The 50,822-nt window shown below is 47.2% G+C and carries 45 protein-coding genes; 23 read left to right on the top strand and 22 right to left on the bottom strand.

What is annotated here, in order from left to right:
- Positions 1-276 precede the first annotated feature (276 nt).
- Positions 277-507: an AbrB/MazE/SpoVT family DNA-binding domain-containing protein gene (locus tag ICN39_RS10140; protein WP_072582921.1), complete on the top strand. Its 231-nt coding sequence runs from the start codon at positions 277-279 to the stop codon at positions 505-507.
- A complete protein-coding gene (locus tag ICN39_RS10135; RefSeq protein ID WP_216233905.1) occupies positions 497-901 on the top strand; it encodes a PIN domain-containing protein in 405 nt (134 codons plus the stop codon). Before ICN39_RS10140 ends, ICN39_RS10135 begins: the two co-directional genes overlap by 11 nt.
- A 29-nt stretch (positions 902-930) precedes the next feature.
- Here ICN39_RS10135 and rpoD read toward each other — a convergent pair whose 3' ends face one another.
- From rpoD to rpsU, 4 genes are all read right to left on the bottom strand, one after another.
- Complete coding sequence (gene rpoD / locus ICN39_RS10130; RefSeq protein ID WP_216233904.1) at positions 931-3,513, bottom strand: RNA polymerase sigma factor RpoD; 2,583 nt, start codon at positions 3,511-3,513, stop codon at positions 931-933.
- Between the two features lie 234 nt (positions 3,514-3,747).
- Positions 3,748-5,718 (bottom strand): DNA primase, encoded by a 1,971-nt coding sequence (gene dnaG / locus ICN39_RS10125; RefSeq protein WP_216233903.1) that lies wholly within the window; start codon positions 5,716-5,718, stop codon positions 3,748-3,750.
- Positions 5,719-5,767: 49 nt separating this feature from the next.
- Positions 5,768-6,214: a GatB/YqeY domain-containing protein gene (locus ICN39_RS10120; protein ID WP_216233902.1), complete on the bottom strand. Its 447-nt coding sequence runs from the start codon at positions 6,212-6,214 to the stop codon at positions 5,768-5,770.
- A gap of 127 nt (positions 6,215-6,341) precedes the next feature.
- Positions 6,342-6,554, bottom strand: a complete 213-nt coding sequence (gene rpsU, locus ICN39_RS10115) for a 30S ribosomal protein S21 (RefSeq protein ID WP_011903537.1) — start codon at positions 6,552-6,554, stop codon at positions 6,342-6,344.
- A gap of 77 nt (positions 6,555-6,631) precedes the next feature.
- On the opposite strand from rpsU, the gene tsaD reads away from it, so the two are divergent.
- On the top strand, positions 6,632-7,705 hold the full coding sequence (gene tsaD, locus ICN39_RS10110; RefSeq protein ID WP_216233901.1) for a tRNA (adenosine(37)-N6)-threonylcarbamoyltransferase complex transferase subunit TsaD: 1,074 nt from the start codon (positions 6,632-6,634) through the stop codon (positions 7,703-7,705).
- Positions 7,706-7,717: 12 nt separating this feature from the next.
- Here the strand turns inward: tsaD and folE2 are convergent, their stop codons facing one another.
- Genes folE2 through xseB form a run of 4 tightly spaced genes read right to left on the bottom strand, consistent with a single transcriptional unit; the run spans position 7,718 to position 11,664 of the window.
- On the bottom strand, positions 7,718-8,545 hold the full coding sequence (gene folE2 / locus ICN39_RS10105; RefSeq protein WP_216233900.1) for a GTP cyclohydrolase FolE2: 828 nt from the start codon (positions 8,543-8,545) through the stop codon (positions 7,718-7,720).
- Between the two features lie 25 nt (positions 8,546-8,570).
- The gene (gene dxs, locus ICN39_RS10100; RefSeq protein WP_216233899.1) at positions 8,571-10,472 is read right to left on the bottom strand and encodes a 1-deoxy-D-xylulose-5-phosphate synthase; all 1,902 of its coding nucleotides are present in this window, start codon (positions 10,470-10,472) and stop codon (positions 8,571-8,573) included.
- A gap of 55 nt (positions 10,473-10,527) precedes the next feature.
- A complete protein-coding gene (locus ICN39_RS10095; protein WP_216233898.1) occupies positions 10,528-11,430 on the bottom strand; it encodes a polyprenyl synthetase family protein in 903 nt (300 codons plus the stop codon).
- Positions 11,431-11,664, bottom strand: coding sequence for an exodeoxyribonuclease VII small subunit (gene xseB, locus ICN39_RS10090; RefSeq protein WP_072582862.1), 234 nt, complete (start codon positions 11,662-11,664; stop codon positions 11,431-11,433).
- Between the two features lie 162 nt (positions 11,665-11,826).
- On the opposite strand from xseB, the gene ICN39_RS10085 reads away from it, so the two are divergent.
- The gene (locus ICN39_RS10085) at positions 11,827-12,933 is read left to right on the top strand and encodes an SRPBCC family protein (RefSeq protein WP_216233897.1); all 1,107 of its coding nucleotides are present in this window, start codon (positions 11,827-11,829) and stop codon (positions 12,931-12,933) included.
- 70 nt (positions 12,934-13,003) lie between these two features.
- Positions 13,004-13,834 carry a sulfurtransferase gene (locus ICN39_RS10080; protein WP_216233896.1) on the top strand — a complete coding sequence of 277 codons (831 nt, stop codon included), beginning with the start codon at positions 13,004-13,006 and terminating at the stop codon, positions 13,832-13,834.
- A gap of 6 nt (positions 13,835-13,840) precedes the next feature.
- On the opposite strand, the gene ICN39_RS10075 is transcribed toward ICN39_RS10080, so the two are convergent.
- The 3 genes from ICN39_RS10075 to polA are packed head-to-tail and all read right to left on the bottom strand — an operon-like array spanning position 13,841 to position 18,355.
- A complete protein-coding gene (locus ICN39_RS10075) occupies positions 13,841-14,614 on the bottom strand; it encodes a ZIP family metal transporter (RefSeq protein ID WP_216233895.1) in 774 nt (257 codons plus the stop codon).
- Between the two features lie 3 nt (positions 14,615-14,617).
- Positions 14,618-15,493, bottom strand: coding sequence for a dienelactone hydrolase family protein (locus ICN39_RS10070; protein ID WP_216233894.1), 876 nt, complete (start codon positions 15,491-15,493; stop codon positions 14,618-14,620).
- A gap of 36 nt (positions 15,494-15,529) precedes the next feature.
- The gene (gene polA / locus ICN39_RS10065; RefSeq protein WP_216233893.1) at positions 15,530-18,355 is read right to left on the bottom strand and encodes a DNA polymerase I; all 2,826 of its coding nucleotides are present in this window, start codon (positions 18,353-18,355) and stop codon (positions 15,530-15,532) included.
- Positions 18,356-18,471: 116 nt separating this feature from the next.
- Here polA and ICN39_RS10060 point away from each other — a divergent pair, with 116 nt between their 5' ends.
- Genes ICN39_RS10060 through ICN39_RS10050 form a run of 3 tightly spaced genes read left to right on the top strand, consistent with a single transcriptional unit; the run spans position 18,472 to position 20,626 of the window.
- Positions 18,472-18,852, top strand: a complete 381-nt coding sequence (locus tag ICN39_RS10060) for a hypothetical protein (RefSeq protein WP_255532445.1) — start codon at positions 18,472-18,474, stop codon at positions 18,850-18,852.
- Positions 18,853-18,875: 23 nt separating this feature from the next.
- On the top strand, positions 18,876-19,850 hold the full coding sequence (locus ICN39_RS10055; RefSeq protein ID WP_216233891.1) for a homoserine kinase: 975 nt from the start codon (positions 18,876-18,878) through the stop codon (positions 19,848-19,850).
- Positions 19,847-20,626, top strand: coding sequence for a BPSS1780 family membrane protein (locus ICN39_RS10050; RefSeq protein WP_216233890.1), 780 nt, complete (start codon positions 19,847-19,849; stop codon positions 20,624-20,626). Before ICN39_RS10055 ends, ICN39_RS10050 begins: the two co-directional genes overlap by 4 nt.
- A 22-nt stretch (positions 20,627-20,648) precedes the next feature.
- Here ICN39_RS10050 and ICN39_RS10045 read toward each other — a convergent pair whose 3' ends face one another.
- Positions 20,649-23,015 carry a UvrD-helicase domain-containing protein gene (locus ICN39_RS10045; RefSeq protein WP_216233889.1) on the bottom strand — a complete coding sequence of 789 codons (2,367 nt, stop codon included), beginning with the start codon at positions 23,013-23,015 and terminating at the stop codon, positions 20,649-20,651.
- 24 nt (positions 23,016-23,039) lie between these two features.
- Here ICN39_RS10045 and ICN39_RS10040 point away from each other — a divergent pair, with 24 nt between their 5' ends.
- On the top strand, positions 23,040-25,931 hold the full coding sequence (locus ICN39_RS10040; RefSeq protein ID WP_216233888.1) for a valine--tRNA ligase: 2,892 nt from the start codon (positions 23,040-23,042) through the stop codon (positions 25,929-25,931).
- A 23-nt stretch (positions 25,932-25,954) separates the two neighbouring features.
- On the top strand, positions 25,955-26,845 hold the full coding sequence (gene galU / locus ICN39_RS10035; RefSeq protein WP_216233887.1) for a UTP--glucose-1-phosphate uridylyltransferase GalU: 891 nt from the start codon (positions 25,955-25,957) through the stop codon (positions 26,843-26,845).
- 90 nt (positions 26,846-26,935) lie between these two features.
- On the opposite strand, the gene ICN39_RS10030 is transcribed toward galU, so the two are convergent.
- Together ICN39_RS10030 and alaS are read right to left on the bottom strand one after the other, a co-directional pair.
- Positions 26,936-27,181: a sulfurtransferase TusA family protein gene (locus tag ICN39_RS10030; RefSeq protein WP_216859952.1), complete on the bottom strand. Its 246-nt coding sequence runs from the start codon at positions 27,179-27,181 to the stop codon at positions 26,936-26,938.
- Complete coding sequence (gene alaS / locus ICN39_RS10025) at positions 27,178-29,802, bottom strand: alanine--tRNA ligase (protein WP_216233886.1); 2,625 nt, start codon at positions 29,800-29,802, stop codon at positions 27,178-27,180. The genes ICN39_RS10030 and alaS overlap by 4 nt, the downstream gene beginning before the upstream one ends.
- A gap of 121 nt (positions 29,803-29,923) precedes the next feature.
- On the opposite strand from alaS, the gene ICN39_RS10020 reads away from it, so the two are divergent.
- From ICN39_RS10020 to ICN39_RS10010, 3 genes are all read left to right on the top strand, one after another.
- A complete protein-coding gene (locus ICN39_RS10020; protein ID WP_216233885.1) occupies positions 29,924-30,382 on the top strand; it encodes a tripartite tricarboxylate transporter TctB family protein in 459 nt (152 codons plus the stop codon).
- Positions 30,383-30,400: 18 nt separating this feature from the next.
- Complete coding sequence (locus tag ICN39_RS10015; protein ID WP_216233884.1) at positions 30,401-31,903, top strand: tripartite tricarboxylate transporter permease; 1,503 nt, start codon at positions 30,401-30,403, stop codon at positions 31,901-31,903.
- 84 nt (positions 31,904-31,987) lie between these two features.
- Entirely contained in the window at positions 31,988-33,760 is a 1,773-nt protein-coding gene (locus ICN39_RS10010; protein WP_216233883.1) for a glutamine--tRNA ligase/YqeY domain fusion protein, read from the top strand.
- Here ICN39_RS10010 and ICN39_RS10005 read toward each other — a convergent pair.
- Positions 33,741-34,637 carry an SDR family oxidoreductase gene (locus ICN39_RS10005; RefSeq protein ID WP_255532440.1) on the bottom strand — a complete coding sequence of 299 codons (897 nt, stop codon included), beginning with the start codon at positions 34,635-34,637 and terminating at the stop codon, positions 33,741-33,743. The two genes, ICN39_RS10010 and ICN39_RS10005, sit on opposite strands and share 20 nt — an antisense overlap.
- A 27-nt stretch (positions 34,638-34,664) precedes the next feature.
- Here ICN39_RS10005 and ICN39_RS10000 point away from each other — a divergent pair, with 27 nt between their 5' ends.
- Entirely contained in the window at positions 34,665-35,705 is a 1,041-nt protein-coding gene (locus ICN39_RS10000) for a 2Fe-2S iron-sulfur cluster-binding protein (protein WP_216233882.1), read from the top strand.
- An 81-nt stretch (positions 35,706-35,786) separates the two neighbouring features.
- Entirely contained in the window at positions 35,787-36,980 is a 1,194-nt protein-coding gene (locus ICN39_RS09995; RefSeq protein WP_216233881.1) for an acetylornithine transaminase, read from the top strand.
- A gap of 3 nt (positions 36,981-36,983) precedes the next feature.
- On the opposite strand, the gene ispH is transcribed toward ICN39_RS09995, so the two are convergent.
- A complete protein-coding gene (gene ispH / locus ICN39_RS09990) occupies positions 36,984-37,925 on the bottom strand; it encodes a 4-hydroxy-3-methylbut-2-enyl diphosphate reductase (RefSeq protein WP_216233880.1) in 942 nt (313 codons plus the stop codon).
- 3 nt (positions 37,926-37,928) lie between these two features.
- Positions 37,929-38,375: a peptidylprolyl isomerase gene (locus tag ICN39_RS09985; RefSeq protein WP_072582845.1), complete on the bottom strand. Its 447-nt coding sequence runs from the start codon at positions 38,373-38,375 to the stop codon at positions 37,929-37,931.
- Positions 38,376-38,405: 30 nt separating this feature from the next.
- Here ICN39_RS09985 and radC point away from each other — a divergent pair, with 30 nt between their 5' ends.
- The 3 genes from radC (at position 38,406) to rpmG (ending at position 39,658) form a co-directional block, all read left to right on the top strand.
- The gene (gene radC / locus ICN39_RS09980; RefSeq protein WP_370623731.1) at positions 38,406-39,101 is read left to right on the top strand and encodes a DNA repair protein RadC; all 696 of its coding nucleotides are present in this window, start codon (positions 38,406-38,408) and stop codon (positions 39,099-39,101) included.
- A gap of 144 nt (positions 39,102-39,245) precedes the next feature.
- A complete protein-coding gene (rpmB, locus tag ICN39_RS09975) occupies positions 39,246-39,479 on the top strand; it encodes a 50S ribosomal protein L28 (protein ID WP_011903570.1) in 234 nt (77 codons plus the stop codon).
- Between the two features lie 11 nt (positions 39,480-39,490).
- Positions 39,491-39,658, top strand: coding sequence for a 50S ribosomal protein L33 (rpmG, locus tag ICN39_RS09970; protein ID WP_015421876.1), 168 nt, complete (start codon positions 39,491-39,493; stop codon positions 39,656-39,658).
- A gap of 91 nt (positions 39,659-39,749) precedes the next feature.
- Here rpmG and ICN39_RS09965 read toward each other — a convergent pair whose 3' ends face one another.
- Genes ICN39_RS09965 through purN form a run of 3 tightly spaced genes read right to left on the bottom strand, consistent with a single transcriptional unit; the run spans position 39,750 to position 43,157 of the window.
- Positions 39,750-40,943, bottom strand: coding sequence for an acyl-CoA desaturase (locus ICN39_RS09965; protein ID WP_216120410.1), 1,194 nt, complete (start codon positions 40,941-40,943; stop codon positions 39,750-39,752).
- A 28-nt stretch (positions 40,944-40,971) separates the two neighbouring features.
- Positions 40,972-42,531, bottom strand: a complete 1,560-nt coding sequence (locus tag ICN39_RS09960; RefSeq protein ID WP_216120408.1) for an RsmB/NOP family class I SAM-dependent RNA methyltransferase — start codon at positions 42,529-42,531, stop codon at positions 40,972-40,974.
- The gene (gene purN / locus ICN39_RS09955) at positions 42,528-43,157 is read right to left on the bottom strand and encodes a phosphoribosylglycinamide formyltransferase (protein WP_216120406.1); all 630 of its coding nucleotides are present in this window, start codon (positions 43,155-43,157) and stop codon (positions 42,528-42,530) included. The genes ICN39_RS09960 and purN overlap by 4 nt, the downstream gene beginning before the upstream one ends.
- Positions 43,158-43,196: 39 nt before the next feature.
- Between purN and ICN39_RS09950 the strand changes: the two genes are divergently transcribed.
- Genes ICN39_RS09950 through dut form a run of 5 tightly spaced genes read left to right on the top strand, consistent with a single transcriptional unit; the run spans position 43,197 to position 49,194 of the window.
- On the top strand, positions 43,197-44,147 hold the full coding sequence (locus ICN39_RS09950) for a bifunctional riboflavin kinase/FAD synthetase (protein WP_216233879.1): 951 nt from the start codon (positions 43,197-43,199) through the stop codon (positions 44,145-44,147).
- On the top strand, positions 44,122-47,001 hold the full coding sequence (gene ileS / locus ICN39_RS09945) for an isoleucine--tRNA ligase (protein ID WP_370623732.1): 2,880 nt from the start codon (positions 44,122-44,124) through the stop codon (positions 46,999-47,001). Before ICN39_RS09950 ends, ileS begins: the two co-directional genes overlap by 26 nt.
- Positions 47,002-47,011: 10 nt before the next feature.
- Complete coding sequence (gene lspA, locus ICN39_RS09940; RefSeq protein ID WP_216233877.1) at positions 47,012-47,503, top strand: signal peptidase II; 492 nt, start codon at positions 47,012-47,014, stop codon at positions 47,501-47,503.
- 9 nt (positions 47,504-47,512) lie between these two features.
- Positions 47,513-48,724 carry a bifunctional phosphopantothenoylcysteine decarboxylase/phosphopantothenate--cysteine ligase CoaBC gene (coaBC, locus tag ICN39_RS09935; protein ID WP_216233876.1) on the top strand — a complete coding sequence of 404 codons (1,212 nt, stop codon included), beginning with the start codon at positions 47,513-47,515 and terminating at the stop codon, positions 48,722-48,724.
- 20 nt (positions 48,725-48,744) lie between these two features.
- Positions 48,745-49,194 carry a dUTP diphosphatase gene (gene dut / locus ICN39_RS09930; RefSeq protein WP_216233875.1) on the top strand — a complete coding sequence of 150 codons (450 nt, stop codon included), beginning with the start codon at positions 48,745-48,747 and terminating at the stop codon, positions 49,192-49,194.
- A gap of 10 nt (positions 49,195-49,204) precedes the next feature.
- Here dut and ICN39_RS09925 read toward each other — a convergent pair whose 3' ends face one another.
- Complete coding sequence (locus ICN39_RS09925; protein WP_216233874.1) at positions 49,205-50,584, bottom strand: APC family permease; 1,380 nt, start codon at positions 50,582-50,584, stop codon at positions 49,205-49,207.
- 142 nt (positions 50,585-50,726) lie between these two features.
- Positions 50,727-50,822 (bottom strand): IS3 family transposase (locus ICN39_RS09920; protein WP_216233278.1); only part of this gene is annotated, 96 nt, incomplete at its 5' end.

Here is a 50,822-nt window from a genome sequence, read left to right as displayed (position 1 = left end):
CACACCTCGGTTTTTGCTCCGGTGTGTAAGCGGTGTGTAGTGAATTTATACCGCCTAATTCACCACTAACCTCTTGAATCAATTGAGGTCTTTACTACAAGACCCCTAGGGCTTCTTTCTTATGAGTCCTCTGCTCTAACCAACTGAGCTATAGGCCCTAAGCACTCATTGTAATTGAAGGGGCTCTTCAAATGATTGATTGGTATGCACTTGCTGAATTGTTGGTTTTTATTTAGATATACATTATTATATGTATATCTAAAGGAGATGAAAATCATGGTCGTATCAAAATGGGGGAACAGCCTTGCCATTCGTCTACCAGCTCAAGTGGTCGAATTTTTAGAGCTAAAAGAAGGAGACGACATTGAGGTTCATGTTGCGGATAAAAAGCATTTCCAAGTTAAGAAGAAACCTTCCTTGCAGGATAGGCTTCAAAGTTTGAGAAAATTTCGTGGTCGCATGCCCGCTGATTTTCACTTTGATAGATCTGAGTTGAATGAACGCTAAGAAGATATTTTTTGATACCAATACCCTACTTTATTTACTATCATCAGATACTAAAAAAGCAGACTGGATTACTAAAAATTTACAGCAATCGAACGTAATAAGCGTTCAGGTGCTTAATGAATTTACTTCTGCTAGCATTAGAAAAATAAAAATATCTAATAGTGAGCTGGATGAATTTTTAGATTTATTTACGTCTACATTCAACGTAAGATCGCTTGATATAGATACTTTTGAAACTGGATTGATGGTGTCCAGGCGATATGGATACCATCACTATGATTCAATGATTATTGCTGCGGCTTTGCAAGCAGGATGCGAAAAACTGTACTCAGAAGATATGCAGCACCGGCAAGTAATTGATAAGAGACTGCAGATCGTGAATCCTTTTTTATAAAGGACTCACGATATCGAAGTGCTAGACAATCAATCTTCCTCGAGGAAGGTCTTGAGTTTGTCGCTTCGGCTTGGATGACGCATTTTTCTCAGTGCCTTCGCTTCGATCTGACGGATGCGCTCACGAGTAACGTCGAACTGTTTGCCAACCTCTTCAAGAGTATGATCGGTGCTCATCTCAACACCAAAACGCATACGCAATACTTTTGCTTCGCGCGGTGTTAATGAATCAAGTACATCCTTGACTACGTCACGCATTGAGTCATGCAAAGCAGCTTCAGCCGGGGCTAATGTGTTGTTATCCTCAATGAAGTCACCCAAATTAGAGTCTGCATCATCGCCGATTGGAGTCTCCATAGAGATAGGCTCCTTAGCAATCTTCATGATTTTGCGAATCTTGTCTTCAGGAATCTCCATCTTCAGCGCCAAAGTTGCAGCATCTGGCTCATGACCAGTTTCTTGCAAGATCTGACGGCTGATACGGTTCATCTTGTTGATTGTCTCAATCATATGAACTGGAATACGGATCGTACGGGCTTGGTCAGCAATCGAACGAGTAATGGCCTGACGAATCCACCATGTTGCATAGGTAGAGAACTTATAGCCACGACGGTATTCAAACTTATCTACCGCCTTCATCAAACCGATATTACCTTCTTGAATCAGGTCCAAGAACTGCAAACCACGGTTGGTGTATTTCTTAGCAATCGAAATTACCAAACGTAAGTTGGCCACTGTCATCTCACGTTTTGCTTCGCGGGCACGCTTCTCGCCAGCGATCATTTGCTTGTTTACTTCTTTTAACTCTGGAAGTGGAATAACGACATTCTTCTGAATATCAATTAATTTCTGCTGCAATTCTTGAATTGCTGGAACGTTACGTTGCAAGAGCGCACTGTAAGGCTTGTTCTCTTTGAGCAGCTTTTCAGTCCAAGTCAAATTCATGGACATCTTAGGGAAGTCTTTTAATACTTCACCGCGATTGACGCCAACTTTGTCTACCAACAAGCTAACAATGCCACGCTCTAGCTTCCAAACCTGATCCACTTGTGAGCGCATGGTGTCGCATAACTTCTCAACACTCTTTGCTGTTAAGCGGAAACCAAGCAATTCAGCACGAATCCCGTCCTGCGCCTTGATGTAGGCTGGGCAGTTGTAGCCATCTTTATCGAAAGCACGACGCATCTTGTCAGCTTGTGTGCGTACGATCGAAAACTTCTCTAAAGAAATCTGCTTTAACTCTTCTAGTTGCTTGGCATTCGCAGTTGCAGCACCGCCACCACCGCCGCCGCCTTCGTCTTCACCGCCCTCTTCATCGCCTTCTTCGGCATCTGGGTCAATTTCTGGCTCTTCAGGTCCAAGCTTAATATCTTCTGCATTAGGATCAACCAAGCCATCAACAAACTGGTCAATCTCCATCTCGCCACTAGCAATCTTGTCTACGTTGCTTAGAATTTCAGCAATAGTGACAGGGCAAGCAGCCAAAGCCATCACCATATCTTTGAGGCCAGCTTCAATCTTCTTCGCAATCACGATCTCGCCTTCGCGAGTCAGCAAATCTACGGTACCCATCTCACGCATATACATACGTACTGGATCGGTTGTGCGACCAAACTCTGAATCCACAGTAGAAAGGGCTGCTTCAGCCTTTTCTTCAGCCTCTTCTTCGGAAGCTGCAGCTTCTGTGTTGTCAGAAAGGATTAAGGTTTCAGCATCGGGTGCTTGTTCGTAAACAGTAATGCCAATGTCATTGAGCAAGCTGATCAAAGTCTCTAATGCATCGGCATCAGACAACTCATCAGACATCACGTCATTCATCTCGCCATGGGTTAAGTAACCCTTGGACATACCCATCTTGATCAAAGTTTTTAAGCGAGCACGACGTAACTCTTGTTGCTCTTCGGTGCCTAACTGCTGTGCTGCGAATTCTTTTAAGAGCGCTTTTTCTTTAGCTTTACGCTCACGGGCTTTTTGACGATCCGTCAATACTGGCTCTGCATTTTCTGCAGGGGCATCCGCTTTCGCTTTACGGCCGCGCTTTTTTTCCTCATCGGCAGCTGGAACTTCTACTTCAGCAACCGTAGCTTTTTTACCTTTGGTTTCTTTAGCTTCTTTTACTTCCTTCACCACTTTAACTAGTTCAGGTTTAGATACAGGCGCAGCTTTACCTTTTTTTACTGGCTCAACTTTGACTTCTACCTTGGCTACTTTCGCAGGTGCTTTGGCAACTGGCTTGGCAGGTACCTTTGTTGGTACTTTTGCTGCTGGCTTAGCAGCAGCTTTTGTCGGTTTTGCTGGAGTCTTGGCTGGGGCCTTAGATGCAGGCTTTGCAGCAGCCTTTACTGGTTTAGCTGGAGCTTTCGCTTTTGGAGCCGGCTTAGTCGGCGCTTTAGCTTTAGGTGCTGGCTTAGCAGCAGCTTTTACTGGTTTAGCTGGAGCTTTCGCTTTTGGAGCCGGCTTTGCCGGAGTCTTCGCTTTAGCAACTGGTTTGGCCGCAGCCTTCACTGGCTTTGCGGGAGTTTTTGCTTTAGCCGCTGGTTTTGCAGCAGCTTTTACTGGCTTAGCTGGAGCTTTCGCTTTGGGAGCTGGTTTTTTGGTCTTGGTATTCGGCATTTATTAGCACTTATTCACATTACTGTTATTGATATCGACTGATGAAACACAGCCCCGTAGTAACTCACTTACCCACTTACCCCAAATTTCATCAAAATAAAGCGCAAGTGGCTGAATTAAATCGGTTTTTTCTTGGGAACAAAGGATTATAGTCGATTGCGACTTTTTTACCCCCACCCTACCTAAAAATATGGGGCAATTTCAGGGAATTTCTAGGGGTGTTTCAGTAAATTCTTAGGAGAATTTAAGCTTTTCGCCCAATTCACGATAACGGGCCTTGTCTTGCTCGGAGGCGGTACTTCCAGAGATCTTTTGGGCAATTTCAGTCATTTCTTGCTTGAGGTGGGTTAATTCGAGCTTTTTAAATGCGCCATCAAGATCCGCAGCCGCGCCCTCCAACTCCAAATCGGAGCCCATTACTCGATTTCTCAGAACTTCATACAAAGGCGCTAGCTCACTACGGGAGAGTTGATCTTGGAACATGGCAAATGCACCGGCGCCTGCGATCGCTGGCTTGTTACCCTCACCCGGAATCAACTCAACCAAGTCACACTGTGACAAAAGATCTTGCATCAAAGCATGGGCTTTTGAAGATCTTTGTTCTGCCGCCTTTAGTGCGAGTGCGCGTTTATTTGAATCCAAGGCTTTACCTAAATGCGGAAACTGAATGATGACTCGCAGCATTTGTTCGGCCAAATCCGTTGGTGCTTTAGGTGGTTCAATATTTTGAGTAGCCACTCGTTTTGCAGATCCCTTGGATGCTTGCCAAGGTGCGCCCTGCCGATTGCCATTACCAACATAAGTGTTTGTACCACTTTGATTGCCTTGACCACCTTGAGCTCTTGCTTGCATCGGCTGGTAAGTAGTTTGACGAACAGGTACAGGCGCTACCGTTAAACCACAAAATGCTTCGAGCTCTGCTGGGGTTGTATTGGTACGAATCGCTAACTCGCGCAAAATTTGTGTACGCAAGGCAATTGGAGGCATTGAAAGTAAAAGAGGTTTAGCAGCATGATGGGTATGGGCTCGACCTTCCGGGGTAGTTTGCTCATGACCTTCACTGACAACCCTAAAGAAGAAGCTAGAAATAGACATTGCCTCTTTAATCACTTTCTCAAAAGCAGGCGCCCCATAAGCACGAACATAGCTATCAGGGTCATGCTCTGTCGGCAAAAATAAGAAGCGAATTTCTTTATCGTCCGACATTAAAGGCAAACAAGCCTCAAGCGCACGTTGCGCAGCGCGTTGACCGGCGGAGTCACCATCAAATGAGAAAACCACTTTATCGGTTTGTCTGAGTAGCATGCGTACGTGGTTTGCAGTACAAGCGGTACCCAGTGTTGCAACTGCATTGGGGAATCCCAATTGCGCTAAGGCAACGACATCCATATAACCTTCACACACCAAAACATATTCTTGCGCACGAATCGCTTGTCTTGCTTCAAACAAGCCATAGAGCGTATTGCCTTTTGAGAACAATGGGGTCTCAGGAGAATTTAAATACTTTGGCTCGCCTTGATCTAGGATGCGCCCACCAAAGCCAATTGTTTGACCTTTGGGATTGCGAATGGGAAACATAATGCGATCACGGAAACGATCGTAGCGTTTAACAGGTTGACCGCCTTCCGCTTGCTCGCCCTGAATCAGCAAGCCACCTTCCACCAAGGTCTTCGCTATCTCATCATTAGAGTAGGCGCCAAACACCGCTTCTAAGCCCTGCCATCCGTCGGGCGCATAACCTAAGGCATAGCGCTTAGCAATCTCACCAGTAAGTCCGCGGCCTTTTAAATACTCAACTGCTCTTGTATTACCTTTGAGTTGTTGACGATACCAATCCGCAGCAGAACTCATGACCTCGCTCAATGCCATAGCTTGCTGCTGTCTTGCTACATCATTCGCAGTGCGCTCCTCACGAGGGACATCCAAACCTGCAGAACGCGCAAGATCTTCAATGGCATCTACATATCCAAGTCCAGAGTATTCCATCAAGAAACTAATAGCAGAGCCATGAGCGCCACAACCAAAGCAGTGATAAAACTGTTTAGTAGGAGATACCGAAAATGAGGGAGACTTCTCTGAATGAAAGGGGCACAAACCCTGAAAGTTCGCACCCGCTTTTTTTAACTTCACGTGCTGCCCAACCACATCAACGATATCAACCCGATTTAAAAGATCGGCAATGAAGGATTGTGGGATGAGTGCCATGTAGCCAGTATGAAAGGATTTTGCTTTCTTGGCTAGCTACTGAGTTTGCTTACTTCGCCAATGCGGCTTTTACCAAGCCAGAAACTTTACCCATATCAGCTTTGCCAGCCAATTGACCTTTAAGTACACCAATGACTTTACCCATATCCTGCGGGCCTGCAGCACCAGTAGAAGCAACGGCAGCAACTACTGCAGCTTGCACTTCAGCATCGGATAACTGCGCAGGTAAATACGTCTGCAAAATCACCATCTCAGCAGCTTCAATCGCAACCAAATCGTCACGATTCGCTTTTTCAAACTGAGAGATCGAATCTTTACGTTGCTTGATCATTTTTTCAACAGTAGCAATCACACCAGCATCGTCAACTACGATGCGCTCGTCCACTTCGCGTTGCTTGATGGCGGCCAACAAAAGACGAATCGTTCCTAGGCGCTCTACTTCCTTGGCGCGCATAGCGTTTTTCATATCTTCGGTAATTTGATCTTTTAGACTCATGGCTTAATTCCTGATGTTGAATATAAAACGTCGAACATTTAATAATGGTGATTAAAAAGCAAAAACCCGCTGCGTTTCACCGTCAGCGGGTTTCAAAGCCTCTCGGTGACGAGAGCTTTTAATTCTATTAGTAAAGCTTCTTAGGCAACATCTGGCTGCGAATACGCTTGTAATGGCGTTTAGCAGCTGCGGCCTTCTTACGCTTACGTTCAGCCGTTGGCTTCTCGTAGAACTCGCGTGCACGCAAGTCTGTCAAAAGGCCATTCTTTTCAATGGTGCGCTTAAAACGGCGCAATGCCACTTCAAATGGTTCGTTTTCGCGGAGGCGGACTGTAGTCATACTTATTTAACTCGTATATGCTCGATAGATATCGATAAATTAACTGAATTGCGATTCTAGCACGGCTAAGTAAAAAAATGATTGTTTTAGGAATAGAAACTTCTTGTGACGAGACCGGAGTGGCTTTATACAACACCACGCCTTGGGAAGAGGGTAAACCGGCCTTCCAGGGCATATTGGGCCAGGGCCTGCACTCTCAGATCGCCATGCACCGGGACTATGGGGGCGTTGTCCCAGAATTAGCCTCCCGCGACCATATTCGCCGTGTTTTACCCCTTTTGGACCAATCCTTAGCCCAATCTGGCCTCAAATTGGGCGATATTGATGCCGTGGCATATACCCAAGGGCCTGGACTGGCTGGGGCCCTCCTAGTAGGAAGCGCTTTTGCCAAATCTCTAGCCCAGGGTCTCAATTTACCTTCGATTGGGGTACATCATCTCGAAGGACACCTACTTTCCCCGCTTTTAGGTGAAACCGCTCCCGAATTTCCGTTTATTGCCCTATTGGTATCCGGAGGCCACACCCAGCTCATGAAAGTTTCTGGAATTGGTCAATATGAGCTGCTTGGAGAAACTTTAGATGACGCGGCCGGAGAAGCCTTCGATAAAACCGCCAAATTACTCGGCTTGGATTACCCCGGTGGCGCAGCCATTTCTAAATTAGCAGAGCAAGGTCGTCCTGGTATTTTTGATTTGCCAAAGCCAATGCTGCATTCAGGTGACTTAGATTTTTCTTTCTCAGGATTAAAGACAGCCGTTCTCAATCAAGTGAAAAAAATTGAGGAGAAAAAGATTGCTGATTCTTCAGAGGTCGCGCAATTTCACGCGGATCTTGCCAGAAGCTTTGTTGACTCTATCGTGGCGGTTCTAATCAGCAAGTCCGAGAAAGCGCTCAAGCAAACAGGCTGCAAACATTTAGTGCTTGCTGGTGGTGTTGGTGCTAATTTGCAACTACGCGCTGCGCTTAATGACAAAGCAAAACGTAATGGCTTTGAAGTGCATTACCCACCGCTTGAACTCTGCACTGATAACGGCGTGATGATTGCTTTTGCTGGAGCATTACGCATGATCGAAAAAAATAATGGCTCCACAAATTCTGGAGCCTTTGATATCAAACCCCGCTGGGATTTACAAAGCAATAATCTGAAATAGATTTATTGCTGGTTATTTCTGATGGCTGATTCTGGCGAATGCGCTGTGGTTGTGAATGGACTCAAAGTTCTCAGCCTCAACCACAAAAGAGTGAATACGCTCATCTGCCTTGAGATTGCCGGCTACATCACGAACTAAGTCTTCTACAAACTTCGGGTTGCTATAAGAATGTTCAGTCACCCACTTCTCATCAGGACGCTTCAGTAGTCCCCACAACTCGCTAGAAGCTTCGCTTTCAGCGGCGGTAACCAAATCTTCCACCGTCATCTGCGTTTTGGAATCTAACGCAACAGTCATAGTGACGTGTGAGCGTTGATTATGCGCACCAAACTCAGAAATCTCTTTTGAGCAAGGGCACAAACTCATCACTGGAACTTGTGCACGCAAACCCAATTCAATATCGGCACTGCCGGCTGGATTTTGCTTCGCTGTTGCCATCCAAGTGACTTCGTAATCCATCAAGCTTTCCACACCAGAAACCGGCGCCGCTTTTTTAACGAAGTGTGTGTAAGTAAATTGTACGTGGCCTTGTTTAGCATCCAACAAAGGTAACATCTCGCGCACTAAGGCGACAATAGTCGTGCTATCGACAGCCACATCTTGTTTTTGGAGCAGCGCCATGAATCGAGACATGTGCGTACCCTTTACATGCGCGGGTAATGCCACATCCATCTCAAAAGTTCCAACCGATGGAAAGTTTCCTGTTTTGCTGCGAATGGTCAGCGGATGGCGTACGCCACGAATACCCACTTGCTCAATTGGTAATGCGCGATCATCCAAAGTGGATTGCACATCCGGCATTACGCTGGCTTTCAGAAAGGCGGGGTTCATGTCATTCATTACTCTATTTTCAGGCAAAACGGGCTTATTTGCCTACCAGTACTGAATTTACAGTCAATATTGCTGGAAAACGCCGTTGGATGGAGTTGGCAATACCCTCTACGTCCAAGCCACACTTGGACATCAGAAGGCTGTAGTCGCCATGCTCGACAAATTGATCAGGAAGACCTAATTGCAGGAGGGGTTTATTAATACCGAGATTCGAGAGCGCTTCTAAACAAGCGCTACCAGCACCGCCAGCAATTGCTCCATCCTCAATCGTCACAAAATAATCATGATCAGCTGCTAAAGATTGGAGGAGATCGACATCGAGTGGCTTAACAAAGCGCATATTGGCCACGGTTGCATCAATAGCCTCCGCCACTTCAAGCGCAGGGTAAAGCAAGGTGCCAAAGGCCAATATCGCCACACGTTGACCAGAAGGGGCGGTGGATTTGCGACGAATCTCACCCTTACCAAATGGCAGAGTGCGCAATTCTTTAGATGGGATAGCGCCAATACCTGCACCACGCGGGTAGCGAACTGCGCTTGGGTGTGGCTGATGAAAGGCAGTAGTTAACAAGTCACGGCATTCAGACTCATCTGCCGGTGTCATCACCAGCATATTTGGAATGCAGCGCAAGAATGGAATGTCATAAGCACCTGCGTGGGTGGCGCCATCAGCACCAACGAGACCAGCGCGATCTAATGCAAACAACACCGGTAAGTCTTGTATCGCCACATCATGAATCAGTTGGTCATACGCGCGCTGCAAGAAAGTGGAGTAAATCGCCACCACTGGCTTCATACCTTCGCATGCCATGCCGGCTGCAAAAGTGACCGCGTGCTGTTCCGCAATACCGACATCGTAGTAACGCTTAGGGAAACTCTTCTCAAACTCAACTAGGCCGGAACCCTCTCGCATGGCTGGAGTAATGCCAACCAATAAAGGATCTGCGTGCGCCATATCACATAACCACTCACCAAATACTTGGGTAAATGTTTTCTTGCTAGCAGCTGATTTTTTAACGCCCTCTTCAGGATTAAATTTGCTAGGGCCGTGATACAGAACAGGATCAGCCTCAGCCAACTCATAGCCCTGACCTTTTTTGGTCACAACGTGCAAGAACTGAGGTCCGCGACCCTCTAAGGCTAAGCGGCGTACGTTCTGCAGCATCGGAATCAAAGCATCTAAATCATGGCCATCAATCGGACCGAAATAATTAAAGCCAAACTCTTGGAAGATCGTAGATGGAGAAACCATGCCTTTGGCATGATCTTCAAGACGCTTAGCAAACTCACGTAAGGGTGGAGCAATTGATAAAACACTATCAATGCCTTTTTTAGTTGCTGAATAAATATTGCCGCTGAGTAATCTAGCCAGATGGCGATTAAGAGCGCCCACAGCAGGCGAGATCGACATGTCGTTGTCATTCAAAATCACTACGAGTGGCAAGTCGTCATACACACCGGCATTGTTCATAGCTTCAAACGCCATCCCACCGGTCATAGCGCTATCGCCAATCACCGCTACAGCTACATGTCGCTCGCCTTTGGTCTGAAACGCGCGCGCCATACCCATCGCTGCAGAAATACTGGTTGATGAATGGCCGGTACCAAAAGCATCAAACTCACTTTCAGAGCGATGTGGAAAGCCTGATAGACCCTTGTGTTGACGCAAGGTACCCATACGTTCACGACGACCAGTCAAAATTTTATGCGGGTAACTTTGATGGCCAACATCCCAAACAATGCGATCGTCTGGAGTATCAAATACGTAGTGCAAAGCAATAGAGAGCTCTACTGTTCCCAAGTTAGACGATAGATGTCCGCCCGTCTTGGATACAGAATCCAAAACAAACTCGCGCAACTCATCAGCTAAAGCAGGTAGCTCTTCGCGAGAGAGTTTTTTGAGATCGTCTGGAGAGTTAATTGAATGTAAAGTCATTGAATCTAAATAATCTGTACTGATGAATTTCTCTTGTATTGATCTTGCATCTTCCTTACTTGCCGCGATTGACAACCAAGAGAGCTAAATCTTTTAATGCTTGTGCGGATGCACCAAAACCATCTAAGCTGGCGATTGCGATTTCTTGCAACTCTTTAGCCTGCTTCCGTGCATAGTCTAAACCCATCAAGGTCACATAGGTCGGCTTATTGGCAGCAGCATCCTTGCCAGCTGTCTTGCCTAAGGTTTGACTATCCGCAGTGGCATCCAGCACGTCATCCACAATCTGAAACGCCAATCCTAAGGACTTTGAATAATTTGCCAGATGCGTCATTTGCGCAGGATTCAGGTAGGCGGCAACACCACCCAATTCAACAGCGCATGACAACAAAGCACCCGTTTTCATAGCATGCATTTGTTTTAGGCCACTCAAGTCTAATTTCTTGCCGACGCTCTCTAAATCAATTGCCTGACCACCGGCCATGCCGCGTGAGCCAGAGGCAGCCGCTAAGGCAGAAATCATTTTGAGACGAACTTGAGCATCACAATTTGCATTGGCCAAGATTTCAAAGGCGCGGGTTTGCAATGCATCTCCAACTAGCAATGCTATTGCTTCATCAAAAGCTTTGTGGACTGTCGGACGACCGCGACGTAAATCATCATCATCCATGCATGGCAAATCATCATGCACTAGTGAGTAAGCATGAATACATTCAATTGCCACTGCTGCTGCATCTAATGAATCAGCTCCTGCTGCATCTACTTTATCGCCAAGTTGGCCTGCGGCATAAACCAATAAGGGGCGAATACGCTTGCCGCCACCTTGCGCTGCGTAACGCATGGCTTCATGCAAGCGATGCGGAATAGTTTGCGCAGAGTCAAGTAAGCGATCTAACGCCAGCTCTGTTCGCTCGGAGTGAGAAGTGATCCACTCCTGAAATTGAAAAGCAGCGCTCAATTAAGCCTCGAATACTCGAACCTGTTGCTCAACTTGAGCCAACATGCCTTGACAGTGTTTTAGCAAGGCTGCGCCACGTTGATAGGCTAACAAGGTTTCTTCTAGGGAAAATTTGCCAGATTCCATATCGGAAATGAGCTTTTCGAGCTCCTTAACGGCTTGCTCATAGCGCAAATCGGGGTCAATTTGCACCTCAAGACCGGGTTTTTGACTCTCTGACTTCTTGGCTGGCATAAGCTGGATTCCTTCGTATTTCCCACACGGATAGCCCTACATATTAAAGCGAGAAGCGGTTTGGATGGGTATAATCCACCCCTTCCTTTCCAATATCGATCCGTCGATGGTTGGATTGGTTATTCCGCTTAGCTTCGGCTGACGTTTTCGGGGGTGGGGAGAATGACTAATCTGGCTACCGCGCAGAAGCTTGCGCCGTCCAATCTGCAGTTGCCGGTTTCGGCATACTTTGACGCTGAGCTCTATCAGCGGGAAATTGAACTGCTTTTTAAGCAGGGCCCCGGCTATGTTGGTCATGAACTAATGGTGCCTGAAATGGGCACCTATCAAACTTTAAGCGCAGAAAACGAAGGTCGCATCCTCGTTCGCAACGAATCTGGCGTAGAACTACTCTCCAATGTCTGCCGTCATCGTCAAGCTTTGATGCTCAATGGTCGCGGCAAAGCTGACAATATTGTTTGCCCATTACATCGCTGGACTTATGACTTAGGCGGCAATTTATTGGGCGCCCCTCACTTTGAAGATAAGCCTTGTTTAAATCTCGGCAAATCCCCACTACAAAATTGGCAAGGCTTGTTATTTGAAGGTCCACGAGATGTGCGCACCGATCTTGCCAAACTGGGTGTTGCTGATGATCTCAAGTTTGATGGTTACGTTCTAGATCATGTTGAAGTACATGAGTGCAATTACAACTGGAAAACATTCATCGAGGTCTATCTCGAGGATTATCACGTTGTGCCATTTCATCCTGGTCTAGGTAAGTTTGTTTCTTGCGAAGATCTGCATTGGGAATTCGGCGACTGGCATAGCGTTCAAACTGTTGGCATTCATAAAGATTTACAAACTCCAGGCTCATCAACCTATCGCAACTGGCATGAGGCAGTCCTACGCCAATTTGACGGTAAAGCCCCGCGCCACGGGGCTATCTGGCTCACCTACTACCCGAATGTCATGGTGGAGTGGTATCCAGGCGTTCTATGTGTATCAACACTGCACCCAATGGGGCCCGGTAAAACACGCAATATCGTCGAGTTCTACTATCCAGAAGAAATTGCCTTGTTTGAGCGTGAATTTGTGGAAGCTGAGCGTGCTGCTTACATGGAAACTTGCATCGAAGATGATGAAATTGCTGAGCGTATGGATCAAGGCCGAGCAGCCCTACTTGCCCGCGGCGTAAATGAAGTAGGACCATATCAAAGCCCTATGGAAGATGGTATGCAGCATTTTCATGAGTGGTATCGCCGCGTCATGAACTTCGAAGGCGCATAATCAAAACAAGTCTTACGGTTTTATTAATATCCCCTATTAATAACCCTCATCACTAAAAATAGGAAGCATCATGACTCCTCTAATCTCAGCCAACCAGTTAGAAGAAATCATTAATAGCGGTGAAAATGTATTGCTCTGTGATTGCCGCTTTGATTTAGCCGACCCACTGATCGGAAAAAAATCCTACGAAGAAAGCCATATTCCTGGTGCCATTTATGTGGACCTTGATCAAGATCTTTCAGGAAGCAAGACTGGCACAAACGGCAGACACCCCCTTCCAAGCCCAGAAGCTTGGGCTCAAACCAAAATGCGTTTGGGTATCACCCCCAATACCCTAGTAGTTGCCTATGACAAACAGGGCTCTGTCTATGCCAGCCGCTTATGGTGGATGCTTAAAGCAACAGGGCATGCCAATGTTCAAGTACTAGATGGCGGTTTAGACTCTTGGAATGGCCCTATGGGCTCGATTCCAAGGGCGCCCACACCTTGCACGGAAGCCATTGGGGTAATGCCTTATGCGGGTCTGGTTCTAGCTGATGAAGTTGTAGCCAATCTAGAGACAAAGAAAAACAAAATCATCGATGCGCGTACAGCAGATCGCTTTCACGGACAAAATGAAACGCTTGATCCAGTTGGAGGACACATTCCCGGCGCAATGAATCGCTTCTTTAAAAACAATCTCAGCGCGACTGCATTCAAAACTCCCGAGCAGTTATTCAAAGAATTTTCAGAATTTCTGGGCCCCACTAAAGCTTCTGAAGTCATTCATCAATGCGGATCTGGCGTCACTGCTTGCCACAATCTTCTGGCGATGGAGCTTGCTGGCTTTAAAGGCTCACGCCTATATGCAGGTAGCTGGAGTGAATGGTGCGCAGACCCCAAAAGGCCTGTTGAACTTTAAATCCTGTTAGTGCAACAGGGATAGCAGGATCACAAACCCTACGCCGCAAGCAATTAATAGCGTCTGACGTAAAGACTCCACCCAGTGTGGGCGACGATGCATTTGCGGAATGAGATCACTCACCGCAATATAAATAAAACTACTAGAAGCAATCACCAATAAATATGGCATCGCTGCATGCGCTTTTTCCAGGAAGAAGTAAGCCAATACCCCGCCAACAACAGCGGATAGACCGCAAATCAGGTTGTAGAGTAAGGCACGTGTGCGCGAGAAGCCGGCGTTCAGCAAGACGATGAAATCACCAATCTCCTGGGGAATCTCATGCGCAATAATCGCAATTGCTGTAAAGATGCCCACTTGATAGTCGGCCATAAAGGCTGCCGCAATCAAGATACCATCTACGAAGTTATGAATACCATCGCCAACCAAAATCATCCAACCACTGCGGCCGGCATTCTCAGCATCATGCCCATGATGGTGATGATGACCATCTCCCTCATGATGATGGTCATGACGTAATAAGGCAATTTTCTCTAACAAGAAGAAGCCCAATAAACCCGCAAGCAAGGTGGCAAATAAGAGCTGGGGTTTTGCTCCTTGAAAGCTAAATGCTTCAGGCAATGAGTGGAGTAAGGCTGTTGCTAACAAAATACCAACAGAGAGACTCACCATATTGTTGATCATTCTAGAAAGCAATGTCACAGAGCAACTGGCGGCAATTAAGACGCTAGTCACTCCTGCAAGTGCAGTAATTAATACGATGCTTTCTAAGGCGGTCACTATTTATGCCACTCCATTTTTCTTAAACCAGGCAATACATTTTTCCCAACCATCTTTCGCAGGACCTTCACGATAGCTAGCGCGGTAATCCGCATGGAATGCATGAGGGGCATCTGGATAGACTACAAATTCACAAGCCTTGGCAACAGGATTTTTAGGGGCGGTCTGCGCTAAAGCAGCGCGCATTTGATCAATGCTCTCTAGGGAAATCCCGGTATCAGCAGCGCCATACAAGCCGAGCACTGGCGCCTTTAAATCAGCGGCAATATCTACGGGATGCTTAGGACTGCCCTCAGTCTTCTCACCAATGAGACGACCGTACCATGCGACACCGGCACGAACCTGTGGCAAAGTTGCGGACAACCAAGTAATACGACCACCCCAACAGAAGCCAGTAACGCCGACGCGCTTTAGATCGCCGCCATTTTTGCCGGCCCATACTAAAGCAGCTTGTAGATCGTTCAAGACTTGATCATCTGGGGTCTTAGCCACAATATTAGTCATAATTTCGGCAATAGTGCCGTAAGCATTGGGGTCACCTGCGCGCGTAAAAAACTCTGGAGCAATCGCAAGATATCCCAACTTAGCAAAACGTCTTGTGACATCGGCTATGTACTCATGTACACCAAAAATTTCACTCGCCACAATAATGATGGGCAAAGAACCTTTAGCTTTTTCAGGTCGTGAGACATAAGCGGGCAACTGAAAGCTACCCACAGGGATCATCTGCTCACCAGCTTTTATTCCTTTGAAATCCGTTTCAATAGCTGCAGCCATCACAGGCTCGGACGCCCCCACAAATCCAACCCCAATAGCAGTCGCGCTTATTGCGGATGTTTTTATAAAATTGCGTCGACTATTTTGAATGTCTTTGCTCATTGTCTTGTCTCCTAACTTGCATTTCTCATTGAAGTCTTAGTGCGCCTCTTCCCAATTATCGCCAATCCCAATACTAACCACCAAAGGCACCTTTAACTGGGCGACATTACACATCAAACCGGGTAATGTTGCCTGTACCTGCTCAAGCTCATCGAAAGGCACATCTAGGACCAATTCATCATGAACCTGCAATAGAAGCTTGGTCTTGAGCTGTTCTTTCTCGAGCCAATCTTCCACGGCGATCATGGCCAATTTTATTAAGTCAGCTGCGGTACCTTGCATTGGGGCATTAATTGCTGCACGCTCAGCACCCTGGCGTCTCGGACCATTGGAGCCCTTGATCTCTGGTAGCCAAAGACGTCGCCCAAAGACCGTCTCTACATACCCATTCTCTCTTGCTTCGAGACGGGTGCGCTCCATATATTGAGCAACCCCTGGATAACGATCGAAGTATTTGGCGATGTAGTTTTGCGCAGCAGAACGCTCAATACCTAAGTTGCCAGCCAATCCAAAAGCGCTCATGCCGTAAATCAGGCCAAAGTTAATCACCTTGGCGTAACGACGCTGCTCAGAATTGACATCATCCAATGGGACGCCAAAAATCTCTGCTGCAGTGGCCTGGTGAACATCTTTACCTTCTTTAAATGCCGTTAAGAGATTTTCATCTTCGGCAATATGCGCCATGATACGTAACTCAATTTGCGAGTAATCCGCCGACAATAATTTACATCCGTCCGCCGGAATAAAGGCCTCACGAATACGACGACCCTCTTCTGTGCGCACTGGAATATTTTGTAAGTTTGGATCGCTAGATGCCAGGCGGCCCGTGACTGCAGTAGCTTGAGAAAAATTCGTATGAACACGCCCGGTCTTATGGTCAGCCATTCGAGGAAGCTTCTCAATATAGGTGGACATTAGCTTTGCCAAGCTACGGTAATCCAGAATGCGCGCTGGCAACGGATAGTCTTCCGCTAACTTCTGCAACACTTCCTCATCGGTAGAGGGTGCACCGGAAGGCGTCTTTTTAACTACCGGAAGTTCAAGCTGTCCAAATAAAATTTCTGCGATCTGCTTAGGCGACTGGATATTAAAAGGCTGGCCTGCTAGCTTGTGGATCTCGCCCTCTAACTCAAGTAAACGTTTACCCACCTGCTGCCCTTGCTTGGCCAGCAATGCTGAGTCAATTCGAATGCCATTGCGCTCCATAATGCCGAGCACACGCATAGCGGGCATCTCCACCTGTTCGTAGATATAGAGGAGGCCTAAGTTTTCCTGAATCTGCGGCCATAACTCCAAATGAAGGCGCAAAGTAATATCCGCATCTTCCGCCGCGTAATCAGTCGCAATCTTGAGGTCAACTTGATCAAAGCCAATCTGGTGGACGCCTTTGCCGCACACCTCTTCATAGCGAATGGTTTTCATGCCCAGATGGCGTTCAGCCAAGCTATCCATATTGTGTGGCATGTGTGACTCAAGTACATAAGACTCCAGCAAGGTATCGAATGCAACGCCCTTCAAGGTAATGCCATAGTTTGCAAAGATATGGGCGTCGTACTTTAAGTTTTGACCCACTTTTAAATGCGTCGTACTTTCTAACCATGACTTCATACGTGCAAGCACCAGGTCACGATTAAGTTGCACTTCACCATTGCGGTGAGCAACTGGGATGTAACAAGCTTCACCTGGCTTGACCGATAAAGAAATTCCAACGAGCTCTGCCGCAAGCGCATCAAGACTGGTGGTTTCCGTATCAACCGCTGTTAATGTAGACAACTCAATTTTCTTTAGCCATCTCTCTAAACCCGCTTCGTCCACTACACATTCATAGTGACGCTCAATTGCATCTTGTGAATCTCGAGTTGCCTGTGACAAATCTTTAGTCGGGGAGCTGGCAATTACGCGCGTCTTTTTTTCTTCATCTGCACCGCTATCAGACGAGGAAATTGGGCTACCTGCCAAATCAAACGCTACCGCCTCACCCTTATTCTCTGGGCTTGTGAGCTGCCTCTCCACGTCGCGCAACCAAGTCTTAAATGCATAACGCTCAAATAATTCACGCAGTAAAGGTGCATCTTCGGATCTGGCATGCAGATCATCCAAACTGGGTAAATGGGGCGATAAATCGCAATCTGTTTTTACCGTAATCAGTTGACGAGCTTGTGGCAACCAAGGAAGCGTAGCGCGCAAATTTTCACCAACAACGCCTTTAACTTGATCGGCATTTGCCATCAAGTTATCCAGATTGCCAAATTCTGCCAGCCATTTATTTGCTGTCTTTGGCCCTGCCTTCGGAACACCCGGCACGTTATCAACGGTATCGCCGATGATAGATAAATAGTCCACAATTAATTCTGGTGGTACACCAAACTTTTCTTTTACACCTTCGATATCTAGCTTTTCATTGGTCATCGTATTGATGAGGGTGACCGAAGGGTTTACCAATTGTGCCAAATCTTTATCGCCAGTAGAAATGATGGTTTCCCAACCGGCTTGCGTTGCTTGGCAAGCCAAAGTCCCAATCACATCGTCTGCTTCTACGCCAGAAACCATCAATACCGGCCAACCCAAAGCTTTCACCATCGCATGAATCGGCTCAATCTGTTTAACCAAATCCTCAGGCATGGGGGAGCGATGCGCCTTATATTCCGAGTACATTTCGTCGCGGAAGGTCTTGCCTTTGGCATCAAAAACACAGGCTATATGGTCAGCCTTGAGCTCAGATCGAGCCCGGCGCATCATATTGACCATGCCATAAATAGCCCCAGTGGGCTCTCCAGCCCCATTTCTGAGGTCTGGCATGGCGTGGAAGGCACGATAGAGGTAACTTGAGCCGTCTACCAACAAGAGTCTATGTTTAGTCATACCGCAATCGTACAATCTAGTTGTGAATTGCCTACAGGTCTGGTTAAGGAACCGCCCGAGAGTAGGCTTAAAAAGGTGAAAAAATGCATTATTTAACGAACTTAATTAGCCACTCAATGAGTCAAAGCCTAACCCTAATGAGTTTTTTGGTGGTTTTTGGAGTTTTTGGAGTTTTTGGCGCCACTTCAGCCCAAGCTCAGAATAACAGCCAGGCACTGAGCCCATCGGAATTAAACCGTATTAATAATCAGCCAATCGCACCTGCAGTGAGCGCAAGTGGTGTAATGAATACCCCGGAGCAACGCAAGCCAAACTATCAATACAAAGATAAAAACGGTACTACTATTACTGAATACAAGGACGTCAATTCTCCAACGCAGGTGGATGTAAAAACACCTTACACCAGCTATGAAATGGCACCACCCACATCAGTGATGCCAGGGCCTCCAAAAGAAACAGATCTGATTAGCGTTCCAAGCGTCAGCATTCCTTTTTAATTTAAAAAAGCGTTTATTGATTTATGGCTGTATTTACTCCGATCGAGCTTGAAGATATTTCTCAATGGATTTCTCAGGACTTTGACATCGGCCAAGCCAGTGAAATTCGCGGCATTCATGGTGGTATTGAAAACTCTAACTTTTTCTTAGACACCGTCAAGGATGAGAAAAAGCGGGAATATGTTTTAACAATCTTTGAAAGATTGTCTGCCCAACAACTTCCTTTCTATTTAGAGTTAATGCGCCACCTAGCAAACAAAGGTGTGCCTGTTCCCAAGCCGATTGAGAGTAAACAGGGTGAGATTCTCTTTACCATCAAAGGCAAGCCAGCGGCCATTGTTACCAAGCTGCCAGGCCTTTCTAGGCTCGAACCTGAAGCCAATCATTGCGCCCTCGTTGGTGAGATGCTGGCGAAGATGCATTTGGCTGGAAAAGATTTTCCGAAGTCCCAAGAGAATCTTCGCAGTCTGGGCTGGTGGCAGAAAACAATACCTTCGATCTTGCCGCACTTAAGCACACCCCAGAAAGAACTCATTACCCATGAGTTAAAAACTCAAGAGGAATTTTTTGCCTCGAGCGCCTATGATGGGTTGCCGCAAGGGGCTAGTCATTGCGATCTATTTCGCGACAACGTCTTATTTGATCCCAAAGGATCCGATATATCCCAAGATCAGTTAGGTGGTTTCTTTGACTTCTACTTTGCCGGCACTGATAAATGGCTATTTGATATTGCCGTCACCGCTAATGACTGGTGTCTTGCGGATAACAAGCAAGATTTAGATCCTGCTCGCTTAGACGCGTTTATAAAAGCCTATCAGTCGGTTCGCCCTCTCACCAAAGAAGAGCAAGCTAACTGGCCACTCATGTTGCGTGCAGCAGCCTTACGTTTCTGGGTTTCAAGACTCTGGGATTTCTATTTGCCACGAGATGCACAAATGCTAACCCCGCATGATCCTACGCACTTTGAACGCATTCTTTTAAGTCGTCGCTCACTATGAAACTCAATTCCGTAGCGCCCAAAGAAGGCTACACCTGGATTAGACAAGGCATTTGGCTTTTTAAGCAGAATCCTTTGGGCTTCTTAATGCTGGTCTTTATGTATGTCTTTGCGGCACAGCTAGCAGTCATTATTCCAGTGATTGGTGTCTTTGCAGTTCTTCTGCTCACACCAACCCTTTCCGTTGGATTCATGACCGCTTGCCGTCAAGGAATTCAAAAAGAGCGGATTAGGCCAATGGTCTATTTAATTGCACTTCGGTCGAGTCCGATTGTTCGCAAAAGAATTTTGCAATTAGGCTTGGTTTACGCCGGCATGATTTTGTTGCTCAGCTTTATCTTAAGTCTCTTAGTTGACTTTGAATTACTGCTCCCGCTAATGACTAGCGATAAGCCCATCACGCCCGAGGCGCTGCGCCAAGTTTACTTAGTGCTTTTCTTTGGCGCCGTACTTTACATACCAGTAGCTATGTTGATGTGGTTCTCCCCAGTACTGGTTGCTTGGGCAGATATGCCCGTCCCTCAAGCCCTATTCTCAAGCTGCTTAGCATGCTGGGCTAATAAGGCAGCATTCTTTTTGTATTTGTCTATTTGGAGCGCAATTCTGATTGCCATTCCACTAACAGTGGGAATGATTTTTGATGCGCTCGATCTAGGGCAAGCAGCCTCGTTCATCATCGCCCCCATTTCCATGGCAGGCTTGACAATAATGCACTGCTCTTTTTATGCGACTTGGAAAGCTTGCTTTACAGAAGATGAAGTGGTGTTGCCGGCCTAAATGATTTATCTGCGCTGACTCGTCAGTCTATCGCAGCAAGCTTCGCAATACTCAGCTGCAACCACTTGATGCCATGACGCTTGAAATTAACCTGCGCCCTTGCATCGGCATCTACGCCTTCTAAACCAGTCACGCGCCCCTCACCGAACTTTGTATGAAAGACATTCTGCCCAATGGTGAATGGGTAATTGCCGCGAGGCGGAGAGGCTAGTCTTTTCACTTCCATCGAAGCTGAGCCAACTCGCTTCGCCGGTCTTTGACGATCAGAGCCTGAATCAAAAAAGTCATTCGATTCATATTCGCGTTGACGGGTATAGCCATCTTGCCAAGTAGAACCGGATCTTGCGCCCCCACCACCCCAGCGGGCATCTCTTGCTTTAGGGGTAAGCCATTTCAATGAATCGGATGGGAGCTCCTCTAAGAAGCGAGAAGGCATGTTGTAGCGCACTTGGCCATGCAGCATACGGGATTGAGTGTGCGAGAGGTACAGGCGCTCCTTGGCGCGAGTAATCGCCACATACATCAAACGACGCTCCTCTTCTAAGCCATTCTGCTCATTCACGCTGTTCTCATGCGGAAATAAACCCTCCTCAAGACCAGTGATGAATACTGAGGTGAACTCTAAGCCTTTTGCCGAGTGCACCGTCATTAACTGCACGGCATCTTGACCAGCTTGAGCTTGATTGTCACCTGCCTCCAATGAAGCATGCGATAAAAAGGCTGCCAAAGGAGAGACTTCCACAACGCCAGGAGCATTCTCACCCGGCAACATTGCAGCGGCCGCATCTTGGCCATAGCCCTCTTCAGCAATAAATGCGGTTGCGGCGTTAATCAATTCTTGTAAGTTCTCGACACGATCTTGCCCTTCGCGTTCAGAGAGATAGTGCTGAATCAAGCCGCTATGCTGAATTACGAATTCAACCGTTTCTGGCAAAGTATTGTGACGAGTGGCTTCACGCATGTGATCCACTAAACGTACAAATCCACTGAGTGCAGCACCGGCTTTGCCTTCTAAAGTAGAAGCCGCTAGATATAAAGAGCATTGTTGCGCTCTGGCGGCATCTTGCAAGGCTTCGATTGATCTTGCGCCAATTCCGCGGGTTGGGAAATTCACCACTCGGGAGAATGAAGTGTCGTCGTTTGGATTTTCGAGCAAGCGTAAGTAAGCCAGTGCATGTTTAATTTCAGCGCGTTCGAAAAAGCGCAAACCGCCATAAACACGATACGGAATACCTGCAGAAAATAATGCATGCTCAATAATGCGAGACTGTGCATTACTGCGATAGAGCAAAGCAACTTCTGTACGCTTGATACCGCTATTTACTAAAGCCTTGATCTCGTCCACCAGCCAAGCAGCTTCGGCATGATCGCTTGGCGCCTCATAAATACGGACTGGCTCGCCATGACCAGCATCGGTTCGAAGGTTCTTACCAAGGCGCTCGGAGTTATTCGCAATAAGGTGATTTGCCGTATCCAAAATATGGCCATGCGAGCGATAGTTCTGCTCTAACTTCACCATCAATGGGTGGTATTGCTTTTCATAGAGGCGCATGTTTTCAACATCGGCGCCGCGGAAAGCATAAATACTTTGGTCATCATCACCTACTGCAAAAACAGAGCTACAACCCATGCCACTGACATTGATACGACTTGCATCATGACCCGATAATAATTTAAGCCATGCGTATTGCAAAGCATTGGTATCTTGAAACTCGTCAATCAAAATATGACGGAAGCGCTCTTGATAGTGAGTCCGAATTGCTTCACTATGCTTGAGTAATTCATAACTACGTAATAAGAGTTCAGCGAAATCCACCACGCCTTCGCGTTGACATTGCTCATCATAGGTCGCATACAGTTGCGCCATCTTGGCTTGAAAGTCATCGCCCACAGCCAAATCTTTTGCTCGTTGACCGCGCTCCTTGGCGTGGGCAATAAAGTATTGCAACTGCTTTGCGGGATACTTTTCATCGTCGACCTTTAAACCCTTCAACAGACGCTTAATCGCAGAAAGTTGATCCTGGGTATCCAAAATCTGGAATGTGGAAGGCAAACCCGCTTCTTTGTGATGGGCACGCAATAAACGATTGCAAAGACCATGAAAGGTGCCAATCCACATCCCACGCGTATTGATGGGCAGCATGGCGCTCAGGCGGAGCATCATCTCTTTGGCAGCCTTATTGGTGAATGTCACTGCCAGGACGCCTATAGGGGATACCTGGCCGGTCTGAATCAACCAGGCTATACGGGTGGTGAGGACGCGGGTCTTGCCGCTCCCTGCCCCAGCCAAAATCAAGGCTGATTGGGCTTGGCCATTTTCGTGGACGGGCGGGAGGGTCACTGCCTCGCGCTGTTCTGGATTGAGGTTCGCGAGCAAGTCTGAGTACATCAGCCCAATTATAATTTGCCTCTTATGCCAAATGCCTCAAATACCCCTAATTCACCAGCGGCCAGCTCAGCTGACGAGCTCGCTAAATCCTACGAACCCGCCCCGATAGAGGCCTACTGGGGTCCAGAGTGGGAGCGCCGGGGTATTTCTGACTCCACCATGGATGAGGGTAAGGATGATTTTTCTATCCAACTTCCCCCACCCAATGTGACCGGCACCCTGCATATGGGTCACGCCTTCAATCAAACCATCATGGATGGCTTGGTACGTCACGCTCGTATGACAGGCAAAAATACCTTATGGGTGCCTGGCACCGATCACGCCGGTATTGCTACGCAGATCGTTGTTGAGCGTCAACTCGATGCGCAAAAAATATCTCGCCACGATTTAGGTCGCGACAAGTTTTTAGAAAAAGTCTGGGAGTGGAAAGAAACTTCCGGCAATACCATTACCCGCCAAATTCGTCGTCTTGGCGCTTCAATCGATTGGGGCAAAGAATATTTCACGATGGACAGCAAGATGTCCAAAGCAGTTGTCGAAGTATTTGTGCGCTTGCATGAACAAGGTTTAATTTATCGCGGCAAGCGCTTGGTGAACTGGGATCCTGTCTTAGGCACTGCAGTTTCAGACCTAGAAGTAGTGAGCGAAGAAGAAGATGGATCGATGTGGCATATCCGCTATCCATTGACCGATGGCTCTGGTCACCTCACCGTTGCCACCACTCGTCCAGAAACCTTATTGGGCGACGTTGCCGTGATGGTGAACCCAGAAGATGAGCGTTATAAGCACCTCATCGGCAAGTCAGTAAACTTGCCCTTGTGTGAACGCCAGATTCCTATCATTGCTGACGACTATGTGGATTTGAATTTTGGTACTGGCGTTGTAAAAGTCACTCCTGCGCATGACTTTAATGACTATGCGGTAGGTCAACGTCATCAACTGCCCATGATCAACATCCTTACTTTGGATGCCAAGATTAATGAGAATGCTCCAGCCGCCTATCAAGGTATGGAAAGATTCGCAGCACGTAAGCAAGTAGTTTCTGATTTAGAGGCTGCTGGTTTATTGGATAAAGTTCAACCACATAAATTAATGGTGCCACGGGGTGACCGCACCCAAACCATCATCGAGCCAATGCTCACTGACCAATGGTTTGTGGCGATGTCAAAACCCAGTCCAGATAACAAATATCAACCGGGCTCATCGATTGCTGGTGCAGCCTTGGATGCGGTGACCAAAGGCGATATCAAGCTTGTTCCAGAAAACTGGATTAATACCTACACCCAGTGGTTAGAGAACATTCAAGACTGGTGCATCTCCCGTCAACTCTGGTGGGGCCATCAAATCCCAGCCTGGTATGGCGATGATGGGCAAATTTTTGTAGGGCGCTCTGAGGAAGAGGCTCAGGCGAAAGCTGTTGCAGCTGGCTACACCGGCAAACTCAACCGTGATCCTGACGTTCTGGATACTTGGTTTAGCTCTGCGCTTGTGCCTTTTAGCTCTTTAGGTTGGCCAGAAGAAACGCCTGCCTTAAATCACTTCTTACCTTCTTCTGTTTTGGTGACTGGTTTTGACATCATCTTCTTCTGGGTAGCGCGCATGGTCATGATGACCTGCCATTTCACAGGAAAAGTACCATTCCATACCGTCTATGTTCATGGTCTAGTTCGCGATGCCGAAGGCCAGAAGATGAGCAAGTCCAAAGGCAATACCTTAGACCCAATTGATTTAATTGATGGCATCAAGATTGAAGAGTTAGTAGGCAAACGAACTACTGGCCTCATGAATCCAAAACAAGCTGAAAGTATTAGCAAGAAAACGAAGAAAGAGTTTCCGGATGGCATTCCTGCATTTGGTACTGATGCCTTGCGCTTTACTTTCGCCTCCCTAGCTTCGCTCGGACGCAATATCAACTTTGATCAAAAGCGTTGTGAAGGCTATCGCAATTTCTGCAACAAACTCTGGAACGCCACGCGCTTTGTTCTGATGAACTGCCCTGGTGGCGATGAAGACAATGGCTTTGCGCCTTGCGACAACCAATGTGGCCCTGATGGCTATTTGGATTTTTCACCAGCAGATCGTTGGATCGTTTCGCAACTGCAAAGAACAGAATCTGGGGTAGCTAAAGGCTTTGAGGCTTATCGCTTTGACAATATTGCCAGCAGCATTTACCAATTTGTTTGGGATGAGTATTGTGATTGGTATCTTGAGCTTGCCAAGGTGCAATTGCAGACTGGTACGCCAGCGCAGCAACGCGCTACTCGTCGCACCCTCTTACGCGTTTTGGAAACCATTTTGCGCATGGCGCATCCCCTAATTCCATTCATCACTGAAACGCTTTGGCAAACTGTAGGACCAAAGTCTGGCAAAGAGCTGGCTAAACAAACCAAACAAACCATTGCTCTTCAGCCTTACCCTGTTGCTCAGCCTGAAAAGATTGATGAAAAGAGTGAGGCCTGGGTTGCACAAATCAAAGCCATTGTGGATGCCTGTAGAAACCTTCGTGGCGAGATGCAAGTTCCTCCCGGTCAAAAAGTGCCACTCTGGATTTGTGGTCCAAAAGGATTCCTTGAGAAAGCCACTCCCTACCTCATGGCGCTTGCCAAATTAACTGAGGTCAAAATCTACAGCGATGAGTCTGCTTTAGAAAAAGATGCCCCAGGAGCGCCAATTGCTTTGGTAGGCGATATCAAGCTTTTACTCAAGATTGAAGTGGATGTTGGCGCCGAAAGAATTCGCCTAGGCAAAGAAATTGAGCGCTTAGCCAATGAAATCAATAAAGCAAAGGGTAAATTGACCAATGAAAGCTTTGTGGCACGCGCCCCAGCCGAGGTTGTTGCCCAAGAAAAACAACGCCTTGCTGGCTTTGAGCAAAATCATGAGAAGCTTGTTGCACAATTAGATCGTCTTAAATAAAAAATAATAAGAACGGACCTTTCATGACATTACATTTCAGCTCCAAAAAAGTAACTAAGGCCGTATTTCCGGTTGCGGGATTTGGCACACGATTTTTGCCTGCTACTAAAGCCAGCCCCAAAGAAATGCTCAATGTCGTGGATAAACCCTTGATTCAGTACGCAGTGGATGAAGCTATTGCAGCTGGCATTACAGAGCTAATTTTTGTTACAGGCCGTAGCAAACGTGCGATTGAGGATCATTTTGATAAAGCATATGAATTAGAGGCCGCACTCGAGGCGAAGAACAAACAAGACCTTCTTCATCTTGTCAGAAGCGTAAAGCCGGACAATGTTGATTGCGTGTACATCAGGCAATCCGAACCCCTGGGACTAGGTCACGCCGTTTTATGCGCTGAGAAGTTAGTGGGCGACGAGCCATTTGCCATCATTTTGGCGGATGACCTCTTAGATGGTCAGCCACCCGTACTCGCTCAAATGCTCAAGGTGCATGAGGAACAACAAGGCTCTGTATTGGCAGTAGAGAAGATTGATCCCTCTAAAAGTAGCTCATACGGGATTATCTCGGGAGATTCAGTCAGCAAAGGCATCTATCGCCTCAATGGCATCGTTGAGAAACCAAAACCTGCTGATGCGCCCTCTGATCTAGCAGTGGTTGGTCGCTATGTACTATCCTCCAAGATTTTTGATCACATTCGTAATGTGAAGCCCGGTGCTGGCGGAGAAATTCAGCTTACTGATGCGATTGCCGCCTTACTAAAAAAAGAGCCTGTATTTGGCTATGAATACGATGGCATTCGCTATGACTGTGGCAGCAAGTTGGGCTACCTGAAGGCCTCTGTGGATTTCGCCCTGCGCCACCAAGAAGTAGGTGAAGAATTTGCAGAGTACTTAAAAAGCTGGTCTTTAAAGTAAAAGCTCTTCAAGAGGAATAAAAAAGGCAGAGATTAATCTCCGCCTTTTGTTTTATCACCTAGCTAAAAGAATAAATACCCGTCTTTTTACCTACCTACGTTTCATAAAGAAAACCAGTACATCACCTTCGGTAGTGCTTGCAAGCAACTCATTGCCAGTTTGCTTAGCAAAAGCAGGAAAGTCATGAGCGGCACCCGCATCGGTTGCCTTAATCTTTAAGACCTCACCTGACTGCATGGTTGCCAACGCTTTTTTAGTACGCAAGATAGGCAATGGGCAGTTCATACCAATCGCATCCACCTCTGCGTTAAAAGCAATATTTACTGATTCACTCATTTGCTTGCTATCCAGTCTTTAACGCCGCTTAAGGCTACGCCCAACTTGCTAGGATCAGTTCCACCAGCCATTGCCATTTCTGGTTTGCCGCCACCTTTACCACCCACTTGTTGAGCAACAAAGTTCACGAGATCACCTGCCTTTACTTTGCCAATCGAGTCAGCCGTAACACCAGCAATCAAGCTCACCTTATCGCCTTGAACTGAGGCCAACACAATGGCAGCAGTTTTCAACTTTGCCTTTAGGGCATCCATTGTTTCGCGCAATACGCCAGCATCAGCACCATCAAGTCGAGCAGCAAGTACCTTGATGCCATTCACATCGATAGCCTGACCTGCTAACTCATCGCCCTGGCTTGCAGCCAACTTAGAATTCGCCTTCTCTAATTCGCGCTCCGCTTGACGCAGGCTTTCTTGAAGTTGCGCAACGCGATTGACCAAATCACCAGGATGGGTTTTGAGAAGCGCTGCAGCTTCATTGATCTTATCTTCTAAGTCTTGCAAGAAATGCAAGGCATTGCTTCCTGTAACCGCCTCAACACGACGGATGCCAGCGGCAACGCCGCCTTCGGAAACAATCTTCAAGCTACCGATATCACCAGTACGTCCTACGTGAGTACCGCCACAAAGTTCTTTAGAAGAACCTATCTCCAGTACTCGCACTTCTTCGCCGTACTTCTCGCCAAACAACATCATGGCTCCAGTCTTTTGCGCATCATCCAAAGACATGACTTTGCCTGAAGTGGCTGTGTTTTCCAGAATCTCTTGGTTTACGATGTCTTCAATACGGCGAATTTGCTCAGCCGTAATAGGCGCATTGTGCGTAAAGTCGAAGCGGGTCTTAGTGGCATCTACCAATGAACCTTTTTGCTGCACATGATCACCCAGCACCTCACGTAAGGCTTTGTGCAAGATATGAGTAGCGCTGTGGTTGCGCATCGTATCGGCTCTTTGCTGGGTGTCTACTAATGCATTAATAGCATCACCTACTTTGAGCTCACCCTCAAGCACTTCACCCTGATGACCAAATACATCAGCCTGAATCTTGAAAGTGTCTTCTACTGCGAAACGAATACTTTCATTGCGTAGCTCACCTTTGTCGCCTACTTGGCCGCCAGATTCAGCATAAAAAGGGGTGTTGTCTAAAACAATGACAGCTGCATCACCCGCTTTAATAGAGGGGACTGATGAGCCATCCACATAGAGTGCCGTTACTTTGGCGCCTTCATGCTTCAAGGTGTCATAACCATGAAACTGCGTAGGCTTACCTTTGTAATCCAGGCCTTGAGCTACCTTGAATTTGCCCGCAACTCTTGCCTGGTCGCGCTGCTTCTGCATCGCCACTTCAAAGCCATCTGCATCGACAGTGACGCCACGCTCACGACAAACGTCAGCCGTTAGATCCAATGGGAAACCAAAAGTGTCATGTAAGCGAAAAGCTGTTTCTCCATCCACTATTTTTGCGCCACCAGCTAAAGCACCATCCAAAATTTCCATGCCATTGGCAATCGTTTGAAAGAAGCGCTCTTCTTCTTGCTTAATAACTTCACTGACTTTGTCTTGTGCGGCGCGTAACTCTGGATAGGCTTCACCCATCTCTTTAACAAGCGCAGGTACCAGCTGATAAAAGAATGGTTTGCGTGCACCTAGTTTGTAACCATGACGAATCGCGCGACGTGCAATACGACGCAATACATAGCCACGACCAGCATTACCAGGAATGATGCCATCGACCACAATGAAACTACATGCACGGATGTGGTCAGAAATTACCCGCAATGAAGGGCTTTGAGCATCACAATTTTCACCACCCGCAGCATCAACGGCCTCCTTGGAAGCCTTGATGAGATTGACGAAGAGGTCGATCTCATAATTAGAATGAACATGCTGCAAGACTGCTGCAATGCGCTCAAGACCCATGCCTGTATCAACGCTAGGCTTAGGTAGTGGATGCATTACACCAGCCTCATCGCGGTTGTACTGCATGAAGACGTTATTCCAAATCTCGATGAAGCGATCACCATCTTCATCTGGACTTCCAGGAGGGCCGCCAGGAATATGGTCGCCGTGATCATAAAAAATTTCAGTGCAAGGTCCACAAGGGCCTGTATCACCCATCATCCAAAAATTATCCGAAGCGTAACGCGCGCCCTTGTTATCCCCAATGCGAATAATGCGATCCGCAGGAACGCCGATTTGTTTATTCCAAATTTCAAAAGCCTCATCGTCTTCCGCATACACGGTGACTAAAAGCTTCTCTTTCGGCAGCTTAAATACTTGGGTCAATAAATCCCAAGCAAACTGAATAGCGTCCTTCTTAAAATAGTCTCCAAAGGAGAAATTCCCCAGCATTTCAAAAAAGGTATGGTGACGCGCGGTGTATCCGACGTTATCCAAATCATTATGTTTTCCACCTGCCCGAATGCACTTCTGGGCAGTCGTCGCGCGGTTATAAGGGCGCTTATCGAAGCCCAAAAACACATCTTTAAATTGGTTCATGCCCGCATTAGTAAATAGCAGGGTTGGGTCATCCCCTGGCACTACTGGGCTGGATGGGACGATTTGGTGGCCTTTTTGGGCAAAGAAGTCCAGATAGGCCTGGCGAATTTGGGATACTTTCATGGCAATAATTATCGCATTGGCACCTCTCTAGGGCAAACCCTAGACAAGATACCCATATCCTGCCTTACAATCCCACAACATCAATAAATCGACAAATAAGTCGGTAATAAAGGAGCGCAACTTGGAAATCCGTAATCAAAAAGATTTTGGGGCCGGCCTAATGTATATGGTCATTGGTCTCTTTTTTACCTTTATGGCCACCCAGTACCCAATGGGCACTGCCGCCAAAATGGGGCCTGGATACTTTCCCTTCTGGCTTGGCCTAGTCATGACAGCCCTGGGTTTAATAATCCTGGTGAAGTCTCTGAGCGCTAAAGCCGCGATTGAAAAAATCCCGCCTTTCAACTGGAAGGTCATTGGCCTCATTACTGGATCCGTCATTGCATACGGCATCCTTTTACCAACGATGGGCTTTATCGTAGCCGTGTTCGTTTTGGTATTTATGTCAGCCAGCGCAAGTCATGAATTTCATTGGAAAGGCACCTTAGTCAACGCCACATTTCTGATTGTTTTCACATATTCGGTATTCGTTTTGGGCCTGAAATTACAGTTCCCATTACTACCTTTCTTTCTTCAATAACGTACCGGGATACTGAAAATGGACTTATTTGCAAATTTAGCTCTCGGTTTCGATACCGCATTTACCTTACAAAATCTCTTGTACTGCCTAATCGGCTGCGTCTTGGGAACTCTGATTGGTGTTTTGCCAGGTCTTGGCCCTATCGCGACTATCGCGATGTTATTGCCAGCTACCTACGCCTTGCCTCCAATCGCTGCCTTGATTATGTTGGCTGGTATTTACTACGGCTCACAGTACGGTGGCTCTACCACAGCAATTCTGTTGAACATCCCAGGAGAGACGTCCTCGGTGGTGACGGCAATCGATGGATACCAAATGGCCAGAAATGGTCGAGCCGGTGTTGCATTGTTTACGGCTGGCATGGGCTCATTCTTTGCAGGTTGCGTAGCAACTTTAGTGTTAGCCGCTTTTGCTGCACCACTCTCACAGCTGGCATTTAAGTTTGGCCCTGCTGAGTATTTCTCTCTCATGATCTTGGGCTTGATCGGTGCGGTTGTATTGGCATCTGGCTCTTTGATCAAAGCGATTGGCATGATCGTTTTGGGTCTTTTAATGGGCTTGATCGGTACTGACGTTAACTCTGGTGTTTCGCGTTATGCGTTTGATATTCCTGAGTTGAGTGACGGCATCGGCTTCGTAGCAGTTGCGATGGGTGTATTCGGTTTTGCGGAAATCATGGGCAATCTTGAGAAGACTGGTGAAGATGAAGGTTTCTTAAACAAGATGACCACCATGATCCCAACCAAGCAAGATATAAAACGCATGATTCCTTCCATCTTGCGCGGTACAACGATTGGTTCGATTCTTGGTATCCTGCCAGGCGGCGGTGCAGCACTTGCCGCTTTTGGCGCCTACTCCGTTGAGAAAAAATCCTCTAAGTACAGCCATGAATTTGGTAAGGGCGCCATTGAAGGTGTTGCTGGTCCTGAATCAGCCAACAATGCTGCTGCCCAAACCTCATTTATTCCATTGTTGACTTTGGGTATTCCACCAAACGCAGTGATGGCCTTGATGGTTGGCGCGATGACTATTCACAACATTCAACCAGGTCCTCAGGTAATGACCAGCAACCCAGCTTTGTTCTGGGGTCTGATTGCTTCCATGTGGATTGGTAACGTGATGTTGATCCTCTTGAACTTGCCCCTCATTGGTATTTGGGTCAAGTTACTGAAGATTCCTTATCGCTTCATGTATCCAGCCATTCTGGTTTTCTGCTGTATCGGCGTCTATACCGTCAACAACACTGTGTTTGACGTATACGTGACTGCTGCATTTGGCATCATTGGCTACCTCTTCTTTAAATTGGGTTGCGAACCACCTCCATTGCTTTTGGGCTTCGTGCTTGGACCAATGATGGAAGAGAACTTCCGCCGTGCATTATTGCTTTCCCGCGGCGATTTCACCACCTTCTTGACTCGTCCACTTTCCTTGGGATTGCTCATTGCATCAGCCCTCTTGGTAGTAATCGTGGCCCTGCCAGCAGTGAAAAAGACTCGCGAAGAGGCATTCGTCGAAGACTGATAGTTTTACGCCTCACAAAAACGAGCCCGCAGCTGTTTGCGGGCTTTTTCTTTATGGGCTGGGGGTTTTCTCTACAATAAGGCTATGTCCCAAGATAGCAAACCCTCCAAAGCAAATACCGGCGCTGTAGCCGAACCATCTAATTTCTTACGCCAGATCATTGATCATGATTTAGCAAGCGGTGCTTTTTCACAGCGCACCAATTTAGCTGGGGAGGCTATCCCATCAATCATTACCCGTTTTCCGCCTGAACCTAATGGCTACCTGCATATTGGTCACGCTAAAAGTATTTGCCTGAACTTTGGACTAGCCGCTGATTACAACAATCAAGCTGGTGGCGCGCGCTGCAATATGCGCTTAGATGACACCAATCCCGTCAAAGAGGATGTGGAATACGCTGATAGTATTTTGGATGCGGTGAGGTGGTTGGGTTTTGATTGGGGAACTCATCTGTATCACGCAAGTGACTACTTCGACAAACTCTATGAGTTTGCTGAGATCTTGATTCAAGATGGGAAGGCTTATGTCGATAGCCAAAGTGCTGATGACATTCATACCCATCGAGGTAACTTTGGCCAAGCTGGAAAAAATAGTCCTTACCGCGATCGCAGCCCAGAAGAAAATCTCTCTTTGTTCCGTGAAATGCGCGATGGGAAGTTTAAGGATGGCGAACATGTGCTGCGCTTAAAAATTGACATGGCGCATCCAAACATTGTGATGCGTGACCCCGTGGTTTACCGCATTCGCCATACAGATCACCATCGCACTGGCAGCAAATGGTGCATCTATCCACTATATGACTTCACGCATTGCATCTCTGACGCATTAGAGAACGTCTCTCACTCCATCTGCACGCTAGAGTTCGAGAACAACCGTCCCTTGTACGACTGGATTGTGAATTCATTAAAAGAATTGGGTGTCTTTAAAGACCCAGTGCCACATCAATATGAATTTGCTCGTCTGAACTTGACCTACACCATCACTAGCAAACGTAAGTTATTGCAGCTCGTGGAAGAAAAGCATGTTGAGGGCTGGGATGATCCAAGGATGCCAACCATCGTAGGTATCCGTCGCCGTGGCTACACACCAGAAAGTATTCGTTTGTTCTGCGAACGTATTGGCGTCTCTAAAGCTGATAGCTGGATTGATATGAGCACCCTAGACCAGGCGCTGCGTGATGACCTAGAGGTGAGAGCCCCACGCGCTACCGCAGTACTTAAGCCGCTCAAGCTTGTTGTTGAAAACTTTGACGCCTCAGCAAAAGAGACTTGCTCTGCGCCGCGTCATCCCAATCATCCAGAATGGGGTAATCGTGAATTTAATTTCACACGCGAACTGTGGATTGAGGCAGATGACTTTATGAAAGAACCTATCAAAGGATTCTTCAGACTTTATCCACCGATTGGAGATCAGCCTGGTAGCCGCGTTCGCTTACGCCATGGCTTTGTAGTGGAGTGCACTGGTTTTGAAACTGATGCTACAGGCAATGTGACCCAGGTCAACGTGACGCGCCTCCCAGACAGCAAGAGTGGTACTGCTGGCTCCAATAACTACAAGGTCAAGGGCAACATTCACTGGATTAGCGCAGCTGAGGCGATTCCTGCGGAAGTTCGACTATATGATCACCTTTTTAGCGACCCTCATCCAGACAGCGGTGATAAGAATTTCCTAGATGCCATCAATCCGAACTCCATGCAAACGATTGCCGCTTACTTGGAGCCCTGCATGAAGGATGCTAAAGCTGAAGATCGCTTTCAGTTTGAGCGTCACGGTTACTTTATTGCCGACAAAAATGATTCCAAGCCTGGCAAGCCAGTGTTCAACCGCACGGTTGGCCTCAAGGATTCTTGGAAATAGTTTTTAGAAAATGTCCGACGCTAGGATAGCGTAGCGGTGTTTTTAATTCTGGCAAGCGCTGATTGGTAACCCTGCGTGACTCACGCATAAAGGACCAAAGCATTGGACTGACGATTTTTTGTAACTCGCTGCCAGGCAATCGAGTCGGCCTATCCAAACCAAAAGCATCCGCAACTTCATCGAAGTAATCACCCATTTTGGTCTCACCGCCATCACAGGCATTAATGATGCGCTGCGGTTTGCCGTGATACACGGCTGCACACACCAGTCTTGCCAAATCATCGCTATGAATGTGATTTGAATAGGCATCCTCCTCTGGTAGCAGTGCCGGCGTTTTCGCTTTCAAACGATCAATCGGCAAGCGATCAGCCGCATAAATTCCAGGGACGCGCAGAATCGTCAAAGCCACTCCATGGGCGGGTGCCCATAAACGGAGAATCCTCTCGGCATCCACCCTTCTTTGTGCACGCTCACTTTGGGGGCTGACTGGTGTCACCTCGCTCACTTTTCCACCCCTGTGATCGCCATAGACACCCGTAGTGCTGACATAGATCAGGCGCCTGACGGCATTGGAGCCTTGGGCTAAAATTCGGAGTAGGTTGCGGGTTCGGCAATCACGATTTCCCCCATTTTGAGGTGGCGCTAGATGAATGACGGTTTGAGCTAAACCGCTAAGGCGCCATAAAGACTCTGGATGATCCAGATTACCCAAAATAGGAGTCGCGCCAACCGCCCTCAACTCCTGAAAACGATTCTGTTGAGAAGTCAGTGCCAATACACGATGGCTTCGTGAAAGCTGCTTGGCTACCCGAAGACCAATATCTCCACAGCCAATAATCAGGATTGAAGGTTTACCAAAAGATTGCATAAGTAGCATCGTAACGATTTATTGAAAGGAATGAGAGTGTCTTATCAAGTCACGCTCAAAACGAGCGGCAAACAATTCACCGTCAATCCAGATGAGAATCTTCTGGAGGCCGCTCTTCGCCAAGGCATCAACCTGCCCTATGGCTGTAAAAATGGCGCTTGTGGCTCTTGCAAAGGTAAAGTTTTAGAGGGCCAAGTAACTCATGGTCAGCATAGTGAAAGCGCCCTGAGTAAGACCGATGAGACTGCAGGTGGCATTCTATTTTGCTGCTCCCATCCCCATTCAGACCTACTGATTGAAGCTCGTGAAGTCCAAGGAGCAGGCGATATTGCGATTCGCAAGGTGCCCTGCCGAGTCAATGCGATTACTAAACCTAGTGATGATGTTGCCATTCTCAAACTTCAACTACCTGCTTCAGAACGCTTTCAATTCCTGGCTGGACAGTATTTGGAGTTCCTCCTCAAAGATGGTCAACGCCGCGCTTACTCAATCGCCAACGCGCCTGAGCAAGAGGGTCCACTTGAGTTGCATATTCGTCATTTGCCAGGCGGCCTGTTTACAGATTTTGTGTTTGGAGCCGTCACGCCCGCATTAAAAGAAAAAGACATTCTTCGTTTTGAGGGCCCCTTGGGAAGCTTCTTCTTAAGGGAGGATTCTAAAAAACCAATTATTTTTGTTGCAGCCGGCACCGGTTTTGCTCCAATCAAATCCATCATCGAACAAATGCAGGCAAAGAAGATTCATCGACCAATCCATCTTTACTGGGGTGGACGTCGACCCAGCGATCTGTATTTAGATGATTTATGCAAAGCGTGGGGAAAAGAAATCGTCGACTTTAAATACATCCCCGTAATTTCTGATGCCTTGGCAGATGATGCTTGGCAAGGTCGCACTGGCTTTGTGCATCAAGCCGTTATGGCCGACCATCCTAATATGAGGGACTTTCAGGTGTATGCCTGTGGCGCCCCGGTCATGGTCAATGCCGCCAGAAATGACTTCTCAGCCAAGTGTCAATTGCCAGAGGAAGAGTTCTTTGCCGACTCCTTCACCAGCGCGGCTGATTTAGCAACAGCCTAGAGCCTGTAAACCCATTCAGTTAGATAATAGAGCCATTAATTCAAAACCCTTACTTTTCATTATTAAGCCAAGCAGACCAGCATGAATAAGCCAACTCAGACTATTGACACCCACTCAGTCATGTTCATTACCCCACGCCCTGAGGTGATCATGGTCGAGGGTAAAGGCTCATGGCTCACAGATAACAATGGCAAACGCTATTTGGATTTCTTACAAGGCTGGGCTGTTAATTGCCTAGGTCACTGCAACCCAGGAATGATTGAGGCGCTTAATAACCAAGCGAAGACACTTATTAATCCTAGTCCGGCGTTCTTTAACGAACCGATGATTGGCCTTTCCAATCTTCTAACCGAGAACAGCTGCTTTGACAAAGTCTTCTTTGCCAATAGCGGAGCTGAAGCAAATGAAGGCGCTATTAAATTAGCGCGCAAATGGGGTCAACTCAATAAATCTGGTGCATTTCAGATCATCACGTTTGATCACAGCTTTCATGGCCGTACATTAGCAACCATGAGCGCTTCTGGAAAGCCAAACTGGGACACGATGTTTGCCCCGCAAGTGGCAGGATTTCCAAAGGCAGATTTAAATGACTTGGAATCCGTTAAGAAACTGGTGACCGACAAAACAGTTGCGGTCATGCTTGAACCCGTTCAAGGTGAAGGCGGCGTGATTCCAGCCACTCAAGAATTTATGCGCGAGCTGCGCAAGTTCACCAAAGAAAATAACATTCTGTTAATTGCCGATGAAGTGCAGGCTGGTTGCGGCCGTACCGGCGCGCTCTTTGCCTACCAAAACTACGGCATTGAGCCAGACATCATGACTTTGGGTAAAGGTATTGGTGGTGGTGTTCCACTAGCAGCTCTATTGGCAACTGATGCTGTAGCCTGCTTTGTGCCAGGCGATCAAGGTGGAACCTATAACGGCAACCCACTCATGACTGCCGTCGGCATCAGTGTCATTGAACAGCTGCTAGCCCCAGGGTTTTTGGATAGCGTCAAAGCTAAAGGCGAATTACTCAAGTCTGAATTACTCAAGCTTTGTGCAGAATTTAATCTTGAAGGTGAGCGTGGCGAAGGATTACTACGCGCACTCATGCTTGGAAAAGATATTGGCCCAAAACTGGTTGATCTTGCCAGAGATCGCAGTCCTGAAGGGCTCCTAATCAATTCCCCAAGACCAAACTTATTGCGCTTTATGCCAGCCTTAAATGTCTCTGATGATGAAATTCGTCAGATGTGTAATATGCTGCGCGAGCTGTTAAAGCAAGTCGGCTAAGCTCTACCCAATTAAGTTTTTGGGTAGAGAAAAAGTCACTTCTTCTGTTACTCCATCAAGCGCTCGAACCTGTCTAGGGCCAAACTCCTGAATTCGACTCACAATCGATTGCGCCAAACTCTCTGGCGCTGATGCGCCCGCAGTTAAACCAACCCGTTTCTTACCAGCAAACCATTCCGGCTTGAGTTGCTCTGGTGCATCCACCATGTAAGAAGGAACGCCTAGCTTTTCAGAAAGTTCACGCAAGCGATTGGAGTTCGAGCTTGTCGCGCTTCCCACCACAATAACGACCTCAACCTGAGGCGCCATAAATTTCACAGCATCTTGACGATTCTGAGTGGCATAACAAATATCTTGTTTGCGGGGCTGAACAATATTAGGAAACTTCATCGTTAGCGCATCAACTATTTCTTTCGTCTCATCTACTGAGAGTGTTGTTTGGGTAACAAATGCAATCTTCTCATCGGCCGGGAAAGGCAAAGATCCCACATCGCCAACTTTCTCTATTAAGAAAACCCCCTCTTTTACTTGCCCCATCGTTCCTTCGACTTCAGGGTGACCCGCATGACCAATCATCAATACCGTGAAGCCGTCTTTGCACATCTTGACAACCTCAAGATGAACTTTAGTAACCAGGGGACATGTGGCATCGTATACCTGCAAACCCCGAGCTTCCGCGTCCTTGCGAACTTCCTGGGAAACCCCATGAGCGCTAAATACAACAATGCCACCTTTAGGCACTTCATGGAGTTCATCCACAAACACCGCGCCCTTATCGCGCAACTCGTTCACCACATAAACGTTATGAACGATTTCATGGCGCACATATATTGGGGCACCAAAACGATTGAGTGCCTCGTTGACGATATTGATAGCACGATCTACACCCGCGCAAAAACCACGCGGCTGCGCCATCAAAATTTCTGGTTTATTAGATTCGCTCATGGTTTACAAAATCGCCACAATCTCTGCTTCAAATGTCACCGGCCTTCCTGCCAGAGGGTGGTTAAAGTCAAACCAAGCACCCTCTTCATTAATCGATTGCAGCACGCCCGCATATTGAGCGCCGCCTGGTGCATTGAACTCAATCACATCCCCAGGATTAAATTCCACATCGTCATCGCGGCCTTCTTTAAGCGCTTTCAAAGATACCCATTGCACTAAATCTTCTTTACGCTCACCAAAACTTTCTTCTGGTGCAAGAAGCGCACTTTTTTTCTCACCAACACCCAAACCTAGCAAAACATTCTCAAAGCAAGGAGCAAATTGTCCAGACCCCATCAAAACCGTCGCAGGACGATCGACAAAAGTGTTGATGTAATCCTCCCCACTGGGCAAAGTGAGCCGATAGTTGAGGGTCAGATAGGAATTAGGCAAAACAGTAAGCTTAGTCATAAGGTGATTGTATCTAGGCCTGCGCTGGCTGTGCACTCCCCCATTACAGGCTGGCCAAAAAATGAGCAGCCTCGAGAAAAAATGCGCCTAAATGGCGCAGCGGCTCTTTCTGATGCGGAACTACTTGCCATCTTTTTGCGGGTTGGGGTTAAGGGTAAAAGTGCTGTCGCCCTCGCCAAGGATCTGCTGCATCACTTTGGAAGCCTACCTCGACTTTTGGCCAGTACCTCTGAAGAATTCACGCGCCTCCATGGCATGGGGCTTTCTAAGTGGTCTCAAATTCAGGCGGCATATGAGCTAGTGAAGAGAAGCCTAGAAGATGGCCTGACCCATGACCCCATCTTTTCGTCGCCTAACCACGTCAGAGAGTTCTTGCAGGCCAAAATTGGCCGCCTCCCCCATGAGGTATTTCTATGTCTGTACTTAGACTCCCGCCTTCACCTGATTGAGTGTGATGAGCTTTTTCGGGGGTCTATTACCCAAACAGCCATTTACCCCCGTGAAATCCTGAAAGAAGCCCTTGCTAAGAATGCTAGCGCCTTGATCGTGGCTCACAATCACCCCAGCGGCAATCCATTACCTAGCGATGCAGATCGAAAACTCACCAAGGTGCTAGCAAACGCCTTGCAGCTGGTAGATATTCAGCTCCTGGACCACTGTATTGTGAGTGGCGGCGGTTTTTTCTCATTTTCAGACTCTGGTCTTATGAATATTGACGTTAAATGATAGTAAATGCTAACTTGATAGGCTATTTTTCACCTGGATACCCACTTTATGCCCAATTCCCCCCAAACAAAGCCATTTAGGGCTAGCCGAAAATAGGCTGAGACTGATACAATCTTTTCTTTTCGCAATTAATGGAGTTATGTCATGGCAAAAGTTTGCCAAGTCACTGGGAAGAAGCCGATGGTTGGCAACAATGTATCCCATGCAAACAATAAAACGAAGCGTCGCTTTTTGCCGAATTTGCAAAACCGTCGTTTCTGGGTTGAATCTGAAAACCGTTGGATTAGCTTGCGCTTAACCAATGCTGGTTTGCGCGTTATCGACAAGAACGGCATCGATGCTGTGTTGTCTGATCTTCGTGCACGTGGCGAAATTTAAGGAGCGCACAAATGGCTAAAGGCGGCAGAGAAAAAATCAAGTTAGAGTCATCAGCAGGTACTGGTCACTTCTATACAACTTCAAAAAACAAGCGTACAAAGCCTGAGAAAATGGAGATCATGAAATTCGATCCAACCATTCGCAAGCACGTTGCTTACAAAGAAACAAAGCTAAAGTAATCTTTACTTCAAGCAAATAAAAAACCCGCTTCATCAGCGGGTTTTTTATTGCCTAGAAATTCTTCCAAGCACTGAGTTCGAAATTTTTCTTTTAAGCGTAACGACGTAATCTCAAAGAGAATTCGCGCAGACTTGTTAAGCCACTGTCTTCGGCACGCTGACACCAAGCATGCAGCTGAGAAAGTAATTGTTCTTTGGTAGCGTTAGAGCGGCCCCAGATAGCTTGTAGATCACGACGCATCTCAATCATCTTGCGTAGCTGAGCATTGCTCGCCATGAGCTCTTCAAGCTTTGCTTTCTCTTGCTCAGTCAAACGAGATTCATCTTTAGCCAGCCAAGTGCGAGCATCACCTAAGTGAGCAGCCAAGACCTGCATGTGCTGGACTTCATTACTAAAAAAGTTGCGCAATGTCTTACTGTAGCGCGCCATGATTTCATAGCGGTTCGCAATGATGGCCTCTAAAGTACTATGATCAGCAGGACGCAAATCACTCAGCACCGGCTTAGGAGGAGTCTTCTTCACAGTAGCTAAGCCAACTGCGCTCATGATCTGGATATACATCCAACCAATATCAAACTCATACCATTTGTTTGATAGCTTCGCACTCGTTGCAAAGGTGTGGTGATTGTTATGCAACTCTTCACCGCCAATCAAAATACCCCAAGGAACAATATTTCGGGAAGCATCTTCATTATCAAAATTACGGTAGCCCCAATAGTGGCCAATGCCGTTAATAATGCCGGCTGCAGTAATCGGAATCCAGAGCATTTGCACTGCCCAAACTGTTAGGCCGATTGCGCCAAACAAAAATACATCGATGATGAGCATGATGGCAACGCCCTGCCAAGAAAACTTAGAGTAGATATTGCGCTCGATCCAATCATCTGGAGTGCCGTGACCAAATTTATTTAAGGTCTCTTGATTGGCTGCTTCATTTTTATAGAGCTCAGCACCGCGAGATAGCACTGTATTGATTCCCAAAATCTGTGGGCTATGAGGATCATCAATGGTTTCACATTTAGCGTGGTGCTTGCGATGGATGGCGGCCCATTCTTTGGTTACCATGCCTGTGGTTAGCCAAAGCCAAAAGCGGAAAAAATGGGAAATGATTGGATGCAGATCCAAAGCCCGGTGCGCTTGGCAGCGGTGCAAGAAAATCGTCACCGCAGCAATCGTGATGTGAGTCACTACCAGAGTGAAGACGGTAATCTGCCACCAAGACCAATCTAAATATCCATTAGCTAGCCAATGGAGGAACAAATCAAAACTTGAAGCTGTATTCAAAAGGGAATCCCTAAGGAGGTCTAAAACTCTATTTTAGTTCTTTAGGGGTCTTCTTGTTTTTGACCTTAGTCTCTTTTTGAGGGTCTTTTTCTGACTCGACAACTGGGGCAGCAGCCTTTTTCTGAAATACAGCTCCAAAAAAGCCATCTGTTCCATGAATATGGGGCCACAACTGCCACCAAGGATTATCCGAACTACAGCCTATCGGTAATTTATCCTTTGGAAACAATGGCTTAAGCACTTCAGCTGCTGGAACAGCCTCAAATTGAGGGTGTTTTGCCAAAAAATCTTCGGCAATCGCCTGATTCTCCTGAGGCAAGAGGCTGCAAGTGGCGTAAACCAAGCGTCCACCTGGTTTGAGCAAGCGCGCGGCTGAGGTCAAGATATTCATCTGCTTCTGATTGAGCTCCAAGACTCCGGCAGGGGTCTGGCGCCACTTCAGGTCGGGATTGCGTCGCAAGGTACCCATACCGCTACAAGGGGCATCCACTAGAACACGGTCAATCTTGCCTGCCAAGCGCTTGATCTTGGCGTCATTCTCACTATCAATCCACACAGGATGAACGTTTGAAAGGCCGCTACGGGCCTGTCTTGGCTTCAAATTCGCCAAACGACGCTCTGATGTATCTAAAGCATACAAACGCCCTGTAGAGCGCATGATCGCTCCAATGGCCAAAGTCTTGCCGCCAGCTCCAGCGCAAAAGTCAACAATCATCTCACCGCGTTTAGGCGCGAGTAAATAGGCCAAAAGCTGACTACCTTCATCCTGAACCTCAAACATGCCCGCTTTAAAACCGGGGGTATTTTGCAGAGCAGGCTTACCCATAATGCGCACACCATCAGGCGCATAAGGAGTTGGAATTGCTTGATAGCGACCACCCAATGCATTCATCTGCACGAGCAGCTCTTCGCGATTGGTTTTCATGGTGTTCGCGCGCAAATCTAACAGTGCTGGATGCATTAATGATTTAGCCAAATCTTCGCGAGCTTCTTCACCGGGATATTTTCCAAAGGCATCCCACAACCACTCTGGCAGATTGTTCCGCACGAGAGGATTTAATGCCGTAGGATCAACTGTTGCAAAACGCTGTAGCCACTCATACTCACCGGGCTTTAGTACATGCGCTAAGTCAGCAATTGCACTCTCCGCACGATTCGCAGAACCCAATCCGCCTTCAGACAGAGCGGACAGCAAACCCAATAGGGCTAGGCGTCTAGACTGAGAGCCTTCGCCACTTGAGGCAAATTGGGAGAACTCATTCTTACGGCGCAAAATGGCAAACGCACTCTCGGCAATCAACGCACGATCGCGATTTCCGAGTTGCTTCTCTTCTCTGAAATAACGACTGACTACTCGGTCAGCTGGCTGTTCAAAACTAAGCAATTCGGGAAGTAAACGCTCAAGATGAATTGCATGCTGTGGCAATGCCTTTGCATTCGAGAAATTCTTCTGACCTTCTGGTGCAATTAAATTACCGCTAGCGTTGCGACGCTCGGGACGACGCAGCGGATCTTTCGATTTAGCCGCGTAACTTTTGTGGGGGGCTAATCTGCTACCAGATTTTCGGGGTGGACGTTCTGCACTCATAATTTAAAAAATTGCGACTCCGGGGGTTGTAACTTCACTTGATTACCATCTATGCGCAATCGTCCATCAAGGAACCATTTTACGGCCCGCGGGTAAATTTGATGCTCAGCAGACAAAACACGGGCAGCTAAGGTGTCAGCATCGTCACTTTCCAGCACTGGAACTGAGGCCTGACAAATAATGGGGCCCTCGTCTACACCCTCATTTACGAAGTGAACGGTGGCACCATGCTCCTTCACTCCAGCCTCTAAAGCCCGCTCGTGGGTATGCAAACCGGGGAAGGCGGGTAATAAGGCTGGGTGGATATTGATCAATCGACCCTCAAAATGGCGAATAAAGCCCGGTGTCAAAATTCTCATAAAGCCCGCAAGAACCACCAAATCAGCCCCTAAGGCATCAATCTGCTTAATTAAGGCGGCATCAAAGGATTCTCGGGTCGCGTGCTCCTTATGCTCAATGGTAAAGGCGGGAATGCCCTGCGAACGAGCAAAATCAAGGCCCTTAGCCGCTGAGTGATTCGCTATAACCCCAGCAAAAGTGACTGGCCAGTGCTCTTTTTGAGCCGTTTTGACGATGGCCTCGAAATTAGATCCGCGGCCGGAGATTAAGGTGACGATAGAAGGCATGCCCACAATATAATTGATGGCTACCCTGAAAGCGATTTTGTGAACGTATTCCGTGGCCCCACCCAGTTTTCTGCAGGACCAGCTTGTGCCCTAACCATCGGTAATTTCGATGGCGTGCACAGGGGTCATCGCGCCCTACTCAAGGAACTGGTTAACGGCGCCAAGGATCGAGGTCTAGTCAGTTGTGTAATGACCTTTGAGCCGCACCCAAAAGAATTCTTTTCTCCCGAACAAGCACCGCCACGCATTCTCAATTTGCGTGACAAATTAGCCGCCCTTGCCGAACTTGGTATAGACCGCGTTGTTGTTGAACATTTCAATTCTGCTTTTGCCAAACTGTCGCCTGAAGAATTTGTTTCAGAAATTATTGTCAAACGTCTGAACGCCAAATGGATTTTGATTGGTGATGATTTTTGCTATGGCGCAAAACGCGCAGGAAACTTTGCTAGCTTAAAAGCTGCTAGTGAAAAATATGGCTTCGAAGTATCTAGCATCCAAACTATTCAAGAAAATGGTGAACGCATTTCAAGCTCTGCTTTGCGTGCTGCATTAGCTAGTGGTGACATTCAACAAGCTGAAAAATTATTAGGTCGTCCCTATGGAATTTCTGGGCACGTGATTCATGGTCAAAAACTTGGGCGTCAACTTGGCTTTCCTACTTTGAACTTAGCAGTTGCCAATCACCTCCATTATCGCAAGCCAGCAACTACTGGAATATTTACCGCACAGGTTTTAGGTCTGACAAACAAACCGCTCCCCGCAGTGGCCAGCTTAGGCGTCAGACCAACAGTGGAAGATGAAGGCAGAGTATTGCTAGAAACTCACATCTTTGATTACAACGCGGATGTTTACGGAAAAATTATCACCGTAGAACTATTAGAAAAAATCCGTGATGAGGCGAAGTATCCAGACCTCGAAACCCTTACACAAGCGATTGCAGCAGATGCAGCGCATGCCAGAAATTATTTCCAGAAAAAAGCTTATGTCTGAAAAAGAAAACTCTTATCCCGTTAATCTTCTAGATACCTCCTTTCCAATGCGAGGAGATCTAGCTAAGCGCGAACCACAATGGGTGGCTGGCTGGCAAAAGAATAAGCTCTACGAAAAGATTCGTGCGGCCCATGCCAATCAACCAAAATTCATCTTGCATGATGGTCCTCCGTATGCAAACGGGGATATCCATATCGGACACGCAGTAAATAAGATTCTGAAGGACATGATCATCAAGTCACGCTGGCTCATGGGCTTTGACTCTGTGTATGTTCCTGGCTGGGATTGCCATGGCATGCCGATTGAAATTCAGATTGAAAAAGAGTTTGGTAAAAATTTACCAACTGCTGAAGTGCAATCTAAAGCGCGTGCGTATGCTCACGTCCAAGTCGAGAAGCAGAAGAAAGATTTTGAACGCTTAGGTGTATTAGGGGATTGGAATAATCCTTACCTCACCATGAACTTCCGCAACGAGGCTGATGAAATCCGGGCCCTTGGGAAGATCTGGGAAAAAGGATATGTCTTCCGTGGCTTGAAACCAGTGAACTGGTGCTTTGATTGTGGCTCCGCACTAGCTGAAGCCGAAGTAGAGTACCAAGATAAAACTGATCCCACGGTGGATGTAGGTTTTGCCTTTGATGATGCGCAGCGCCCACAGCTGGCAAAAGTATTTGGACTTGCTGAGCTACCAAACAAACCAGGCCAAATTGTCATTTGGACAACAACCCCTTGGACCATTCCTGCTAACCAGGCAATGAATGTCCATCCAGAGCTCACTTACGCATTAGTTGATATTGGTGACAAGTTACTGATTCTGGCAAAAGACCGTGTTGAAATCTGTTTGCAAGACTATGCCCTAGAGGGCAAAGTCATTGCCACCTGTGCTGGCAGCCAGCTTGCGAATATCTCCTTCTGGCATCCATTAGCCCCATTACATGAAGGCTATAAGCGTCTCTCCCCAATTTATCCTGCTGAGTACGTTACTTTGGATACTGGTACCGGCATCGTTCACTCCGCTCCTGCATATGGCGAGGAAGACTTTAAATCTTGCAAAGCCAATAAGCTTGCTGATAAGGACATCCTGAATCCAGTCATGGGCAATGGAGTGTACGCATCATGGTTGCCGCTATTCGCCAACGAATACATCTGGAAAGCAAACCCGAAGATTGTTGAAGCAATGCGCGAAGCAGGCAGCTTGTTACGCGATAAAACTTACACTCATTCATACATGCATTGCTGGCGTCACAAGTCGCCGATTATTTATCGCGCTACCTCGCAATGGTTTGCCAGCATGGATAAGAAGCCGTCTGATGGCAAAGCCAGTTTGCGTGAGACTGCATTAGCAGGGATCGATAGCACTGAGTTCTTCCCAGCATGGGGCAAACAACGCTTAAGTAGCATGATTGCCAATCGCCCTGATTGGACTTTGTCACGTCAGCGCCAATGGGGTGTTCCAATGGCTTTCTTTGTTCACAAAGAAAGTGGCGAGCCACATCCACGTACTGTTGAACTGCTAGAAGAGATCGCCAAGCGCGTCGAAAAAGAAGGTATTGAAGCCTGGCAAAAACTCGAAGTTGCTGAACTATTGGGTGAAGAAGCTGCGCAATACGAAAAGAATCGTGACACCTTAGATGTTTGGTTTGACTCTGGCACAACCCATTGGCACGTCATTCGTGGTTCACACCGCAATGAATTACTCACTGCTGATGCAGAAACCCCAAACGGTCGTTTGGCAGATCTATATCTAGAGGGATCAGACCAGCACCGCGGTTGGTTCCACTCCTCATTACTGACTGGCGCCATGCTCGATGGTAAGCCACCATACAAGGCGCTCCTTACCCATGGCTTTACGGTTGATGGCCAAGGACGCAAGATGAGTAAGTCTGTAGGCAATGTTATTGCGCCTCAACAGGTTGCCGACAAACTCGGCGCTGAAATCATTCGCTTGTGGGTTGCATCAACTGACTACTCCGGTGAAATGACAATCTCGGATGAGATTCTCAAGCGCGTAACCGAAAGCTATCGTCGTATACGCAATACATTGCGCTTCTTGCTAGCCAACCTGTCAGATTTTGATCCTAGCAAACACGCCATGTCTGCCGAGCAGTGGCTTGAGATTGATCGCTACGCAGTTGCTCTTGCCAATCAATTGCAGAGCGATACTGAAGCTCATTACAAAGCATACGAATTCCAACCAGCTGTAGCTCGCATGCTGTCCTTCTGCTCCGAGGACTTAGGCGGCTTCTATTTGGATATTCTGAAGGATCGCCTCTACACGAGCGCACCCGACTCTCCTGACCGCCGCGCTGCTCAGAACGCCCTATTCCATATCACCCGTAATCTCTTAAAGTGGCTATCACCATTCCTCTCCTTCACCGCAGAGGAGGCCTGGAAAGACTTTCCCCATGGCTCAGGCAGCAAGCCTGCAGAATCGATCTTCATGGAAGAGTTTGGTAAGTTTCCTGAGATTGCTCATGCCGATGAATTACTTGCCAAGTGGAATCGTATTCGCGAAATTCGTTCTGAAGTTACTAAAGCAATTGAGCTTGAGCGCGAAACAGGCAATGTAGGCTCGTCACTGCAAGCTGAGCTCACGATCAAAGTAGGTGACGTTGATTTCGCCATCCTGCACTCATTGGAAGATGATTTGCGCTTTGTAACCATCACCTCTAGCGCCAACATTGAACTTAGCAATGAGGGTCTAGAGGTTTTGGTACGCGGTAGCCAATACAAAAAATGTGGACGCTGCTGGCATCACACCAAAGATGTAGGAAGCAATGCCGACCATCCAGAACTATGTGGTCGCTGCATTAGTAATCTGTTTGGTGATGGTGATCACCGCTTGTTTGCATAAGAACCCTCATATGAAAAGTCTCTCTTTGCTTCGTTATCTAGCAATTGCAATCATCGTGCTATTACTAGATCAACTGAGCAAGTGGTCAGCATTAAGTAATTTGCAAATGGGTGTACCAGAGCCAGTTCTTCCATTTCTAAACTGGTTACTTCTCTTTAATCCTGGTGCAGCTTTTTCATTTCTGGCTCAGGGCTCTGGTTGGCAGCGCTGGTTTTTCACCGTACTTGGACTGGCAGCCTCCATTTATATTATTTGGATGCTCAATAAAAGCCAAAGCGACAAACTACTCTGTGTAGCCTTGAGCCTCATTCTGGGTGGCGCACTAGGCAACGTCTTAGATCGTGTGATGTATGGTGCCGTAGTCGACTTTATTGATGTGTATTACGGCAGCTGGCATTGGCCTGCATTTAATATTGCCGATAGCGCCATCTGCATCGGCGCCGCCCTCATTATTTGGGGTGAATTACGCAAGTCATTTGGCAAATCTGCCCAATCCCATTAAGCTGGCGCCATGCAATCACTTATCAACAAGAAGATCGTCCTCGGAATCTCCGGCGGGATAGCGGCCTATAAAGCTCCTGAGCTTGCCCGTCAACTGATGCAAGAAGGCGCGTCTGTACAAGTGGTGATGACTGAGGCTGCGCAGCAATTTGTGACTCCCGTAACGATGCAAGCCCTCACAGGCAATCCGGTTTACTTGAGTCAATGGGATAGCACCATTCCAAACAATATGGCACATATTGAGTTATCTCGTTCTGCAGATGCCATTCTGATTGCTCCCGCAAGCGCCGATCTCATGGCTAAGCTATCCCTGGGTTTAGCTGATGACCTATTGACTACGCTGTGCCTTGCAAGAGATTGCCCTCTGCTACTCACACCAGCAATGAACAAACAGATGTGGGAGCATGCGGCTACCCAAAGAAGTGTGAAGCGACTCTCTGACGATGGCGTTACCCTCCTTGGCCCAGCTAGTGGTTTCCAAGCTTGTGGTGAAATCGGTATGGGCCGAATGCTAGAGCCCGCCGAAATTACCGAACAAGTTATTGCCTTCTTTCAGAAAAAATTATTGGCCGGCAAAAAAGTATTGATTACTGCCGGCCCCACATTTGAAGCAATTGATCCAGTGCGCGGCATCACTAATCACAGCTCAGGCAAGATGGGTTTTGCAATTGCAAGGGCTGCCGTTGAGGCTGGCGCTCAAGTCTATTTAATTGCCGGGCCATGTGATCTTGATACCCCGCTTGCAGCTACCGGAAAAATTACCCGTACTAACGTAGTTAGTGCCAAAGAAATGCATGCAGCCACTCTGAATGCAACTGACTGCGATATCTTCTTTGCAGTTGCTGCCGTTGCTGACTGGGGCATCGCTAAACCAGCCAAAGAAAAGATAAAGCGCCAAGGCAATCAAGCGCCTAGTCTTGAGTTTTCGGCTAACCCCGACATTCTTTTGGATGTTGCTAAGGCAGTTAAAACCAAAGGCGGTAAACCATACCCCTATTGCGTTGGCTTTGCAGCAGAGTCATCCGATTTAGAAAAGCACACTGATGAGAAGCGTCGGCGCAAAGGCATACCAATGGTTGTTGGCAATATTGGTCCCAATACATTTGGCAGCGATCTTAATCAATTACTCGTAATTGATGCCAGCGGCAGCAAAAAAATTGCTAAGGCAGAAAAACTGCAGTTAGCACGTCAACTCATTCAGTTAGTTGCCAAGAAAATTTAAATCCCTGTTTTAGGAACATCATGCAATCTCTCCAAGTCAAAATTCTCGATGAACGTATGCGCAACCAATTGCCAACTTACGGTACTCCGGGCAGTGCTGGTTTAGATCTGCGGGCCTGTATTGATGAAGCAATTGAGATTGCCCCCGGTCAAACGGTACTTGTGCCGACTGGGTTAGCGATTTACGTAGAAGATCCGCGTTATGCTGCATTTATCCTGCCGCGCTCCGGCCTAGGTCATAAACATGGCATCGTTCTTGGCAACCTGGTTGGCTTAATTGACTCTGACTATCAAGGTCAGCTCATGGTGAGCACCTGGAATCGTGGCTCCACTCCATTCAAGCTCGAGCCGATGGAGCGCTTAGCTCAATTGGTTGTCATGCCTGTACAACAAGTAGAGCTCAAAGTCGTTGAAGAATTCACTGAAAGCAGTCGTGGTGCCGGTGGCTTTGGCAGCACAGGACGCGCCTAAGCAAAAAATTCTAAGGGGCGGCATTCATGACTCTTTTGCGACTAAACGCTAAGGGCAAGAAACCAAGAAGCAAACCTCCAACCCCCATCATGATGGTGAATGCATCAAAAGTGGGAATGCTATAAATAGCAACAAAGACCATGAATGCGCCTGAGAACCCAGGCCATATGACGTATGTCATGGCGGATCCGAGGCCGGCATTGAGTTTTTTCCTGTAATGCCATGCACAAGCAAAGCCAGTTAAGCTCATATAAAAACAAATCTGAAATCCAATTGCCAAAATAGAGCTGGTCAAGATCGCTTTCACTGAGGGCATGAAGGATGAGGAAAAAAGCAATATCACCCCTAAAAACCAAATAACAAAAGTAGCTACCCAAGGCGTCTTATATTGGTCATGCACTTTTGCGTAGACTGGATGCAACATGCCATCTCGTGCCATTGCAAACATGCTGCGACTGAACTGCAAAATCTGAGTTTCGATTGTTCCGACCGTACTAAATATGGTGCAAAAGACTGCAAGATAGCTCCAAGGAGCTGGGAATAATTTATTGGCAATTGCAAAAAGCACATTAGTACCAGAGTCAGCAATTTCACGATCGGTTAAGACCAGAAGAACCACAACCATCATCAGCACAAAGAAAAGCATCATATTTAGTACAGACCAAAATGCTCCCTTACCTGCAGCCCCATCTGAATTTTTCTGCCCGCCCTTGCTCTCTTCACTTAAATTCATGGTGACGTCCCAACCCCAAAAGAAGAAGATTGCTGTAAGAGCGCCCGTAGCAAATAATTGCGGAGAAAATGAGAGCGGAGAAATCCATACAAAAGAAGGCGGGTGCGCTGGATGCGACCAGTAACTAATTAATCCACCAGCAATGAGCGTAAATAAAATTACCGATTCAAAAAGAGTAAGCGTAATTTGCATGAAACTCGAATGCTTGATTCCACGCCCAACAATCAAGGAAACCACCGTCAACCAGACGGCAGCTATTATTGAAATGAGTTGGGTATTTTCAGCCTGATTAGGAGCGATAAGAAGTAAGGTGGAGCTAGCCGCGGGAATCGTTGCCGAAACCATAAAAAAAATGGAGGCAATCAATAAACCCCAGCCAGCAAAGAATCCCCAAGCAGGTCCAAAAACATGCCCCACCCAAGCATAGGCAGCACCAGCATTAGGCTGAATCTTGCTCAAATGAATAAAGGCTAAGGTGATCCCAAACATAATGAGGCCACAATACAAAATGCTCCCTACAGATAAAACACCCACTGAGGCAACAATAGCGGCACTAGTTACGGCAACGCTAAAGGCGGGTGCAGTCCCCGCAATACCCATAATGATTGACTCAAATACGCCTAGTGAATTTTTTGCCAAACCATCGGATGAACTCATATATTGAAATATTGCATCAGTTGCCTAAAGAAGCGATTCTATTCTTAAATAATTAGAACGACCAACTTCGGCGCTTTGCTTGCAAAAGAGCAATAAGAAAAGCCACCCGTATGAACTGACCCCCAAAAGTTGGACAGTTTAGTTAGGTTAGCACGAGGGATTGAGTTCGGTAATTTACCGGGCTCAGTCCCTTTAGTTTTTGCTTAATTCGATCATGGTTGTAGTAGTGGATATATTC

The sequence above is a fragment of the Polynucleobacter sp. AP-Reno-20A-A9 genome, from assembly GCF_018882085.1.
Lineage (GTDB): Bacteria > Pseudomonadota > Gammaproteobacteria > Burkholderiales > Burkholderiaceae > Polynucleobacter.
The sequence above is the reverse complement of the archived record's forward strand: the minus strand, read 5'-3'. Positions and strand labels throughout refer to the sequence as shown.

What these genes read in the sequence shown, in the direction of transcription:
- rpsU (WP_011903537.1), bottom strand. Translation starts at nt 6,554, where the DNA reads ATGACTACAGTCCGCCTCCGCGAAAACGAACCATTTGAAGTGGCATTG.
- ICN39_RS10060 (WP_255532445.1), top strand. Translation starts at nt 18,472, where the DNA reads ATGAGTCAAAGCCTAACCCTAATGAGTTTTTTGGTGGTTTTTGGAGTT.
- lspA (WP_216233877.1), top strand. Translation starts at nt 47,012, where the DNA reads ATGAAAAGTCTCTCTTTGCTTCGTTATCTAGCAATTGCAATCATCGTG.
- ICN39_RS10055 (WP_216233891.1), top strand. Translation starts at nt 18,876, where the DNA reads ATGGCTGTATTTACTCCGATCGAGCTTGAAGATATTTCTCAATGGATT.
- rpmG (WP_015421876.1), top strand. Translation starts at nt 39,491, where the DNA reads ATGGCTAAAGGCGGCAGAGAAAAAATCAAGTTAGAGTCATCAGCAGGT.
- galU (WP_216233887.1), top strand. Translation starts at nt 25,955, where the DNA reads ATGACATTACATTTCAGCTCCAAAAAAGTAACTAAGGCCGTATTTCCG.
- tsaD (WP_216233901.1), top strand. Translation starts at nt 6,632, where the DNA reads ATGATTGTTTTAGGAATAGAAACTTCTTGTGACGAGACCGGAGTGGCT.
- rpmB (WP_011903570.1), top strand. Translation starts at nt 39,246, where the DNA reads ATGGCAAAAGTTTGCCAAGTCACTGGGAAGAAGCCGATGGTTGGCAAC.
- ICN39_RS09960 (WP_216120408.1), bottom strand. Translation starts at nt 42,531, where the DNA reads ATGAGTGCAGAACGTCCACCCCGAAAATCTGGTAGCAGATTAGCCCCC.
- xseB (WP_072582862.1), bottom strand. Translation starts at nt 11,664, where the DNA reads ATGCCAGCCAAGAAGTCAGAGAGTCAAAAACCCGGTCTTGAGGTGCAA.
- ICN39_RS10005 (WP_255532440.1), bottom strand. Translation starts at nt 34,637, where the DNA reads ATGCTACTTATGCAATCTTTTGGTAAACCTTCAATCCTGATTATTGGC.
- alaS (WP_216233886.1), bottom strand. Translation starts at nt 29,802, where the DNA reads ATGAAAGTATCCCAAATTCGCCAGGCCTATCTGGACTTCTTTGCCCAA.
- ICN39_RS10135 (WP_216233905.1), top strand. Translation starts at nt 497, where the DNA reads ATGAACGCTAAGAAGATATTTTTTGATACCAATACCCTACTTTATTTA.
- purN (WP_216120406.1), bottom strand. Translation starts at nt 43,157, where the DNA reads ATGCCTTCTATCGTCACCTTAATCTCCGGCCGCGGATCTAATTTCGAG.
- coaBC (WP_216233876.1), top strand. Translation starts at nt 47,513, where the DNA reads ATGCAATCACTTATCAACAAGAAGATCGTCCTCGGAATCTCCGGCGGG.
- ICN39_RS10120 (WP_216233902.1), bottom strand. Translation starts at nt 6,214, where the DNA reads ATGAGTCTAAAAGATCAAATTACCGAAGATATGAAAAACGCTATGCGC.
- ispH (WP_216233880.1), bottom strand. Translation starts at nt 37,925, where the DNA reads ATGAGCGAATCTAATAAACCAGAAATTTTGATGGCGCAGCCGCGTGGT.
- ICN39_RS10080 (WP_216233896.1), top strand. Translation starts at nt 13,004, where the DNA reads ATGACTCCTCTAATCTCAGCCAACCAGTTAGAAGAAATCATTAATAGC.
- polA (WP_216233893.1), bottom strand. Translation starts at nt 18,355, where the DNA reads ATGACTAAACATAGACTCTTGTTGGTAGACGGCTCAAGTTACCTCTAT.
- ICN39_RS09925 (WP_216233874.1), bottom strand. Translation starts at nt 50,584, where the DNA reads ATGAGTTCATCCGATGGTTTGGCAAAAAATTCACTAGGCGTATTTGAG.
- dnaG (WP_216233903.1), bottom strand. Translation starts at nt 5,718, where the DNA reads ATGGCACTCATCCCACAATCCTTCATTGCCGATCTTTTAAATCGGGTT.
- ICN39_RS10070 (WP_216233894.1), bottom strand. Translation starts at nt 15,493, where the DNA reads ATGAGCAAAGACATTCAAAATAGTCGACGCAATTTTATAAAAACATCC.
- ICN39_RS10045 (WP_216233889.1), bottom strand. Translation starts at nt 23,015, where the DNA reads ATGTACTCAGACTTGCTCGCGAACCTCAATCCAGAACAGCGCGAGGCA.
- ICN39_RS10140 (WP_072582921.1), top strand. Translation starts at nt 277, where the DNA reads ATGGTCGTATCAAAATGGGGGAACAGCCTTGCCATTCGTCTACCAGCT.
- ICN39_RS10040 (WP_216233888.1), top strand. Translation starts at nt 23,040, where the DNA reads ATGCCAAATGCCTCAAATACCCCTAATTCACCAGCGGCCAGCTCAGCT.
- dxs (WP_216233899.1), bottom strand. Translation starts at nt 10,472, where the DNA reads ATGACTTTACATTCAATTAACTCTCCAGACGATCTCAAAAAACTCTCT.
- ICN39_RS10030 (WP_216859952.1), bottom strand. Translation starts at nt 27,181, where the DNA reads ATGAGTGAATCAGTAAATATTGCTTTTAACGCAGAGGTGGATGCGATT.
- ICN39_RS09985 (WP_072582845.1), bottom strand. Translation starts at nt 38,375, where the DNA reads ATGACTAAGCTTACTGTTTTGCCTAATTCCTATCTGACCCTCAACTAT.
- ICN39_RS10050 (WP_216233890.1), top strand. Translation starts at nt 19,847, where the DNA reads ATGAAACTCAATTCCGTAGCGCCCAAAGAAGGCTACACCTGGATTAGA.
- ICN39_RS09995 (WP_216233881.1), top strand. Translation starts at nt 35,787, where the DNA reads ATGAATAAGCCAACTCAGACTATTGACACCCACTCAGTCATGTTCATT.
- ICN39_RS10010 (WP_216233883.1), top strand. Translation starts at nt 31,988, where the DNA reads ATGTCCCAAGATAGCAAACCCTCCAAAGCAAATACCGGCGCTGTAGCC.
- folE2 (WP_216233900.1), bottom strand. Translation starts at nt 8,545, where the DNA reads ATGAATGACATGAACCCCGCCTTTCTGAAAGCCAGCGTAATGCCGGAT.
- ICN39_RS10085 (WP_216233897.1), top strand. Translation starts at nt 11,827, where the DNA reads ATGACTAATCTGGCTACCGCGCAGAAGCTTGCGCCGTCCAATCTGCAG.
- dut (WP_216233875.1), top strand. Translation starts at nt 48,745, where the DNA reads ATGCAATCTCTCCAAGTCAAAATTCTCGATGAACGTATGCGCAACCAA.
- rpoD (WP_216233904.1), bottom strand. Translation starts at nt 3,513, where the DNA reads ATGCCGAATACCAAGACCAAAAAACCAGCTCCCAAAGCGAAAGCTCCA.
- ICN39_RS10015 (WP_216233884.1), top strand. Translation starts at nt 30,401, where the DNA reads ATGGACTTATTTGCAAATTTAGCTCTCGGTTTCGATACCGCATTTACC.